General features: G+C 64.3%; 54 protein-coding genes and 1 pseudogene (2 of these 55 running past the window's edge). 18 read left to right on the top strand and 37 right to left on the bottom strand.

All coding sequences use genetic code 11. The annotated features are described in order from the left end of the window. The 5 genes from HU230_RS02000 to HU230_RS01980 all read right to left on the bottom strand — a co-directional run. A protein-coding gene (locus HU230_RS02000; protein WP_176533199.1) for an SMP-30/gluconolactonase/LRE family protein crosses the window boundary here: on the bottom strand, window positions 1-1009 show its 5' portion. 257 nt of this gene lie to the left of the window's left edge; only the first 1009 of its 1266 coding nucleotides appear in the window; its start codon is at window positions 1007-1009; its stop codon lies off the left edge, out of view. A 232-nt stretch (window positions 1010-1241) separates the two neighbouring features. Beyond that, entirely contained in the window at window positions 1242-1865 is a 624-nt protein-coding gene (locus HU230_RS01995) for a flavin reductase family protein (protein ID WP_176533200.1), read from the bottom strand. Window positions 1866-2027: 162 nt separating this feature from the next. After that, on the bottom strand, window positions 2028-2636 hold the full coding sequence (locus HU230_RS01990; protein WP_176533201.1) for a TetR/AcrR family transcriptional regulator: 609 nt from the start codon (window positions 2634-2636) through the stop codon (window positions 2028-2030). Between the two features lie 21 nt (window positions 2637-2657). After that, entirely contained in the window at window positions 2658-5795 is a 3138-nt protein-coding gene (locus HU230_RS01985; RefSeq protein ID WP_176533202.1) for an efflux RND transporter permease subunit, read from the bottom strand. A gap of 134 nt (window positions 5796-5929) precedes the next feature. Next, entirely contained in the window at window positions 5930-7036 is a 1107-nt protein-coding gene (locus HU230_RS01980; protein ID WP_176533203.1) for an efflux RND transporter periplasmic adaptor subunit, read from the bottom strand. Window positions 7037-7312: 276 nt separating this feature from the next. On the opposite strand from HU230_RS01980, the gene HU230_RS01975 reads away from it, so the two are divergent. After that, window positions 7313-7501 carry a hypothetical protein gene (locus HU230_RS01975; protein ID WP_176533204.1) on the top strand — a complete coding sequence of 63 codons (189 nt, stop codon included), beginning with the start codon at window positions 7313-7315 and terminating at the stop codon, window positions 7499-7501. A 136-nt stretch (window positions 7502-7637) separates the two neighbouring features. Here the strand turns inward: HU230_RS01975 and HU230_RS01970 are convergent, their stop codons facing one another. The 3 genes from HU230_RS01970 to HU230_RS01960 all read right to left on the bottom strand — a co-directional run bounded on the left by HU230_RS01970 (window position 7638) and on the right by HU230_RS01960 (window position 10984). Further along, entirely contained in the window at window positions 7638-8963 is a 1326-nt protein-coding gene (locus HU230_RS01970) for an MFS transporter (protein WP_176533205.1), read from the bottom strand. A gap of 304 nt (window positions 8964-9267) precedes the next feature. Beyond that, complete coding sequence (locus HU230_RS01965; protein ID WP_176533206.1) at window positions 9268-10431, bottom strand: winged helix-turn-helix domain-containing protein; 1164 nt, start codon at window positions 10429-10431, stop codon at window positions 9268-9270. 310 nt (window positions 10432-10741) lie between these two features. After that, complete coding sequence (locus tag HU230_RS01960; protein WP_176533207.1) at window positions 10742-10984, bottom strand: hypothetical protein; 243 nt, start codon at window positions 10982-10984, stop codon at window positions 10742-10744. Between the two features lie 162 nt (window positions 10985-11146). On the opposite strand from HU230_RS01960, the gene HU230_RS01955 reads away from it, so the two are divergent. After that, a complete protein-coding gene (locus tag HU230_RS01955; protein WP_176533208.1) occupies window positions 11147-11779 on the top strand; it encodes an OmpA family protein in 633 nt (210 codons plus the stop codon). 153 nt (window positions 11780-11932) lie between these two features. Here the strand turns inward: HU230_RS01955 and HU230_RS01950 are convergent, their stop codons facing one another. Next, entirely contained in the window at window positions 11933-13237 is a 1305-nt protein-coding gene (locus tag HU230_RS01950) for a phospholipid carrier-dependent glycosyltransferase (protein ID WP_176533209.1), read from the bottom strand. Between the two features lie 237 nt (window positions 13238-13474). On the opposite strand from HU230_RS01950, the gene HU230_RS01945 reads away from it, so the two are divergent. Both HU230_RS01945 and HU230_RS01940 read left to right on the top strand, forming a co-directional pair. After that, a complete protein-coding gene (locus tag HU230_RS01945; RefSeq protein WP_176533210.1) occupies window positions 13475-14185 on the top strand; it encodes a FecR family protein in 711 nt (236 codons plus the stop codon). A gap of 2 nt (window positions 14186-14187) precedes the next feature. Continuing rightward, window positions 14188-15342 (top strand): hypothetical protein, encoded by a 1155-nt coding sequence (locus HU230_RS01940; protein ID WP_210284290.1) that lies wholly within the window; start codon window positions 14188-14190, stop codon window positions 15340-15342. Window positions 15343-15409: 67 nt separating this feature from the next. Here HU230_RS01940 and HU230_RS01935 read toward each other — a convergent pair whose 3' ends face one another. The 3 genes from HU230_RS01935 to HU230_RS01925 all read right to left on the bottom strand — a co-directional run bounded on the left by HU230_RS01935 (window position 15410) and on the right by HU230_RS01925 (window position 18012). Next, on the bottom strand, window positions 15410-15739 hold the full coding sequence (locus tag HU230_RS01935; protein WP_176533212.1) for a hypothetical protein: 330 nt from the start codon (window positions 15737-15739) through the stop codon (window positions 15410-15412). 64 nt (window positions 15740-15803) lie between these two features. After that, window positions 15804-16046, bottom strand: a complete 243-nt coding sequence (locus tag HU230_RS01930; RefSeq protein ID WP_176533213.1) for a ComEA family DNA-binding protein — start codon at window positions 16044-16046, stop codon at window positions 15804-15806. A gap of 196 nt (window positions 16047-16242) precedes the next feature. Further along, a complete protein-coding gene (locus HU230_RS01925; protein ID WP_176533214.1) occupies window positions 16243-18012 on the bottom strand; it encodes a glycosyltransferase family 39 protein in 1770 nt (589 codons plus the stop codon). 469 nt (window positions 18013-18481) lie between these two features. Here HU230_RS01925 and HU230_RS01920 point away from each other — a divergent pair. Continuing rightward, window positions 18482-19176 (top strand): annotated as a pseudogene (locus tag HU230_RS01920) (response regulator). Further along, the gene (locus HU230_RS01915; protein WP_176535183.1) at window positions 19176-20621 is read left to right on the top strand and encodes a sensor histidine kinase; all 1446 of its coding nucleotides are present in this window, start codon (window positions 19176-19178) and stop codon (window positions 20619-20621) included. Before HU230_RS01920 ends, HU230_RS01915 begins: the two are co-directional and overlap by 1 nt. Window positions 20622-20698: 77 nt before the next feature. On the opposite strand, the gene HU230_RS01910 is transcribed toward HU230_RS01915, so the two are convergent. Together HU230_RS01910 and HU230_RS01905 are read right to left on the bottom strand one after the other, a co-directional pair. Further along, window positions 20699-21184 carry a VOC family protein gene (locus HU230_RS01910; RefSeq protein WP_176533215.1) on the bottom strand — a complete coding sequence of 162 codons (486 nt, stop codon included), beginning with the start codon at window positions 21182-21184 and terminating at the stop codon, window positions 20699-20701. A gap of 58 nt (window positions 21185-21242) precedes the next feature. Continuing rightward, window positions 21243-22259: an alpha/beta hydrolase gene (locus HU230_RS01905; RefSeq protein ID WP_176533216.1), complete on the bottom strand. Its 1017-nt coding sequence runs from the start codon at window positions 22257-22259 to the stop codon at window positions 21243-21245. A gap of 216 nt (window positions 22260-22475) precedes the next feature. Between HU230_RS01905 and HU230_RS01900 the strand changes: the two genes are divergently transcribed. Next, the gene (locus tag HU230_RS01900; RefSeq protein ID WP_176533217.1) at window positions 22476-24002 is read left to right on the top strand and encodes an amidohydrolase family protein; all 1527 of its coding nucleotides are present in this window, start codon (window positions 22476-22478) and stop codon (window positions 24000-24002) included. Between the two features lie 95 nt (window positions 24003-24097). Here HU230_RS01900 and HU230_RS01895 read toward each other — a convergent pair whose 3' ends face one another. Both HU230_RS01895 and HU230_RS01890 read right to left on the bottom strand, forming a co-directional pair. Further along, complete coding sequence (locus tag HU230_RS01895) at window positions 24098-24835, bottom strand: enoyl-CoA hydratase/isomerase family protein (protein ID WP_176533218.1); 738 nt, start codon at window positions 24833-24835, stop codon at window positions 24098-24100. A 54-nt stretch (window positions 24836-24889) separates the two neighbouring features. Then, window positions 24890-25414 (bottom strand): cupin domain-containing protein, encoded by a 525-nt coding sequence (locus HU230_RS01890; protein WP_176533219.1) that lies wholly within the window; start codon window positions 25412-25414, stop codon window positions 24890-24892. A gap of 141 nt (window positions 25415-25555) precedes the next feature. Here HU230_RS01890 and HU230_RS01885 point away from each other — a divergent pair, with 141 nt between their 5' ends. After that, window positions 25556-25771 (top strand): CsbD family protein, encoded by a 216-nt coding sequence (locus HU230_RS01885; RefSeq protein ID WP_176533220.1) that lies wholly within the window; start codon window positions 25556-25558, stop codon window positions 25769-25771. A 66-nt stretch (window positions 25772-25837) separates the two neighbouring features. On the opposite strand, the gene HU230_RS01880 is transcribed toward HU230_RS01885, so the two are convergent. The 5 genes from HU230_RS01880 to ggt all read right to left on the bottom strand — a co-directional run bounded on the left by HU230_RS01880 (window position 25838) and on the right by ggt (window position 30243). Further along, window positions 25838-26845, bottom strand: a complete 1008-nt coding sequence (locus HU230_RS01880; protein WP_176533221.1) for a D-2-hydroxyacid dehydrogenase family protein — start codon at window positions 26843-26845, stop codon at window positions 25838-25840. Between the two features lie 45 nt (window positions 26846-26890). After that, entirely contained in the window at window positions 26891-27349 is a 459-nt protein-coding gene (locus tag HU230_RS01875) for an FKBP-type peptidyl-prolyl cis-trans isomerase (protein WP_173641166.1), read from the bottom strand. Window positions 27350-27413: 64 nt separating this feature from the next. Beyond that, on the bottom strand, window positions 27414-27863 hold the full coding sequence (locus HU230_RS43805; RefSeq protein ID WP_338077483.1) for an NAD(P)/FAD-dependent oxidoreductase: 450 nt from the start codon (window positions 27861-27863) through the stop codon (window positions 27414-27416). Further along, window positions 27745-28527 carry an NAD(P)/FAD-dependent oxidoreductase gene (locus HU230_RS43800; protein WP_338077341.1) on the bottom strand — a complete coding sequence of 261 codons (783 nt, stop codon included), beginning with the start codon at window positions 28525-28527 and terminating at the stop codon, window positions 27745-27747. Before HU230_RS43800 ends, HU230_RS43805 begins: the two co-directional genes overlap by 119 nt. Before the next feature lie 129 nt (window positions 28528-28656). Continuing rightward, window positions 28657-30243: a gamma-glutamyltransferase gene (ggt, locus tag HU230_RS01865; RefSeq protein WP_176533222.1), complete on the bottom strand. Its 1587-nt coding sequence runs from the start codon at window positions 30241-30243 to the stop codon at window positions 28657-28659. Window positions 30244-30426: 183 nt separating this feature from the next. Here ggt and trhO point away from each other — a divergent pair, with 183 nt between their 5' ends. Together trhO and HU230_RS01855 are read left to right on the top strand one after the other, a co-directional pair. Then, complete coding sequence (gene trhO / locus HU230_RS01860; RefSeq protein WP_176533223.1) at window positions 30427-31179, top strand: oxygen-dependent tRNA uridine(34) hydroxylase TrhO; 753 nt, start codon at window positions 30427-30429, stop codon at window positions 31177-31179. Continuing rightward, entirely contained in the window at window positions 31172-31387 is a 216-nt protein-coding gene (locus HU230_RS01855) for a SlyX family protein (protein ID WP_176533224.1), read from the top strand. Before trhO ends, HU230_RS01855 begins: the two co-directional genes overlap by 8 nt. Before the next feature lie 28 nt (window positions 31388-31415). Here HU230_RS01855 and HU230_RS01850 read toward each other — a convergent pair whose 3' ends face one another. Beyond that, a complete protein-coding gene (locus HU230_RS01850) occupies window positions 31416-32303 on the bottom strand; it encodes a LysR family transcriptional regulator (RefSeq protein ID WP_224924282.1) in 888 nt (295 codons plus the stop codon). Between the two features lie 398 nt (window positions 32304-32701). Here HU230_RS01850 and HU230_RS01845 point away from each other — a divergent pair, with 398 nt between their 5' ends. Genes HU230_RS01845 through HU230_RS01835 form a run of 3 tightly spaced genes read left to right on the top strand, consistent with a single transcriptional unit; the run spans window position 32702 to window position 35135 of the window. After that, entirely contained in the window at window positions 32702-33115 is a 414-nt protein-coding gene (locus HU230_RS01845) for a TadE/TadG family type IV pilus assembly protein (protein WP_097672972.1), read from the top strand. Window position 33116: 1 nt separating this feature from the next. Continuing rightward, window positions 33117-34787, top strand: a complete 1671-nt coding sequence (locus tag HU230_RS01840; protein WP_176533225.1) for a pilus assembly protein TadG-related protein — start codon at window positions 33117-33119, stop codon at window positions 34785-34787. A 57-nt stretch (window positions 34788-34844) separates the two neighbouring features. Beyond that, window positions 34845-35135: a hypothetical protein gene (locus HU230_RS01835; RefSeq protein WP_224942877.1), complete on the top strand. Its 291-nt coding sequence runs from the start codon at window positions 34845-34847 to the stop codon at window positions 35133-35135. Between the two features lie 224 nt (window positions 35136-35359). Here HU230_RS01835 and HU230_RS01830 read toward each other — a convergent pair whose 3' ends face one another. Beyond that, a complete protein-coding gene (locus HU230_RS01830) occupies window positions 35360-35545 on the bottom strand; it encodes a hypothetical protein (protein WP_092124477.1) in 186 nt (61 codons plus the stop codon). Window positions 35546-35666: 121 nt separating this feature from the next. On the opposite strand from HU230_RS01830, the gene hemE reads away from it, so the two are divergent. Then, the gene (gene hemE, locus HU230_RS01825; protein ID WP_176533226.1) at window positions 35667-36713 is read left to right on the top strand and encodes a uroporphyrinogen decarboxylase; all 1047 of its coding nucleotides are present in this window, start codon (window positions 35667-35669) and stop codon (window positions 36711-36713) included. Window positions 36714-36892: 179 nt separating this feature from the next. Here hemE and HU230_RS01820 read toward each other — a convergent pair whose 3' ends face one another. From HU230_RS01820 to HU230_RS01810, 3 genes are read right to left on the bottom strand one after another with little or no spacing between them, the layout of a single operon-like run. Beyond that, window positions 36893-38506 (bottom strand): GMC family oxidoreductase, encoded by a 1614-nt coding sequence (locus tag HU230_RS01820; protein WP_176533227.1) that lies wholly within the window; start codon window positions 38504-38506, stop codon window positions 36893-36895. Window positions 38507-38565: 59 nt separating this feature from the next. After that, window positions 38566-40167, bottom strand: coding sequence for a bifunctional 3-(3-hydroxy-phenyl)propionate/3-hydroxycinnamic acid hydroxylase MhpA (mhpA, locus tag HU230_RS01815; protein WP_176533228.1), 1602 nt, complete (start codon window positions 40165-40167; stop codon window positions 38566-38568). A 1-nt stretch (window position 40168) separates the two neighbouring features. Continuing rightward, window positions 40169-41164, bottom strand: coding sequence for a VOC family protein (locus HU230_RS01810; protein WP_176533229.1), 996 nt, complete (start codon window positions 41162-41164; stop codon window positions 40169-40171). A gap of 267 nt (window positions 41165-41431) precedes the next feature. Here HU230_RS01810 and HU230_RS01805 point away from each other — a divergent pair, with 267 nt between their 5' ends. Then, entirely contained in the window at window positions 41432-43393 is a 1962-nt protein-coding gene (locus HU230_RS01805; RefSeq protein WP_176533230.1) for a putative bifunctional diguanylate cyclase/phosphodiesterase, read from the top strand. Window positions 43394-43427: 34 nt separating this feature from the next. Here the strand turns inward: HU230_RS01805 and HU230_RS01800 are convergent, their stop codons facing one another. The 7 genes from HU230_RS01800 to HU230_RS01770 form a co-directional block, all read right to left on the bottom strand. Beyond that, window positions 43428-44408 carry a PDR/VanB family oxidoreductase gene (locus tag HU230_RS01800; protein WP_176533231.1) on the bottom strand — a complete coding sequence of 327 codons (981 nt, stop codon included), beginning with the start codon at window positions 44406-44408 and terminating at the stop codon, window positions 43428-43430. Window positions 44409-44420: 12 nt separating this feature from the next. Continuing rightward, a complete protein-coding gene (locus HU230_RS01795; protein ID WP_173641149.1) occupies window positions 44421-45167 on the bottom strand; it encodes a GntR family transcriptional regulator in 747 nt (248 codons plus the stop codon). Between the two features lie 8 nt (window positions 45168-45175). Next, complete coding sequence (locus HU230_RS01790; RefSeq protein WP_176533232.1) at window positions 45176-46225, bottom strand: aromatic ring-hydroxylating dioxygenase subunit alpha; 1050 nt, start codon at window positions 46223-46225, stop codon at window positions 45176-45178. 246 nt (window positions 46226-46471) lie between these two features. Then, the gene (locus HU230_RS01785; RefSeq protein ID WP_224942874.1) at window positions 46472-47512 is read right to left on the bottom strand and encodes a DUF2778 domain-containing protein; all 1041 of its coding nucleotides are present in this window, start codon (window positions 47510-47512) and stop codon (window positions 46472-46474) included. A gap of 208 nt (window positions 47513-47720) precedes the next feature. After that, window positions 47721-50102, bottom strand: coding sequence for a putative bifunctional diguanylate cyclase/phosphodiesterase (locus tag HU230_RS01780; RefSeq protein ID WP_176533233.1), 2382 nt, complete (start codon window positions 50100-50102; stop codon window positions 47721-47723). A 144-nt stretch (window positions 50103-50246) separates the two neighbouring features. Next, window positions 50247-50657 carry a DOPA 4,5-dioxygenase family protein gene (locus HU230_RS01775; protein ID WP_176533234.1) on the bottom strand — a complete coding sequence of 137 codons (411 nt, stop codon included), beginning with the start codon at window positions 50655-50657 and terminating at the stop codon, window positions 50247-50249. A gap of 23 nt (window positions 50658-50680) precedes the next feature. Continuing rightward, window positions 50681-51301, bottom strand: coding sequence for a class I SAM-dependent methyltransferase (locus HU230_RS01770; RefSeq protein WP_176533235.1), 621 nt, complete (start codon window positions 51299-51301; stop codon window positions 50681-50683). 185 nt (window positions 51302-51486) lie between these two features. On the opposite strand from HU230_RS01770, the gene HU230_RS01765 reads away from it, so the two are divergent. The 3 genes from HU230_RS01765 (at window position 51487) to HU230_RS01755 (ending at window position 53512) form a co-directional block, all read left to right on the top strand. Beyond that, entirely contained in the window at window positions 51487-51996 is a 510-nt protein-coding gene (locus tag HU230_RS01765) for a hypothetical protein (RefSeq protein ID WP_224942872.1), read from the top strand. A 33-nt stretch (window positions 51997-52029) separates the two neighbouring features. Then, window positions 52030-52191: a hypothetical protein gene (locus HU230_RS01760; protein ID WP_224942869.1), complete on the top strand. Its 162-nt coding sequence runs from the start codon at window positions 52030-52032 to the stop codon at window positions 52189-52191. Window positions 52192-52699: 508 nt separating this feature from the next. Next, window positions 52700-53512 (top strand): enoyl-CoA hydratase, encoded by an 813-nt coding sequence (locus HU230_RS01755; protein WP_176533236.1) that lies wholly within the window; start codon window positions 52700-52702, stop codon window positions 53510-53512. A gap of 287 nt (window positions 53513-53799) precedes the next feature. Here HU230_RS01755 and HU230_RS01750 read toward each other — a convergent pair whose 3' ends face one another. The 4 genes from HU230_RS01750 to HU230_RS01735 form a co-directional block, all read right to left on the bottom strand. After that, window positions 53800-54582, bottom strand: coding sequence for an SDR family NAD(P)-dependent oxidoreductase (locus tag HU230_RS01750; protein ID WP_176533237.1), 783 nt, complete (start codon window positions 54580-54582; stop codon window positions 53800-53802). 86 nt (window positions 54583-54668) lie between these two features. After that, the gene (locus HU230_RS01745) at window positions 54669-55592 is read right to left on the bottom strand and encodes a DUF1932 domain-containing protein (RefSeq protein WP_176533238.1); all 924 of its coding nucleotides are present in this window, start codon (window positions 55590-55592) and stop codon (window positions 54669-54671) included. After that, a complete protein-coding gene (locus HU230_RS01740; RefSeq protein WP_176533239.1) occupies window positions 55592-56461 on the bottom strand; it encodes an ABC transporter substrate-binding protein in 870 nt (289 codons plus the stop codon). Before HU230_RS01740 ends, HU230_RS01745 begins: the two co-directional genes overlap by 1 nt. 19 nt (window positions 56462-56480) lie before the next feature. After that, a protein-coding gene (locus HU230_RS01735) for a TetR/AcrR family transcriptional regulator (RefSeq protein WP_176533240.1) crosses the window boundary here: on the bottom strand, window positions 56481-56547 show its 3' portion. Its footprint extends 656 nt past the window's final position; the window shows 67 of its 723 coding nt (coding positions 657-723); its start codon lies off the right edge, out of view; the stop codon is at window positions 56481-56483.

Raw genomic sequence — 56547 nt, 5'->3', positions numbered from 1 at the left:
CGTCGATCGTGAAGTCGCTGAACCGCTTGCCGTTGACGGGCTTGTTGTCGGCGCCGACGTCGAACACGAAGACGTCACCCTTGCCGCCAGGGCCGGTGTCGCCCGGTCCCTTGCCGGTCGAGACGACGTAGAGCTTCTTGTAATCCGGCGAGAAGCAGAGGCCGTTCGGATCCGGCACCTGGTCCTCGCTCACCACGAGATCGACGCGGCCCGAGGGATCGATGCGATAGCAATTGGTCGGCAGCTCGCGCTTGGCCGGCGCGAAGCCCGCGGGCTGCCCGATCCGCGGGTTGAGCTTGCCGGCCGCGTTGCTCGCGCCACCGGCCGCGTCAGGCTCGCCCTCGTAGAGCTGGCCGCCATAGGGCGGATCGGTGAACCAGTAGCTGCCGTCGGGATGCGCGACGATGTCGTTCGGCGAGTTCAGCCGCTTGCCCTGATAGTTATCGGCTAGCACCGTCGCAGTGCCGTCATTCTCGTAGCGCGTCACCCGGCGGGTGAGATGTTCGCAGGAGAGCTGGCGGCCCTGGAAGTCGAACGAATTGCCGTTCGAGTAGTTCGACGGCGTGCGAAACACGCTGACATGGCCGTCATCCTCCGACCAGCGCATCTGCCGGTTGTTCGGGATGTCGCTCCACAGGAGATAGCGGCCCTGCGAGCTCCAGGCCGGGCCCTCCGCCCACAGCACACCCGTAAAGAGGCGCTTGATCGAGGTGTTGGGCTGGGCAAGATCGTTGAAGGACGGATCGACCGCGATGATGTCGGGGTCCCAGAAATAGGTGGTCGGCGCACCACGCGGACTGAAGTCGCGCGGCGGGCTGGTGATGGTTGTCGGCGGTCCGACCGGCGCGGGCGCGTTCTGGGCCAGCGCGCTGCTGACGCCGGCTGCGGCAGCGGCCGCCCCCACCGCCAATCCCTGGACGAGTGTTCGACGTGAAACGTTCGGATCGCGTCGCTCTTCCTTCTGACCGTTCTGCGCGCCGTTTGGACCGCTCCGCTCCTGGCGTGTCATCGCATCCTCCCACTGTGCTGGCCGGCCGTTGATCCGGCCTGGCGCGCGGGAGGTTAGACTGCTCGCTCGGAGGTTGCGAGTGACGGTTTTTCATCACTGCACGCCGAAATTTCACATTGTCGTGGTTCCCGCATTGGTCATTGCGAGGAGCAAAGCGACGAAGCAATCCATCCATCCCAGTGGGGAGATGGATTGCTTCGCTTCGCTCGCAATGACGGCTAGACGGACGATATCAATCCGGCCGGATCATCTCGAACATGTTCTCCGGCTTGATCTCGAAATAGTCGCCGCGACGGCCGGCGCGGACGATCGGGTGCGCGAGACCGGTCTGATAGACGCCGTCCTTGATGAAGGCCTTGTCGATATGGACGGCGACCACCTCGCCGAGCGTCAGCCAGGCCTCGGCCTTCTTGCCGTCGGCGCCCTGGAGCTGGATGATCTGACTCACCTTGCATTCGAACGACACCGGGCTCTCGGCGACGCGCGGCACGTTGACGAGCTTGCCGCCAACCTGCGTCAGCCCTGCGAGCTTGAACTCGTCGACATCGCGCGCGACATGCGCCGCGGTCGCGTTCATGTGCTTGGCGAGATCCATCGTCGCCAGGTTCCAGACGAACTCGCCGGTGTCCTGGATATTGGCGACGCTGTCCTTCCAGTTGGTGGAGGAGAAGCCGATGATCGCCGGCACGTAGCAGAAGGCGTTGAAGAAGCTGTAGGGCGCGAGGTTGACGTTGCCGCCCTTGTCGCGCGAGGAGATCCAGCCGATCGGCCGCGGCGCCACGATGGCATTGAACGGGTCGTGCTTCAGGCCGTGGCCATTCTTCGGCTCGTAGAAATGCAGGTCTTTGGCGGTCACGCTGGGCCCCTCTCACGGTAGCCCGGATGGAGCGCAGCGCAATCCGGGACTCGTCTCACACGTGGAAGCATTCCCGGATTACGCTGCGCTCCATCCGGGCTACGATTTCGCTTCGCTTGCAATGCGGGAAGAGTCAACTGACGAAAACGTCAGTGCCGGCGCTCAATTGGCGCGGATGCGCGGCGACAGGCCGGCGATCACGAAATCGATCATCTGGTCGATGGTCGGGCCCGGCTTGGTGGCGCATTGAGCGATCATCTGCGGGTGGAAGAACCGCATCATCGCCGTGCCGGCGCACAGCGCGGCGACTTCGAGGTCGTCGACCTCGAACTCGCCCGTCGCCACGCCTAGCGCGATCACCTCGCCGATGGTGTGGCCGATCGTTTCCATATGGGTGACGCAGACCTGCCAATCCTCCTGCATCGCGATCTCGACCATCTCGTGCAACTTGGAATCGTCGACATAGCGCTCGGTATTCATGCGATTGATCGTCTTCATCATTTGGCGCATGCGCGCCGCTGCCGGCCCTTCCGATCGCGCGATGCGCTGGGCCTCAACCTCGACCCCGCCCATCAGGCCGCGCGCCACGCCTTCGTGGATCGCCTTCTTCGAATCGAAGAAGCGGTACACATTGGCCGGGCTCATCCGCAGCTCTTTGGCGATGTCGGCGACCGTGGTCTTCTGATAGCCGATCTGCCGGAACAAGCGCTCCGCCACCACGAGAATCCGCTCGCGGGTGTCGGTTTCGCTATGTTCCGAGATCAGTGTCATGTTGGCCTGCTCAATCTTCAATTATTCGGCCGCCTCAGCAAGTGGAAATGCGAGTTGTCCCTCACCGGCATGCTGCGGCGCAGTATTGACTTGCTCGGGGCCGCTTTCGTCCAAGGTCTTGCGGAACCAGAGGGCGTAAAGGCCCGGCAGATACAGCAAGGTCAGGAAAGTCGCAACAAACAAGCCGCCCATGATGGTGATCGCCATCGGGCCCCAGAACGCCGAGCGCGACAGCGGGATCATGGCAAGGATCGCCGCGAGCGCGGTCAGCACCACAGGCCGGGCGCGCCGGACGGTGGCCTCGACGATCGCCTCGCGCCGGGTCAGGCCGGAGGACACGTCGCTCTCGATCTGATCGACCAGGATGACCGCGTTGCGCATGATCATGCCGGCCAGCGCGATCAGGCCGAGCAGCGCCACGAAGCCGAACGGCTGGTTGGCGACGTTCAACCCGAGCGAGGCGCCGACGATGCCGAGCGGCGCGGTCAGGAACACCAGCGTCAGGCGCGAGAAGCTCTGCAGCTGGATCATCAAGAGCGTCAGCATCACCATCACCATCACGGGGAAGAGGATGAAGATCGACGCATTGCCCTTGGCGGATTCCTCGAACGCCCCGCCCGGCTCGATCCGGTAGGCCGGCTCGAGATGGGCCTGGATGTCCTTCAGCTTCGGCGAGATCTGGTTGGTGACGTCGGGCGCCTGCACGCCGTCGACGACGTCGGAGCGCACGGTGATCGCCATGTCGCGGTTGCGCCGCCACAGGATCGGCTCCTCATGCGCATATTCGATCTTGGCGATCTGCTGCAGCGGCACCGCGACGCCGTTCCGCGTGGTGATGGTGAGATCGCCGACGCGGCCGAGATCGAGTCGCTCGGACGGCACCGCGCGGGCGACCACGCCGACCTTCTCGATGCCGTCGCGGATGGTAGTGACCGGCGCGCCCGAGATCAGCATCGCCAGCGCCTGCGAGACATCCTGCGGGGTCAGGCCGAGCGCGCGCGCCCGATCCTGGTCGACGGCGAGCTTCAGGTAGGGCGACTGCTCGTTCCAGTCGAGCTGGACGTCCTTGACGTTCTTGTTCTGGCGCATCACTTCGCGCACCTGGTAGGCGATGTCGCGCACCTTGTTGGCGTCGGGCCCGATCACGCGGAACTGGACCGGGAAACCGACCGGCGGACCGAAGTTGAAGCGGTCGACCCGGACCCGCGCCTCGTTCAGCGCACCGTCGGCGGCGGCCTGCTCGATCTTCGCCTTGACGCGCTCGCGCGCCTCGACGTTCTTGGCGAGGATCACGATCTCGGCAAAGGCCTCGTTCGGCAGCTGCGGATTGAGGCCGAGCCAGAAACGCGGCGAGCCCTGGCCGACATAGGCAGTATAGGTCTGGATGTCCTGGTCGTCCTTCAAGAGCCCTTCGGCCTGCTTCACCGCCTTCTCGGTGACGTTGAAGGCAGTACCCTCGGGCAGACGGAGCTGCAGGAACAGCTCGGGCCGCTCCGACAGCGGAAAGAACTGCTGCTGGACGTGGCCAAAGCCCACGATCGAAAGCACAAAGACGCCGACGGTCGCCGCCACCACTTTTACGCGGTGATCGACGCACCACTGCACCACGCTGCGTAGGCCGCGATACATCCGCGTCTCGTAGATCGCGTGCGGATCGTGGTTCTGGTGCACCTTGATGTTGGGCAGCAGCTTGACGCCGATATAGGGCGTGAAGATCACCGCGACGAACCAGGATGCGACGAGCGCAATCGCCACGATCCAGAAGATGCCGCCGGCATATTCGCCGACCGCCGAATTGGCAAAGCCGATGGGGAGGAAGCCAGCGGCTGTGACCAGCGTTCCCGTGAGCATCGGAAACGCAGTGGATTCCCAGGCAAAGGACGCCGCCTTCATGCGGTCCCAGCCCTGTTCCATTTTCACCACCATCATCTCGACCGCGATGATGGCGTCGTCGACCAGGAGGCCGAGCGCAATGATCAGCGCGCCGAGCGTGATGCGGTGCAGATCGAGCGACATCGCGTTCATCACGATGAAGACGATGCCGAGCACCAGCGGCACCGAGAGTGCCACCACGATGCCGGTGCGCCAGCCGAGCGCGACAAAGGAGACGAACAGCACGATCGCGAGCGCCTCGACGAAGGAGTGCACGAACTCGCCGACGGCGTGCTCGACCACCTTGGGCTGGTCGGCGATCTGCTGAATGTCGACGCCCTGCGGCACCGCCTTCAGGAACTCGGCGGTCGCCTGCTGGACCTCCTTGCCGAGCTCGAGGATGTTGGCGCCCTTGGCGGTGACGACGCCGATGCCGAGCGCGGGCTTGCCTTCCTGACGCACCTTGAAGCTCGGCGGATCGACATAGCCGTGAGAGACGGTTGCGATATCGCCAAGCCGGAACACACGGCCGTTGCTCTCGACCGGCGTTTCGGCAACCGCCTTGACGCCGTCAAGCGCACCGGTGACGCGCAGCGGCACGCGCTGCGACGAGGTCTCGACCGTGCCGGCCGGCGTGACATTGTTCTGCTTGGCGAGCGAGTCGAACAGCGCCTGCGGCGTGATGCCGAGCGTCGCGAGCTTGGCATGCGAGAACTCGACGAAGATGCGCTCGTCCTGGGTGCCGTAAAGGTCGATCTTGGTAACGCCAGGCACCTTCAGCAGACGCTGGCGAAAACCCTCCGCGACCTTCTTGAGCTGCGCATAGTTGGCGCCGTCGCCGGTCATCATATAGAGGATCGAATCGACGTCGGAGAATTCGTCGTTGACCACGGGGCCGAGGATGCCGGAGGGCAGCTCGCCCTGCACGTCGACCAGCTTCTTGCGCAGGAGATAGAAGAGATAGGGCACGTCCTTCGGCGAGGTCGAATCCTTGAAGGAGACTTGCATCGCGGTGAAGCCTGGCTTGGAATAGGTCTGCACCTTGTCGAAGAACGGCAGCTCCTGCAGTTTCTTCTCGATCGGATCGGCGACCTGCATCTGCATTTCCTGCGAGGTCGCGCCCGGCCACATCACCGAGACGTTCACCACCTTGACGGTGAAGAACGGATCCTCGGCGCGGCCGAGCTTCTCATAGGAGAAGAAGCCGGCGGCGCCGAGGATGATCATCAGGAACAGCACCAGCGTCGGATGGCTGACCGCCCAGGCCGAAAGGTTGAAGCGCTTCATGTCAGTCTCCAAATCCCCAAACCGTTATCGCCACGGCCCTCATTGCGAGGAGCGTTAGCGACGAAGCAATCCACACTTGTCTTGCTGCGAGAGGGATTGCTTCGCTTCGCTCGCAATGACGGAACAACGACCAATCAGAACGACAGCGACGAGACGACCCGGACCTTCTGGCTCGGATCGAGTTTCTGCACGCCGAGGGCGACCACCTTGGCGCCATCGTCGACGCCGCCGGAGATGACGACGTTGTTGCTCTCATAGGCCTTCACCTTGACCGGTTTCAGCGCGATGTCGCCCTTGTCATCGACGATGTAGAGCGAGGGATCGCCGCCCTGGCTGTACAGCGCCGACAGCGGCAGCTTGGCGACCCGTTCGGTCGCCTTGTCGGCCAGGGTCAGGGTTGCGGTCATGCCGAGCGAGACGGCCTCGTCGGCGTCGGGCAGCGAGAACTTCGCGAGATAGGTGCGGGTGGCGGGATCGGCCTGCGGCGCGACCTCGCGCAGCTTGGCGGCATAGGTCTTCTTGGCATCCGACCACAGCGTCACCGTGGCAACGCCCGACCTGGCACGAGCGAGAAGCGTCTCGGGGATCGCGACGACAGCTTCCTTCTCGCCAAGTCGGGCGACACGGATCGAAGCCTGGCCCGCGGCAACCACCTGGCCGGGCTCGATCATGGTCGCGGTGACGACACCCCTCGTGTCGGCCACCAGCGTTGCATAAGAGAGCGAATTCTTGGTCAGCTCGACCGAGCGCTCGGCGCGGTTCAGCCGCGCCCGCGCCTCGTCGCCGGCGGCCTTGGCGGAATCGAGCGCCGCATCGGTGGCCCAGCCCTTGGCCTTCAGGTCCTTGGCGCGCTGCTCGGCGGCCGCGGCCTGCGCCAGCACGCCGGTGGCGGCGCGGAATTCCGCCTCCGCCTGCTCGGCCTGCAGCTTCAAATCGACCTCATCGAGGGTGGCCAAGGGCTGGTCGACGTCGACTGTCTGTCCGACCTCGACCAGCCGCTTGGCCACCTTGCCGGCAACCCGAAAGCCCATATCGGCTTCGATACGGGGCTTAATGGTGCCGACAAAGCTGCGCTCAGGCGTTTCGGCCTCGTAATGGACGGTCGCCACCAGAACGGGGCGTCCCGGGTCAGCCGTTTCGGCTGCCTTTTCATTGCAGCCGGTCAGCGCGAACACCGCGAAGGCCAGCGTTGCTCCGGTCAAGAGCCTGTAATAGCTCGACAAAACGGAACGAGCGAACATCTGAAATCTCCATCGGGCTGACGACTGATGAAGAGTATCGATTTATCACTGATAAATGTCAATATTCGTCAGTGATAACCAATTCGTGAGGACGGGCCGGAATCGGCCTGTTTCGCCCGGATACCTCGACTTTAGCTTCGGTCTTTTACGGTCACGGAAGCAGCGGCATGCGAGGTTGCGGCCACGTCATGGATTTTGGCCCTGGGCTTCACCGGTTTCTGGATTTGGTTTGCCGGCAGAGCGCACGAACGGGCGGCTGAGCGTGCCGCGACCGGGATGCTGCGTTCGCCGCTCTATTGGGCGGGCGCAGCCCTGGTCGGCCTTCTGGTGGCGCTGACATGCTCCGAGCGCTACGCCCTGGCGCAAGGCGGCATCCTGATATGGACGTGGCTTGCAGCGCTCGGCGTCACGCTGGCTGCGATCTTCTTCGTGCGCCGCGCACTGAAGTGGCGATATCCGGTCTAAGCCGCCAAGTAATGTAGGATGGGTAGAGCGAAGCGAAACCCATCATCTCGCCGCGGACAATGTAGGCGGACAATGTAGGATGGGTTTCGCTTCGCTCTACCCATCCTACGCAACCGTCACGACGCTCGCATCATCGCTACTTCGCGCTCGCGAACTCGGTCTTGGTCTCGTGGCTGCCGAGGAAAACCAGGAGGCCGGCCGCGAGCGGCAACAGCGACAGCACCAAGAGGCCGGTCGACGTGCTGCCGGTCGTCTCCTTCACCCAGCCGATCAGATAGGGCCCGCCAAAACCGGCGAGGTTGCCGATCGAGTTGATCAGCGCGATCGCGCCGGCGGCGGCGGTGCCTGACAGCCAGGCGGTCGGCAGCGTCCAGAACACCGCGAAGGTGCAGAACACGCCGATCGCGGCGACCGTCAGCACGACCATGGTCATGGTCGGATCGGTGATGTAGCTGGAGACGGCGAGCGCCAGCGCCGTGAGCAAGAGCGGAGCGCCGACATGAAACACGCGCTCCCGCGCGGCGTCGGACCGGCGCGCCCACAGGATCATCGCGACGGTGCCGAACGCATAGGGGATCGCGGTGACGAATCCGGTCTGCGCGTTGGTGAGGCCGAACGCCTTGACGATCTGCGGCAGCCAGAACTGCATGCCGTAGAGCGAGGCGACGAAGCCGAAATAGATCGCGCTCAGCGCCAGTACTTTCGGCGAGGACAGCGCCTGGCCGAGCGTGAAGTGCTGCGCCGCCTGCTTGGCTGCGACCTCGGCATCGAGCTTCGCCTTCAGCCACGCCTTCTGCTCGGCCGAGAGCCAATCGGCCTTCTCCGGCCGATCGGTGAGATAGAACCAGGTGACGATGCCGAGCAACACCGAGGGAATGCCCTCGATCACGAACAGCCACTGCCAGCCCTTCAGCCCCATCACGCCGTCCAGCCCGAGCAACAGGCCGGAGATCGGGGCGCCGATCACGGTCGAAATCGGCACCGCGAGCGCAAAGGCGGCGAGGAATCGCGCGCGATACTCGGCCGGATACCAGTAGGTGAGATAGAGGATGATGCCGGGGAAGAAGCCGGCCTCGGCGACGCCGAGGAAGAAGCGCAACGCATAGAAGCTGTGCTCGTCGTAGACCGCCGCCATCAGTGCCGAGAGGATGCCCCAGCTCACCATGATGCGGGCGATCCATTTGCTGGCACCGAATCTCTCCAGCGCCAGATTGCTCGGCACCTCGAAGATGAAATAGCCGATGAAGAAGATGCCGGCGCCGAACGAGAACACCACCGGCGAGAACTTCAGCTCGCTGTTCATGGTCAGCGCGGCGAAGCCGAGATTGACGCGGTCGAGATAGGAGAAGAAGTAGGCCAGGATCAGGAACGGGATCAGCCGCCAGGAGATCGCGCGGATCGTGGACGTCTCGATCTCGCTGCGGGCGCCGCGATCGGGCGCGACGGTTGCGGACTGGCTCATCTGCTTCCCCCAAAGCTATTGCTTGCCTTGAGGATTATTGGGTGGCCCCGCATTGAGCAATGGCAAAAACTCATAGCACACAGGCCAGACCGGAACCCGGACTACCTCCCCCAGGGGGCGGGATCGTTCGCATCGGCATGGTAGAACTGGGGCACGTCAATCCCGCCCCCGCGTCATTGCGAGCCAACGGGTCGCGCGAACGCGCGCCCGATGACAGGCTCCGCGAAGCAATCCATGGCGCCACAGATCGGGATGGATTGCTTCGTCGCTTCGCTCCTCGCAATGACGAATGAAAAAGCCAGCCCTACTCCGCGAGCTGGAAACGCTCGAAGCGGTCGAGCTCCTCCTCGATGCGGCGCTTCAGCTCCTTGCGACCCGCCTGCTTCTTGCCGTTGCCGACCCAGCTCCATTTCTGCATCAGGAGCTTCCGGTTCTGCCGGTCGGTCTTCAGGTCGAGGGCGGCAACGATATCGTCGCCGACCAGCACCGGCAGCGCGAAATAGCCGAACAGGCGCTTCTCCTTCGGCACATAGGCCTCGAAGCGGTGGCCATAACCGAAGAACAGCTCGGTGCGCTTGCGCTGGATGATCAGCGGATCGAACGGCGAGAGGATGTGAACCAGGGCAGGATCACCCTCGCCGGTCTCCTCCAGCACTTCGGGCCGCGCCCAATGCTCCTGCTTGCCGGCGCCGTCGAGCGCGATCCGCACGAGCTCCTTGCGGCGCACCCTCGCCTCGATCAGGCTGCGCACCGCCTTCTTGCTCGGCGCGTCCAGATGGCAGATCGAATCCAGGCTGACGATGCCTTGCGAGCGCAGCGCGCGGTCGAGCAGATAGGCGATCCGCGCCGATGCCGGTGCGGGCGTCGGCGGCTTGTCCCAGCCGAAATGCCTGCTCATCAGCTCGTAGGTCTTCAGCATGCCGGCGCGCTCGCTGATCGTGACCACGCCGCCATAGAAGGCGAGTTGCAGCGCACGCTTCGAGGGTTTGCGGCTCTGCCAGAGGTGCTCCTTCTCGGTCAGCACGTCGTCTTCGATGTCGCGGATGGTCAGCGGACCGGCCCGCAGCAGCCGCAGCACCTTGCGGGTATCCGACGGCGTCACCGACGCGAACCATTTATGGCCCTCGCGCTTGTGTGCCTTCATCGCCGGCAGGAAGATGTTGATGTCCTTGGACGGCACGTAGGACAGCGCGTGCGTCCAGTATTCGAACACACTCTTGTCCTGGCTCTGCGCCTGCTTGAGGTCGGCGCGGCGGTAGTCCGGAATCCGGGTGAACAGGATGTGGTGGTGGCAACGCTCGATCACGTTGATGGTGTCGATCTGCACATAGCCGAGATGATCGACGGCAGCGGCCACGGCTGATGCCCCGTCCCCGAACGGCGCCGTCGTATCGAGCCGTTGCGCGCGCAGCCAGATATGGCGGGCGGCGGCATTGTTCAGGGATAAGGGTTCGGCGACGCGGGGCATTGCCCAGGCAATGTAGTGAGATTCGCGCTGCTGTGGAGAGCCGCGTCAGGGAAATCAGCTCCGCCGATTGTGCACGCTTCGGCGCCCCGGGCTGCAGCTAAGCGGGATGAATTTGGTTGAATCGACCCGCCAAGGTTTCGGATCACCTCTCCCCGGCGGGGAGAGGTCGGATTGCAAAGCAATCCGGGTGACGGCTCTTGCCCTCTCGATAGACCGTAACCCCTCACCCGATTTGCTACGCAAATCGACCTCTCCCAAGGGAGAGGTGAACTTTTGACGCCGTTTCAGCTCAACCAAATCTCATCGCTCTTTAGTCCGATCCAATGGCCCGCCGCAACCAGGGAACGTCCGCCATCGCCGCCGCGAGCGCGGCGTTTTCCTCATGGAAAACCCGGGACGAATGACCGCCAACCGGAAACCAGCCGCGGCCATCCTCCACGTCCCGCCGATATTCCTCGAAACCGATGGTCCCTTCCGGGCGAACGAAGATATCGACGCAACGCGAAGCGCCTTCGTCATTGATCGAGCGGAGGACACGATTGACTTGGGCCAAGATGTTCTCCTCTCCGTCGCCGGCCCCTGCACGGCACGAGACAGGGGCCGGTCCATTCAACTGTGACATAGATCACATTCGCGGCTTTGAACCAGTCCTAGATTCGCAGCATCAAAACGACAACAGCCGGATTGGCTGGCCTGGCATTTAAGGATCAAAACCATGACCCGCTCCTTTTCCTTGGCTCTTTTGACGATCGGCGCTGCGCTATCGATGACGGCGGGCGTCGCACTGGCCGGCAGCGACACCGTTCCGGCCGCCCAGATCCTCAATGCGCTGAAGCCGAAGTCGGCCACCCGCGGCCTCTCCGCCGGCACGCAGGTCGACCCGGCCGCCTCGGCCAAGGAGGCGAGCTTCCTCAACACCGTTCGCAACCGGCAGACCCGATCGCTGTCATTGGGCGAACGCCAGGAGATCGCCGACATCGCCGCCAACAAGCCGAAGATCGATCTGGAGATTCACTTCGACTACAACTCGGCTGACATCGCCAAGGGCTCCGCCCAAGCGGTGCAGGAGCTCGGCAAGGCGCTGTCGGACGCCAGCATGAAGGGCTCGACCTTCGTCGTCGCCGGCCACACCGACGCGATCGGCAGCGAGGCCTATAATCAGGATCTCTCGGAGCGCCGCGCCGACACCATCAAGAACTATCTGGTCGAGCATTACGGCCTGAACGGCTCTGATCTCGTGACCGTCGGCTACGGCAAGACCCGGCCGAAGGATCCGAGCGCACCGATGGACCCGACCAACCGCCGCGTGCAGGTCGTCAACATGGATGCCAAGACGGCGTCGCAGTAATCTCCCGCAGCCTGGAGCTTCGGTTCAGATTGAACCGAAGCTCCGCCTTTCATCTGAACGCGTTTTCTTCACGCGAACCGGCGTCCACTTCGCTCGAAAACGCTCTGGATCCGCCCGTCACGCCCGGCAGGCGGATCGCTTGTTCCGAGAGATTCAAATCCAGCTCTGGAACAGCATCAGCCGATTGAAGGTCGCCATCGACGTCCCGATGGCGGCAATCGTGATCGGCAGCATCGCGATGAAGCCTGCGCATCCGACCGCCACGAAGGCCCACAACAGCCAGCGCGGCATCCCCTTGCGCGTCAAGGCGTAGACCAGCACGAAGCTCGCTGTGGTCGCGGCCGGCAGGTAATAATAGATGAAACCGAGCGTGCGCGGCAGCAGCGCCCAGGCGAGATACGGGCCGAGATAGAACGCAAGCACGAGAAACGCATCGCGGCTGCGGGTCGCGATCCAGTCGCGCAGCGCAACGATCAGCGCGATCAACGCCGGCCACAGCACCAGCGGATTGCCGAGAAACACGATCGCGGCGAACCTGTCATCGCCGACCTTCTCGAACAGGTACCAGACCGGGCGCACCAGGAACGGCCAGGACGGCCATGAGCTCATATAGGTGTGGCCCGCGATCGCAGTCGTGGTGTTGTCGGCAAAGATGCGGCGCTGTGCCTCGACGAGGTCGGTGAACGATAAGCCGTACAGCGGCACGAAGCTCGCGAGATAGACGGCCGCCGGGATCAGCACGAAACAGACGATGAAGTGGCGAAGACGGAAATCCGGCCACAGGTCCGGCCGGTACCAGTCCTCCGCATTGGCGTCGGCGAAGCGGGTGCGCCAGCCCTGCATCAGGCTGATCACCGCCACGATCGCGATGCAGGTCGCGAGCACGAACAGCCCGCTCCATTTGCAGGCACAGGCAAGCCCTGCGAAAACTCCCGTCAGCGCGAAGGTAGACTGCGGGCGCTTCTGCCTGAAGCCGTGGATGAAGGCTGCGATCGCGAACAGACAGAAGGCGAGCGCGAAAATATCCAGCATCGCGATCCGCGCCTGCACGAACAGCATCTGGTTGAAGAAGGCAAGCAGCACGGCTGCGATGGCGCGCTCCTGCGAGGCGAACAGTGCGAGGGCGCCGAGATAAACGGCGACCAGCGCAAGCGCGCCGAACAGCGCCGCGGGATAGCGCCATCCGAGCGGCACGTCGCCGAATGCCTTGATCGACAGCGCGATGATCTCCTTGGCGAGCGGCGGATGCATCGGGTTGAGGATCGGGCCCTCGATCACCGGCAACAGCATCTGGCGCGCCGCGGGCACGTAATGCACTTCATCGAAATAGAGCTTGTCCGGCGTGGTGATCCCGAGCAGCAACACGACATGGGCGACGATGAAGATGATCGTCGCGACGATCGCCGTGCGCGCGACGGGACGCCGCAGAACAGAAGGAGATTCGGATGCGATGATCAAAGGACGAGCACGCTGCGAGGGGAACCAGTGTGAGCGAAGTGTGAGCTACGACAGCCAGGAGTGTGATGTATGTGACGAGTGTGATCAAATCTCACGTTGATGTCCGCAGCGACGGAGCATTTTCGAATCCATCGACACGAACCATCCGGCGCAACTCAACACGGCTTGTGACAATTATACAATATCAGCTGCGTCCGCGATCCGGTACGATGAGAGGGTAGGTCGATCGGTATTGCAATGAATTCGCGCCACAGCTTTTTCTCTCTCCTTGCACTCGGTCTTGCGGTCGCACTGACGGCTCATCCCGTTCAGGCGCAGACGCGCGTCGGCGAAGCGGCCATGGTGAAGAACGAGGTTGTCCGCGTTGCGGCCGCGACCACACCGATCAATGTCGGCGACGCGCTGCTGCGCGACGAGACGGTGCGCACCGGCCTCGAGAGCGCCGCCCGGCTGGTGATGGCCGACAGCACCAACCTGTCGCTCGGACCGAATGCCTCGCTCAAGCTCGACCGCACCGTGTTCGACGACGAGCATCACTATCGCGATGTTGCAATCCGCCTGACCTCGGGAGCGTTCCGCTTCGTCACCGGCCACTCGAACAAGGCCGCCTACACGATCACGACGCCGCTTGCGACCATCGGCGTTCGCGGCACGGTGCTCGACATCCTGTCGCAGCGCGGCAAGACCACCGTCGTGTTGCAGGAAGGCGCATCGACGGTGTGTACGTCGAACCGGCAATGCATCGATCTGACTCAGCCCGGCGACACCGCGATCATCACCTCGAGCGGCGGCCGCACCACGATCCAGAAGACCAACAACCCGCCCTGGACCTTTGCCGCGACCTGCACCCAGGCCGCGGGCCTCTGCACCGTCACCCAGTTCGCGGACGCGTCGCCGGTGACGCCGCCGGTCGCGGACGACCCGACCGGCATGCTGTGCGGACGGTGAGCATGGTGCGGCATATCCATCACCTGGTCCTGTCGGCGGTCCTGACCATGGCGCTGTCGCTCACGATGCTGCAGGCAGGGGCTGCGCCGGCTCAGGCGCAGAGCCCGACGCCGAACTGTACGAATCCCGATACGCTGTCAGCGTCGTCAAACTGTACATCGACCCCAACGCCGACGCCGACACCTACTGCCACACCATCGCCAACGCCGACACCTACGCCCACGCCGACACCGACGCCCAGCCCGTCGCCAACACCGATCACCGGCGCACCGTCGAGCGGCAGTTCGATCAACAACCTCGCCGACCAGCGCTTCAACCAGATGATCACCAACCGCGTGCTCGGATCGGTGCTGCTCGGCGTCAACGAGCAGGTCAATTGCGACGACTGCATCAGTGCCTTCGGCTCCGCCGGCTCGTTCTCGGCCGGCATCCATGGCCGCAAGACCATTACGCCGAACCTGTCGCTGCTCGCCGGCATCGCCTACACCCAATATGGCGAGGGCGGCTACAACGTCACCAGCGCCCCGATCGGCGCCTTCGCCCTGCGCTACGACTTCGTCGACTGGGGCTCGTCGCGGCCGTTCTTCGATATCGGCACCATCCTCTCGCCGTCGGAGAAAGTGCGCTACACCCGCAGCTACGCGACCAACCTCGGCCCGGTGTCGGTCACCGGCCAGACCTCGAGCGAGAATTACGGCGTCTATGGGCGGGCGGGCTGGATCAACCGGCTGTCGGCGCGCGACGAGGTCGCGGCTTCGGTCGAGGTCTGGCAGCTCTGGCAGCGCGTCAAGGGCTATAGCGATCCTGCAATTGCCTTCAATCCGTTCGACGCGACCATCGCCGACGGCACCGATCGCACCAGCCTGGTCAAGATCGGCGGCCAGTGGACGCATCTGTTCGGATCGAACATCGAAACCAACATCAATGGCGGCTGGGTGCAATCCTTCGCCACCCATTCCGGCATCGTCGCCACCGTCACCGGCGATGGCACCATCGTGCCGACGATCGGCAACCAGGGCTGGTTCGAATATGGCGGCCGCGTCGGCTTCCGCATCACCAAGGGCTGGATCGCCGACCTCTTCCTCAACGGCACCGCCGGACCGCAGCCGGTCGGCAACACGCTTCACGGCGGCGTGGGGCTGCGGATCAATTATTAGGGCGGGGCCGCTCGTCCGGACCCGCGCCGTATCACAACGGTCAGCCGGCGACGACGCCGATCTGCGTTCAATCGTTGTCCCAATAGCCGTCCGAGTAACCTTCCCGGTACCCGGATCGATAGACGTAATCATATCCGCCCGGATATTCGTCGCCGTATTCGTACACGTGACGATGGTAGTGGACGACAGGGGCCGGCGAATAATAGTCCCTCTCGTAGACATAGGCCGGAGCCGCACCGGCAGCCATGGTGGAGCCCAACAGCGCGCCGACGGCCAGGCCGCCGACGATGCCAACAGCCACCGCATCGCCCGGCCGGCCACCTGCCGTGGCTTCTGTCGACGCAAGACATCCCACAGCGATCACCGCCACTGTGGCAAAAACAGCTACTCGCTTCATTGAAGCATATCCTTGTTCGCGTTCAACAACCGCGCCGCCTTTTTTAGCGATCGACAGAGCTTCTCTAGAACGTGACGAGCTCCTTGAGCTCGCTCCTGACGAATCGCGGCACAACCCGTCGGGCCACGAAATCATTCCAATCCTTGAACTTTGACTTTGCTCTCGCCTCCGTGATCGCAGTGACGCCGCGCACGCTGAGGTGCGGAAGCTTCACCAGCTCGCTGACAGGAGCGGTGTTGAGGTTGATCTTGTCGGCGCGCCCGATCGACGGTCGTGTTGCGGTTGCCGGGTGAGTTGAACCGGTCATTGATGGAGATGTCTGCGCGACCGCGGTGGCACCGATGACTCCGCAAACGCCGAGGCTGATGCAAACCAACCTGATAAGCATGGACCGCTATCCTTCGTGATACGACGCCCTTGACCCCGCCGCCGATAAAGCGGGAGCCGATTACCGCAAGATTACGGGTGCGATCATCACGGCGGCATTCCGGGAATAAGCCTGATCAAAGCAGCACGACGAAGAGCCTTGCTGCTCCATGATCCACCAGCATGTTCGCTCCTGGATCGGTCGTCTGCGGCGCATTTCCCGGCGGCTGATTCTCCGGCAGCGCGACATCCGGCTCGGCGCGGAGCGGCGGATCGGTTTGCGGAGAAACATGTCTTCCGCCCTGACCGGCATCGTTGACGAGGCTTGACGGTGCATCGTCCGGCTCACGAAGCGGCGCCACCAGGAATGCAACGAGGTTTCGCTTGATGCCTGGAATTCCGAACAGGCTCGATCGAACGGAAAACTCACGTTTGACATAGCTTCCGGCGTGAGCCGCCATTTGCCCGGTCCATTCAAGGCAATCGTGCTGGTCATCGAAACAGAGCGCTGCCCAGCCGCGCTCCGGTGTCACCTGGCGAGGCAGCGCCAATGAATATTGGTACGCGAAAGGATCGCCGTAATGCGGGTGATCGGAGCTGTAGAAGGCCACCGCAACCCCGAGGCTATCGTTGCCGCCGACGATCGACAAAGGCGTGCCCATCTGCTCATGCCACAGCCGGGTGAGCTTGTCTGCCGCCTGGTGATAGACGTTTCGCCCTTCCTCATAACCGTAGCTGTTGCGGTAGAGCGCATGGGCTGGGGCCGCCATCACGGCGGCGGCGATTGCAATTCCAGCAACCAGGAGCGCTGCATTGACCGTATAGAACCGCTCGATCGGATAACGCGTGCTGCACACGACCGGCACGGCGAGCAGGAACAATCCCTGAAGCGCCCATAGCGACGGCAAGTCGGTGCCGAGCAATAGGGACGTGATGAAAGGAAGAGCGATCGTGCCGATCGCGACGTGGCCGATGAGCTTCAGGTTGGGATCCGCCGCCGCGAGATCCCGCGGAAGGCGCTTGATCCGATACCCAGCGATCATCGCCCACGTCACGGCGGACACGCTCGTCGCCGCAGCAAGGCCCAACAGGAAATTGACGGCATCCCGCAGCGACGCAGGAAAACCGGCCCCCACATGTGTCGCGGCATAGTGGATGGGCTCCGCGCCTGTCGTGGCCAGCCAGTGCAGATGCGGAAATAGCGCAATCAGCCCGACAGCAGCGGATATCCAAGGCGAACTAGACGTGAAATAGGCTCGTCGCGAGGGATGGATGATTGCCGACAATGCGAAGCTGGCGATCAGAAAGGTGGAGTAATACTTGCCCAGCATTGCAAGCGACGCCGCGACACCCGCAGCGATCGCCCAGAACGGCGCCCTCGTTTCAAAGGCGCGCAGGAAGCAGTAGGTTGCAAGCGGCCAGACCGCGAGCAACACGGCGTTGGCGTTGAAGCGCTGCGCATGAAACTGGTATGCCGGGGTCAGCATCAGCAGGAGCAGCACGATCAGGCGCTTGTGCCCGGTCACGAACCTTCTTGCAATGAGATCGACGAACCACAACGCCAACGCCGCATTTGTCATCGCCATCAGCTGCAGCGACCAATCGGTGAGCGGAAAGACCGCGGTCCACGCACCCGTCGTCCACCCCATCAACGGCGGATGCTTGGGATAACCCCATGCGAAATGCCTGCCATACGTCCAGGTCTCCAGCACGTCCGGATGCAGGCCGGCGCCGTGATAGGCCACTGACAGATACACCGTCCAGATGCCGACGAAGCAGGCGAGCAGCAGCGGCACCGACCACCCTGCCTCGACTCCCTCCAGCCATCGATTGAACGGACGGCGCCATGACGCCGGGCTGCGATCTGACCGCTTGGCCATCGCTGAGAACGCAAAATCGACCGGCATATCGTTCGGAAGCCTGGGGATGGAGATCGGAAAGCGCGACGCGAGCCGCGTTGTCCGCCATGCTTTTCACAGCGACCATTACGATAGCCTGACGGGGGTCCGTTCACGCCTCTGTCAACGTAATCTTGCGCGCGCCGAGGCGCCGTCATTCGCCGGTCATGTTGATCGACGTCCCTGGCGGGGAAATCGCCGAGAGGGGATGCGCATGCGAAAGCTCGCTCGCTGTCATGACGCTGATCGGCCCTGGAGCGCTGATGTGTGCGGCGCCCCTGATTGAGTCTTTCGGATGAGCCCCCATCAGGTGTCGATCCGATCACCACGGCCATTCGCGAATGGCCGATCGACGCCCAGGAAAAGGCCAATCACATCCACGCATTCGTGTGGACACCGCAGTTTTCTTGCCGGCCGTAATCTTACTGTAATCCGTCCGTAATGGTAGAAGGCCGTGGCTTATGCTTGGGAGAATGCGGTGCGAGTTCTGGTCGTGGAGGATGACCCTCAGCTTGGGCCATGGCTGCGGGATACCTTGGCTACGGCCTTCGGCGCATCCGACATGGTCACGACGCTTGAGGAGGGTCGCGCCGCAGTCGCCGTGCGAAGCTTTGAACTCGTGGTGATCGACCGTGGACTGCCGGATGGCGACGGTCTGGCCTTGCTGCGCGACCTGAAGCAGCAGAAGCCCAGCCCCGCGACGATCGTGCTGACGGCACTTGATGACCCCCTTGATATTGCTCGTGCCCTCGACGGCGGGGCGGACGACTACGTGGCCAAGCCATTCGAGCCGATCGAGCTGATTGCGCGAGCCAAGGCGGTGCTGCGCCGTCTGTTTCTGGATCGAGGGGCGATCGTCGCATCGGCAATCTGAGCTACGACGTCCTCAATCGCGAGGTCTGCGTCGATCACGCGCCCATTGTTGTCCCGCGGCGTGAACTGGCGATTCTGGAAGCGATGGTCCGGCGCATTGGGCGCGTTGTCCTGCGCGAGACCCTTGAAGTTGCCGCTTACAGCTTTGACGACGAGATTCAATCAAACGCGATCGAGGCTCACGTTTCGCGGCTGCGCCGGCGCCTCCGCTCGCGGCTGCGCCGGCGCCTCCGCGCGGCCAATTGCAAGGTCGTCATCAAACCGGTCCGTGGCCTCGGATATCTGCTGAGTGGCGAATGATGATTTTGAAGTGGCAAAGGCTCAAGCGTGTCCATCGCTCGATCGCGGTGCTGTCCGCGACGCTGATCGGCGCCGTAACGACCATCATGCTGCTCTGCGCAGCAGCCTTGCTGATCCGATTTGGCGGCGACGATGACGGCACCTGGGCCGCCGCCGACGTCGCCGATGCATTGAAGGAAGCCGTCATCCGCAACGAGACCGGGCAACTGGCTCTCAAACGGACCTCGAGGCTGGACGAGATCACCCGCAATTTCCCGACATTCTGGTATGTCGTGTCCGACAAGAGTGGAGAGGTCAGCTACGGCCCGATCCCGAAGTGGCGTCCGCAAAAGACTCAGACATCGCGCGACGGGACGAGTTTCCTCGCCTACGCGTTCGACGGCGAAACCACGAATCTGAAGAAGATGTCGGCCGTCAGAAACACGCCCGTGGGTGAGGTGTGGATTGAAACCGGCGGCGTGGCCTATACGGCCGCGCAACTGACGACCGGAATGCTCACCGATGCGACGATTGTTGCGCTCCCGATCATCCTGGTCCTGGCGGCAACGGCGTTTACCGCGATGGTTTTCGTGCCGACGCTCATCGCGCGTCCCGTCCGGGCCGTCGCGGCGGCCGCCGAGATGATCGATGGGGTTTCGGATGGCCGCCGATTGCCGGAACAGGATGCGCCAGCCGAGCTCTTGCCTCTCGTCGCGGCTTTCAATCGCGCGCTATCGCGAATAGACGTCGCGTCGAAATCGCAACGAAATTTCCTGTCGAACGCGGCACACGAACTGCGTACGCCCTTGACCAATGCGCGCACCATCCTCGAGCAGGTCGAGGACGCTCCGTTGCGCGCCAGGCTGATAGCCGAGAACCAGAAGCTGTCGTCGATCGTCACCATGCTGCTCCAGCTCGCGCGCATCTCCGCGGAACCTGCCGAACTGATCGAGATGGATCTTGCGGCGCTCGCGCGCAGGGTTGCGGCCGAACACGTGCCGATGGCATTGAAGAACGGAAGCGATATCGAGTTTACCGAGCCTCGTCACCCGGTCTGGGTGCGTGGCTCGGAAACCGCGATCGCCGTCGCGCTCTCGAACCTGATCCGAAACGCCGTGACGCATGGCAGCGCCGGTGGCTCCGTCCTCATCGAGGTCGGAGCACCAGCGCGGTTGAGCGTGATTGACTACGGGCCGGGACTCCAACTCGGTCAGCCCGAACTGCTGCTGGAGCCCTTCAAGCGCGGCAACACCCGCACGGAAGGAACGGGGCTGGGGCTTTCGATCGTCTCCCAGGTGATGACCACCCACGGCGGCACCGTTTCCCTCTGCGAGACGCCTGGAGGCGGCACCACGGTCGAACTGAACTTTCCGGTCCCAGGCTGCCGGCAAGCCGACCTGCCTTCAGGCAGAAAAGCCGCCCAGGCCATGACCGAAGTCCGGCCGGACGGCGTCTCCGCAGACTGAGGTGCCGTCTCAATCCGTCAAGCGGATTGCCAACTGTCGCTTATTGTGGGCCTCGAACGCCTGCACGGCGCGGCGTCTCAGGCGGTGGCCGCCGCGGCCTGCGCCTTCATCGCGGCCTCGACATCCATCCACATCACTTCCCAGATGTGACCATCGGGATCCTCGAAGCTGCGGCCGTACATAAAGCCGAAATCCTGCTTCGGCGACGGATCGGCCGTACCGCCCGCGCCCTTCGCCTTGGTCACGTAGCCGTCGACTGCGTCGCGGTTGTCGGCGGAGAGACAAACCAGCACTTCGCTCGTGGTCTTGGCGTCGGCGATCTTCTTCGACGTGAACTGCCGGAACTTGTCGTGGGTCAGCAGCATGACGAAAATGGTGTCGGAGATCACCATGCAGGAGGCGGTCTCGTCGGAGAATTGCGGATTCTTGGTCGCGCCGATCGCCTCATAGAATGCGGTGGCATGGGCAAGGTTGCTGACCGGCAGGTTGACGAAGATCATTTTGGGATTGGCCACGCGAAGAACTCCTGTTTGGCGGGGTTGTGCCCCGAGGACGAACCGCATAGCCGGATCCCGACATCGCCGCGCAGATTTTTCCTGCGGCGTCCTGCCGCAGGCTGCCTCAGGTCACGATCGGCGTCGGCATGGTCAGAAATGCCCGTGTCACATACCAGAACAGCTCACGATTGATGGCCAGCGCCACCGAATGGGCGGTGCCGGGAAGGATGATGAATTGCCGGTCGCCATTCGGCAGCTTGTTGAAGAACTCCTCGAGATCGGGGACCGCCGCGATCCCGTCATATTCGCCGCGGACCAGCAGCACCGGCGCCAGCACCTTCTCCGGATGCACCACCGGCAGATTGGCGGTCATGTCGAGATAGGTGCCGGTCGGGATCTGGTCGCCGAACTGCATCTCGACATCGGCCAACACTTCCATCACCGCGGGGTCCGACGTGCCCGGCCTGTCGCGGGTCGCGATCGAGCGGATCATGTCGCGGTCGCGCGTGCGCATGTTGTGGCTGCGGTAGTAGGCAAGCTGCTCGGCGCGCTTTGCCAGTGTCGGCGAGCCCTCGCCCTTGTAGGTGAAGGCGGCGAACACCAGGCGATCGATGCGCTCGGGCGCGGCCATCGCGAAGGCACCCGCCCGCAGCGCGCCGGAGGATTCGCCGATGAAGTGATATCGCCGCTCGCCGGTCTCGCGCGCGATCACCTCGACCGCCGCTTTCAGATCCTCGACGCCGCTCGCGATATCCGCATTGCCCGAGGTGCGGCCCGACTTGCCGTAATTCTCGTGATCCATGGTCCAGCAGTCGAAGCCGTAGCGCGCAAAGACGTTGAGCAGCGAATACTCGCCCTTGCCGGGCACCGTGAGGTCGAACACTCTCGACGTCACCGACGAGCCGTGGACGAAGAACACCACGGGCCGCGCCGGCTCGCCCGGTTTCGGCGCGCCGATCCGCTTGCGGAACATCCACAGCGGGATGTCACCCTTCTTCGCCCAGTATTCGTTGCTCCATATTTCTCCTTCCGCAGGAACTGCGGTCGCGGCCTGCGCCGGCGCTGCGCCGAGCACACCGGCTGCCGTCGCAACGCCGATGCCCTTGATGATGGTGCGCCGCGAATGGTCTGCTGGCATCATGGTTCGCTCCCTTCCGGATTTCTTCGTCCGATCCGGTGCGATCGAGCATAGCAGCGCGCATGATCGGTTGCGCAACGGGCGCATCTCGCGGCCGCTGATCCGATGCACGATTTTGTGAACGCGGTTTCCGGCAATCGGCGCGGACGACAGACGGACTTGGTCCTAGTCTCCGCCGCGGTCCGACCGGAAAAATCCGGCGAGATGCGGGAGCGAAGAATGAGCAGCAATCTCACCGACGAAGAACTTGCCGCCTTGATGCCCTCCGAACTGTGCCAGTACCAGACGCCGATCCCGACCCAGATCGTCTCCAGCGACGAGTTCTATCCCGACCCGCAGAACGAACGGCAGCGCGAGGTCGAGGCACGTCTGCTGGCGATGGCCGACGATCTCGGCGGCAAGCAGGGCCTCGACCGCCGCCGGTTCTTCCAGACCGCGGCCGGCATGGCCGCTTCCTTTGTCGCGATGAACCAGGTCTATGGCCCGCTGTTCGACGTGACGCCGGCTGAGGCCGCAACGCCTTCGATGGCGCAAGAGCGCGCCAACGGATTGAAAGACCAGTTCATCATGGACATGCACACGCATTTCCTGCGCGACGACACCCGCATCATGGGCTTCGTGGAAATGCGCAAGGCGGTCGGCAAGGCCGGCTGGAACAAGGAACTCAACGATCACGAGCAGACCATCGAGGATCTGAAGTTCAACAACTACAAGAAGGAGATGTTTCTCGATTCCGACACCAAGATCGCGCTGATCTCCTCGGCGCCGTCGGATATCGAGCAGGACTGGTTCCTGACCAACGAGCAGATGGCCGATGCGCGCAAGAAGATGAACGACGAAGCCGGCTCGCGCCGCGTGTTCTGTCACGCGATCTTCACGCCCGGGCAGCCCGGCTGGCTCGACAAGCTCGATGCTGCGCTGGCCTTGAGGCCGGAATCCTGCAAGGGCTACACGATCGGCGACAACACCCACAAGGAGATCAGCCGCTATCCGTGGCGGCTGGACGACGAGAAGGTCGCCTACAAGGGCTATGAGAAGATGGTGAAGGCGGGCATCAAGAATGTCTGCGTCCACAAGGGACTGTTTCCACCCGGGATCGAGAAGCAGTATCCAAATTTGCGCGGCTTCGCCGACGTTGCCGATGTCGGCCAGGCGGCCAAGGACTGGCCGCAGCTCAACTTCGTGATCTATCACTCGGCCTATCGCCATGTCGGCGGCGATCCCAAGGTCGCGCTGGCCGAGTTCGAGCGCACCGGCCGGATCGCCTGGACCTCCGACCTCGCCGACATCCCGGCGCAATACGGCGTCAACAATGTCTATGGCGATGTCGGGCAATTGTTCGCGACCACGCTGGTCGCCGAGCCCAATGTCTGCGCTGCGCTGATGGGCACCCTGATCAAGGGCCTCGGCGTCGACCACGTCTGCTGGGGTACCGACGCGCTGTGGACCGGCGCGCCGCAATGGCAGATCGAGGGCCTGCGGCGGCTGGAAATCCCCGAAGTGATGCAGAAGAAGTTCGGCTACGCACCGCTTGGGCCCGCCGACGGACCGGTGAAGACGGCGATCTTCGGCGACAACAATGCCCGGCTCTACAACATCCAGCCGAAGCGCGCGATGCTCGACATCAAGGGCGACCGCTTCTCGATGATGAAGGCGCAGTATGAGAAGGCCGGCGCCGAGCCGTCGAATACGCGTTACGGCTATGTCGTGCCGAACGGGACGATCGATCACCGGGTGTTTGCGTAGTCTTCAGACGCCGTCATTGCGAGCGAAGCGAAGCAATCCATCGCGCCGCGCATCGGATGGATTGCTTCGTCGCTTCGCTCCTCGCAATGACGGGGCTACTTCCCCGTGAACTTCGGCTTGCGCTTCTCGGCGAAGGCCTTCACGCCTTCCTTGAGATCCTCGCTGTCCCTGACCTCATCGAGCAACCGCCGCGCGTCGGCGACTGTTTCAAGAGGTCCCTTCGGCATCGCCTCGCGGGCGAGCTTCTTCAGCGCGCGGACCACCAGCGGTGCATTGCAGGCGATCTTCGCAGCCATCTCCTGCGCCAGCGCGAGGTGCTGACCTTTCGGCGTGACCTTGTTGACGAAACCGATCTGGAAGGCGCGTTCCGCCGACATCTCGTCGCCAACCAGCAGAAACTCCATCGCGATCTTGTGCGGCATCCGCGCCATCACCGATGAGACGCCGCCCGCGGTGGTGCCGATCTTTCCCTCCGGGTAGATGAAGCGTGTCGTCTCCGACGCCACACACAGATCGGCCATCTGGACCAGCACGAAGGCGCCACCCACGACCCAGCCGGATGTCGCGGCAATCACCGGCTTGTCCAGCTCGACGCCGAGGCCGGGCACGGCGTGCCACATGTTGGCGGGGAGATCACCAACATCGGCGCCGACTGAGAAGTACTTTTCCTTCGCCGAAGCCAGCACCGCGACACGATCGTCGCTGTCCCGAAACCGCAGCCAGGCGTCACGCAGCTCGGTACACAACGCGTTGTTGAGCGCGTTGTGCTTCTCGCTGCGTGCCATCGTGATGGTCGCGACATGGTCGGCGCTCTCGTAACGAACGAGCGTCATGCTGGCCTCCCTGCTTTTGTTGTTATTGTCTTCCGTCGCGGCCGCGCCGCGACGTTATTTCTTCTCGTCGGGATGCCGGTGCACCGGATCGACCCAGAGCACATTCTCCGGCTTCTCGACCGGCTCGATGTCGAGATTGATCGCGACCGCCTCGCCGTCGGAACGCACCAGCACGCATTCCAGCACCTCGTCGGAACTGGCGTTGATCTCCTGGTGCGGCACATAGGGCGGCACGAAGATGAAATCGCCCGGACCGGCTTCGGCGGTGAACTGCAGCTTCTCGCCCCAGCGCATCCGCGCCTTGCCCTTCACGACATAGATGATGCTTTCGAGATGGCCGTGATGATGCGCACCGGTCTTGGCGTCCGGCTTGATGCTGACGGTACCTGCCCACAATTTCTGCGCGCCGACCCGGGCGAAATTGATCGCGGCCTTGCGATCCATGCCGGCGGTCGACGGCACATTCGGATCGAGCTGGTTACCCGGAATCACCCGGACGCCGTCGTGCTTCCAGCGCTCGTCGTCGTGATGGTGATGATCGTGGTCGTGGGAATGGGTGTGATCGTGGGAACCGCTCATCGTTCTTGCTTTCGTTGGTCAAGTTTTCGTGCGTGGAACGCTACCGAAAAGCTGACGCGCAGGCGAGCGGAAAATCGGAACGTTCAGGCGCTGCCGCACGTTGCCCTTGCGAAGTTTCAATGTATTTGGAGGAATAGGCCAATGGGTAGCACCACCGACAAGATCAAGGGTACCGCCAACGAGGCGATGGGCAAGGCCAAGCAGAAGATCGGCGAGGCCACCGGATCCGAGCAGATGCAGGGCGAAGGCGCGATCCAGGAAGCCAAGGGCAAGGGCCAGAAGGCGCTCGGCGACGCCAAGGAGGTCGCCAAGGACGCCGTGAACAGGGCCGCGGCCGCAGCGAACAAGAAGCTCTGATTTGCCGGTGATCAGCTTTTGAGAAGGACCGGTCCATTCGGCCGGTCCTTTTCATACCGCGATCAATCAGCCACGCGGGCGCGGACGTGCCAGCACATCCGGATGTGCCAGCACATCCGGATTGACCACATTCGTCGGCGTACCGGCTGCGTAGGCCAGTATCTGATCGAAAATGTCGGTGAACTGAATCTCGTATTCGTCGCGCGAGACGTAGCCGAGATGCGGCGTGCAGACCACATTGTCCATGTTGAGCAGCGGGTCGGCGGTGTCGCGCAGCGGCTCCTTCTCGTAGACATCGACCGCGGCCATGCCGGGCCGGCCGGCGCGCAGCGCGTTGACCAGCGCGCCGGGCTCGATCAGCGGCGCGCGGCTGGTGTTGACGATCAGCGCGGTGTCTTTCATTCGCGCGAGGTCTTCCGCCTTGACGATGCCGCGCGTTGCGTCGACCAGCCGCATATGGAGCGACAGCACGTCGCAGCGGGCAAAGAAATCGGCCTTGCTGGCGGCGGTCTCATAGCCGTCGGCGCGCGCCTTCGCCAGCGCCGCCTCGCGCGCCCAGACCAGCACGTTCATACCGAACGCCCTGCCATAGCCCGCGACCACCGCGCCGATGCGCCCATAGCCGTAGATGCCGAGCGTCTTGCCGCGCAACGTATGGCCGACGCCGATCTGCCATTTGCCAGCCTTCAGCGCCGCCATCTGTTGCGGGATCGCGCGCATCGCGGCGAGGATCAAGCCCCAGGTGAACTCGGCAGTGGCATAGGACGGCGTATCGGCATGCTGGCCCGACGACACGATGATGCCGAGCCGCGTGCAGGTGTCGATGTCGATATGCGGATAGACGCTGCGCTGGCTGATCAGCTTCAACTTCGGCAGCCGTTCGAGCAGCGGGGTGCGGATCTGGGTGCGTTCGCGGATCAGCACCAGCGCGTCGGTGTCGCGCAGCCGTTCGGCGAGCGCATCGACGTCCTGGACATGATCGTTCCAGATCGTGACGTCGTAGCCGTCGAGCTTGTGGAAGCAATCGAGGGTCCGCAGCGTGTCGAAATAATCATCGAGGATCGAAATCTTCATCGCTGCGCCCTCTTGTTACGGGCCGGTTACTTGACGGCCATCCGGTTATTTTACGCCAAGCAGTTCGACGTCGAACATCAGCGTGGCATTCGGCGGGATCACCCCACCGGCGCCGCGCGCGCCATAGCCGAGGTTCGGCGGGATGATCAGCGTGCGCTTGCCGCCGACCTTCATGGTGGCGACACCCTCGTCCCAGCCCTTGATCACGTGGCCCTGGCCGATCGGAAACTCAAACGGCTCGTTGCGGTCGACCGAGGAGTCGAACTTCTTGCCCTTCTGGCCGTTTTCGTAGAGCCAGCCGGTATAGTGCATGACGCAGGTCTGGCCGGTCTTCGGCGAGGCGCCGGTGCCGACCTTGCTGTCGATGATCTGAAGGCCTGAAGCTGTGGTCATGGGCTTTCCTGCGGTTTGGGCCATTGCCGTCCTGCCGGCAACGGACGTGGAGACTGCCGCCGCAAGTCCGGCGAACGCAGTCGTGATGATCGTGCGTCGGGAAGATCGCATCTTGCACCTCTCGTGAAGGACGGCCGTCTCTAGCCCAGCGCGGGCGAAATCCCTAGCCGCTTTTTCAGTGACCGGCCATGCCGTCATCGCGGTCCAGCGCAAAATCGTCGAGCAACGGCGAGCTGCCGCCTGCGATGAGATCGCCGATCAGTTGCGCCGCCAGATAGGAAAAGGTGATGCCGTTGCCGCCATAGCCATACGCCGCATAGACGCGCTTCGCGCCGGGCACCGGACCGATCAGCGGCAGACCGTCGCTGGTGGTGTCGAACGTCCCGGCCCAGCGATATTCGATCTCCGTTGCGGCGAACGGCCAGAGCGCGGCGAGACGTTGCACGAGCCGGCTCGCCTTCTCCGGGATCAGGCGGTCGCGGGCATCGGGCGCGATGATCTCATCACTATCCTCGCCACCGATGATGATACGGCCCGCCGGCGTCGTCCGGGCGTAAAGATAATCCTTGGCGTTCTCCCAGATCAGCGCGCCATCCTTCCAGACGTTCTGCGGCCTTCGCGGCAATTTCACGACCATTATCGAATCCCACGGTCACCGCTTCGCCCGCCGGATCGAACGCTATGGCCTCCGCATCGAACTGCCGCGCACCGCGCGCGAGTGCGAGGTGGAGCAGCCCGCGGGCAAGTTGGAGCGGATCCGCATCCGCCGCGCCGGGCGAGACGATCGCGCCTGCGCGCGCTATCCGGTAGCTCTCGAGCAATTGTCCATGATCGAGGAAGTCGCCGGACAGGCCGGCGCGGCGGCGGAGCCGATGCTCATCGAGTAACCCGGTTACGGAGCTGCCGGCCGCCAGATAGAGCGAGCGCTTCTTTCTGATCTCTCCGGGCAGCTTGTGCTCACGAACCAGCGAGATCAGACCGGTCACGGCATCGAGGCTAGCCTGATAGGCACGCGCAGCCCGATCGAAACCATACATCGCGGTCAGTTCGACAAGCGGACGGTCGATCTCCCACAACAACATCGCGGTGCTGGCTGCCGTGCTGCCCCGGCCGGGGCGCTCTCGATCAACAATGACGACGTCCAGCCCCTGACGGGTCAGGCGCTCGGCGACCAGCGAGCCGGTGATGCCGGCGCCAACGATAAGCGCATCGCAGCCGAGATTTTCCGACAGTGTAGGATACGGTGGTGGCGTTGCGGCGGCAAACCACGGCGAGACGCCGCCGCGCAAATCGGCCTGGTCAGTATCATCTGAATCGAGGGAGCTGATGGCGGGCCTCGCGGGAAAGGGCTTCCAGCACCAATCCCTGCGAGAACAGCTTGTTCCTCAACGCAAATCCGGCCCTGCTGCCTGCGACATTCAGTAGCCGAGCGCGCAGCCGTCCTTGCGCGGATCGGAGCCGCCGGTCAGCGTGCCCTTCTCCCAATCGATCCAGATGCCCTGGCCGCCGCCGAGCGGCGCGACCACGCTGGTGGTCTTGTGGCCGATCTTCTTCAGGCCTTCGACGATCTGCGCCGGCACGCTGTCCTCGACCTGGTAGACGCCCTCGTAATGCAGGCCGCGCGGCATGTCGATCGCCTCCTGAATGTCGCAGCCATAGTCGAGCATGTTGGTCAGCACGCGGGTCTGGCCGACCGGCTGATACTGCCCGCCCATGACGCCATACGGCATCACCGCGCGGCCGTTCCTGGTGGCCAGCGCCGGGATGATAGTGTGCAGTGGACGCTTGCCCGGCGCGATGCAGTTCGGATGGCCGGGCTGGATGCGGAAGCCGCCGGCGCGGTTCTGCAACAGGACGCCGGTCTTGTTGGAGACGATCGCCGAGCCGAACGAATGCGCGATCGAGTTGATGAAGGAGCAGACGTTGCGGTCCTTGTCGACCACCGTGATGTAGACGGTCGAGGGATTCATCGGCGGCGACACGTTCGGCAGTTCGAGCAGCCGGTCCATCCGGATGTTCTTGACGTGCTCGTCGGCAAACTCCCTCGAGAGAATGCCGGCGACATCGACATGGGCGTGCTGGGGATCGCCGATGTACTGCTCGCGCATCATGTAGGCGATGCGCGCCGCCTCGGCCTCGAGGTGGAAACGCTCGATGCTGAGCGGCTTGAACTTGGTCAGGTCGAAGCGCGACAGGATGTTGAGCATGACCAACATGGTGATGCCGGGGCCGTTCGGCGGGCACTGCCAGACGTCATAGCCCTTGTACATCGTGCCGATCGGCGAGGTCGTCTCGGTCGAATGCGCCGCAAAGTCCTCCAGCGTATGCAGTCCGCCGATACCGCGCAGCGTGTCAACCATGTCGGCGGCGATCTCGCCGCTATAGAAGGCGTCGCGACCCTTTTGCGCGATGGCGCGCAACGTCTTGCCGAGCTCGGGCTGCCGGATCACGTCGCCGGCGACCGCTGGCTTGCCATGCGGCAGCAGGTAGCGCTCGGTGTTGGTGCCGTTCTTCAGCTTCTCGAAGCCGTTCTTCCAGTCGAAGGCGATGCGCGGAGCGACGACATAGCCCTCCTCGGCGGCCCTGATCGCGGGCTGCAGCAGCCGGTCGAAGCCGAACTTGCCGTGATCCCTGAGGATCACGTCCCAGGCGTCGATCGCGCCGGGAATGCTGACGGCATGCGCCGAGGTCAGCGGCACCGAATGGATCTTGCGTTCGAGATACCACTCGGCGGTGGCGGCCATCGGCGCCCGGCCGCTGCCGTTATAGGCCGTGATCTTGCCCTCGCCCTTCGGCTGGATCAGCGCAAAGCAGTCGCCGCCGATGCCGGTCGATTGCGGCTCGATGACGCCGAGCAGCGCACAGGCCGCAACCGCAGCGTCGGCGGCGGTGCCGCCCGCGCGCATCACGTCGATGGCCACCAGCGCCGCTTCCGGATGCGACGTTGCAACCATCGCGTTCTGGGCGTGGACCGTGGAACGGCCGGCGAAGTGGAAATTCCTCATAACGGAGAGCTCGCTTGATCGTGATGGTCTGATGCTGCTGCGGCGGGTGGATGCCAAGGGGATACGAAGTACATGGCACATTCGTCCCCGGCAGGGCAATGCATGGTATGCCAGAGGAATTATCCCGATAATGCATGGCTTTGCGGGGTTTCGCAGCTCTGGCTGGCCTGATAAACCCCGGCCATGCCCCTCAAGGTCGCCGCCTTCTACCAGTTCGCCGCGCTGCCCGACTTCCGCGCATTGCGCGAGCCGCTGCGCGCGCTCTGCACCGGGCTTGATCTCAAGGGCAGCGTACTGCTCGCACATGAGGGCATTAACGGCACCATCGCCGGCAGCGACGAAGCCATCGATGGTTTCGTCGCTGAGCTCAGGCACGGGCCGCTGTTCGGCGGCCGCCTCGACAATCTCGAGCTGAAATTCTCCGAAGCCGCGCAGGTGCCGTTCCAGCGACTCAAGGTGCGGCTGAAGAAGGAGATCGTGACGCTCGGCGACACCACGGTCGACCCGACGCGGCAGGTCGGCACCTATGTCGACGCCGGCGACTGGAACGAACTCATCGCCTCGCCCGACATCATGGTGCTCGACACCCGCAACGCGTTCGAGGTCGCGATGGGCAGTTTCGAAGGCGCGGTCGATCCCAGGATCGCGAGCTTCGGACAATTCAAGGAATTTGCCGCGCGGCACCTCGATCCCGCGAAGCACCGCAGGATTGCAATGTTCTGCACCGGCGGCATCCGCTGCGAGAAGGCGAGCGCCTATCTGCTCGCGCAAGGCTTCAGCGAGGTCTATCACCTCAAGGGCGGCATCCTGAAATATCTCGAGGAAACGCCGCCGCAGGACAGCCGCTGGCGCGGCGACTGCTTTGTGTTCGACGAACGGGTCGCGCTCGGCCACGGCCTGCGTGAACGTGGGCACGAGGACGCCGTGCATGAATGACGCGGCCAAGCTGAGCGAACGGATCGATGCGCTGGAGGTCCGCCTGACCTACCAGGACGAAGCCATCGAGACGCTGAACCAGACCATCACGGCACAATGGAAGCAGATCGACGCGCTGACGCACCAGCTCGCCGAGCTGCGCGACCGGCTTCGGGAGGCCGAACGCCAAGCGCCGGGCCCCGCCAACGAGCGCCCACCGCACTACTGATCGGCGCCGCCGGAGCCCGGCGATCGGATTACATGTTGCTCACCTGACGCATCGGCTTCGCGCCGCTGAAGAACAGGCTGGACAACCGCTGCACCATTGCCGTCGCGCGGCTCCCCTCGAGGCCAGGGCGAACACACAGCAGGCGCTTCTGCAACGGAAGCTCCGGCAGATAATAGTCCTTCGCCGAGATCAGCGAGGACGGCATCATCCGCTCGGGGCACGCCGTCAGGCCGTATCCGGCCCGTGCGGCTTCGAGCCGCAGCTGATGGTTCGGGCTCCTGAACACGATCTTGTACGAGATGTTGTGCTTGGTGAGCGTCCGGATCATCCAGTCGTCACCCGGCCACGCCAGGATCGGGATCGGGGCGCCCGGCCGCAGAACAAAATCGCGTGATCGTACCCAAACCGAACGCTCTTCGGCCTCGGCGGCGATCGTCACCTCGTGTTCGTTCTCCAGCGAAGGGTTGCTGTAGACGAAGGCGATGTCGATGTAGCCGTCGATCAATCCTCTGATGACGATCGGCGACATGTCGGCGTGAACCAGCACGTCGGCGAGTGCGTCGGCCGGATGCAGCTTGAGGAATTCCTCGGCGAGCATCGTGCTCATTCCGAGCCGCAACGGCTGCGGTCCTTCGTGATTGCCGCCGAGCCGAAGCAGTTGGTCGTTTGCTTCGAGGATTCGCCTTGCCTGCTGCACGGCGACCTTGCCGAGCTCCGTCGTCGTGGTGCCGTTCGCCGTTCTGACGAAGAGCGCGCCGCCAACCAGGCTCTGCAGTCGCTTGACCTGCGAACTGATCGCCGGCTGACTGAGGCCGAGACGCTCCCCGGCCTTCGATAGACTTCCGGTCTCTGCAATCGCAACGACGGTGCGAACAATCTCTGTCGGAATATTCAAATGCTGACGTGGTCTGTGCATCGCGAGCCCTCCAATCTCAGCGCGGGACGCAATTACGATCTCCATAGTATGTGATTCAGCTATACTAACATTTGGTTGCACTTTCGTTTAGTTCCAATTTGCCGCGATGCTATTGTAATTGCAGGCCTTATGTATTGTTACGTGCATTGCCCCGTAGTGCTACGGTGTCGGACGACTACATCTGCACGCGCACACAGCACCTCGACACCATCGGACCTCGGATTTCTGCGGACACGGCATCAAAGATTCTGATCGCCCCATAAAGTGCCGTCCACCCAATAAATTTGAACGCTGCCATTCATCCGAATTGACGTCACTGATTCGCGGAAGCGTTTTCATAGTTTTCCTTAATCAAAGCCTCGCAACGTGGCGCCCTGGATTGCGTTTCGAGGTGTGCCATGACCAGGTTCTTTCGTTGTCGAAGCGGCGCTTCTGCTGTCGAATTTGCGCTGATGCTGCCGCTGTTTCTTGCCTTCATTTTCGGCATCATTGTATTCGGTTCGTATCTCGCGATGGTGCATGGCGTCCAGCAACTCGCCGCCGAAGCGGCGCGCTCGTCGATCGCCGGAATGACCGACACCGAACGCAACAGCCTCGCAACGAGCTACGTCACCGCCAACGCATCGACCTATCCGCTGCTCGTAGCCAGCAATCTCACCGTCAATGCCGCACCGTCCCCATTGAACGCCAACGTCTACGTCGTGACGGTCAACTACAACGCGGCCGGCAACTTCATCTACAAGCTGCCTTTCGTTCCCGCTCCGGCGAGCACCATCGTCCGCTCCGCGGCGATCCAGTACGGAGGATTCTAGCATGAGCGACATCCTCATGCTGATGCGGCATTTCGGCGCCGACGAACGAGGAAACTTCGCGATGATCTCGGCCGGCCTGATGACGCTCCTGATCGGGTGCGCCGGGCTTGCCATCGATCTCGGCACGATCTTCGCCGACCGGCGCAAGACCCAGAGCACCGCCGACCTCGCCGCAATCGTCGCTGCCGCCAATTTGAGCAATCCGGTCAACGCCGCCTCCGCGACGGTGACGCAGAACAACTATCCGGCCAGCGCGCTGGTCAAGGTCGAGACGGGGACCTACACCGCAAACAGCGCCGTCGCGCCGCAGGCCCGCTTCGTGACCCCGGCGGTCGGCATTCCGAACGCCGCGCGCGTCACGTTGACGACCAAGACCCCGCTCTACTTCGCGCGCTATCTGACCGGCGCGAGCAGCTTCAACATCACGACGACCGCCACCGCGACGTCGACCGAAATGGCCTCGTTCGAGATTGGCTCGCGGCTGCTTTCGGTCAATGGCGGCGTGCTCAACGCGCTGCTCGGCTCCATGCTCGGCACGACGCTGTCGCTCTCGGTGATGGACTACAATTCGCTGATCAGCGCCAAGATCGACGCCCTGGACTTCCTGTCGGCGCTGGCAACCCGGGTCAACCTGACCGGCGTCACCTATAGCGACCTCCTGAGCAGCAATTTCAAGGTCGGCGATATCATGGCGGCCGCGCTGACCACACAGCAGATCACCAACGGCGCGGGCGCGGCGACGACCGCACTGTCGACGATCTCCCAGGCTGTCACCGGCTCCTCGACCAAGATTTCGCCGGGCACCCTGATCGATCTCGGTCCCTTCGCCAACCTGACGGTGGGCCAGAAACCGAAGGTCGGCGCCAGCGTCTCGGTCTTCGACCTCATCAACACGGTGGCGCAGATCGCCAACGGCAGCCATCAGATCGCAACCTCGGTCAATCTCGGGCTGCCCGGTATCGCCAACGTGTCCGTGATCGCGACGGTCGGCGAGCGCCCGGTCGGCTCGAGTTGGATCGCGATGGGCACCCAGGGCGTGAGCGTCCACACTGCGCAGACCAGGATCCTGGCGACCATCAATGTGCTCGGCTCCGGCAGCGTTTCCGCGATCAACCTCCCGGTCTATGTCGAGGTCGCCTCGGGCACCGCGACGCTCAACGCGGTGTCCTGCGGCCATCCGAACATCAACACCTCGCAGGTCACGATCGGCGTGACGCCGGGGATCGTCGACGCCTGGATCGGCAACGTCACGGTTGCCGACATGACCAACTTCACGACCAAGCCCAATCCGCCGCCGGCGCTGCTGGTCAATCTTGGCCTCATCACCGTCACCGGCCTCGCCCATGTCGGCATGGGCAATACCACGCCGACCAACGTCAATTTCAGCTACAGCGACGTCCAGTCGGGGACGAAGAAGACCGTGACGACCACCAACTTCCTCACCTCGCTCACATCAAGTCTGCTGGGCGACCTCTCGCTCACCATCAATGTCGGCCCGCTTGGGCTTCCGATCCCGGGCTTGGGCGCGCTGGTCATGAGCATCCTCAACGCCGTGACGAGTTCGATCGATCAGGTGCTGGCATCCCTGCTCTCGACGCTCGGCATCGGGCTCGGCCAGGTCGACGTCTGGGTACTCGGCATCCGCTGCGACGGCGCGGTGCTGGTGAACTAGGGCGTTCTCCGGGGAAACGATCGCGCGACGGGCATCACATCGGGGTAGGAGACTGGCGTGAGTACAACAATAAAAAGATACAAGATCGACAGCCAGCGAACCGTCCTGATGAAGCGCGGAACGATCTTCTACCGCAACACCGGCATCGGATGTCTTGTGCTCAACATCTCGACCGGCGGTGCGGGGCTGGCCGTGGAAAGCGATGTCGCAATTCCGTTCGCGTTCGATCTCGAGATCGAGAGCGAACCGATCCGGCGGCACTGCGTTCTGGCCTGGCGCCTGGAGCGCCGGCTCGGCGTGACCTTCGAATTTGGCCGGGTGCAGCGCCCCGAAGGCGGTCCGGTCTAGCCGGTCCAGACCATCACGATATGCGGGCGGCTTCGCGCATCGAGGCCGCCGGCGAACGTGTCACGCATCCAGCGTCAGCCACGGTATCGCGGCGATTCCTGCCGCGACGATTGCGCTCCACGCCAAGCGCGCGGTGCCCTTCGAACCACCGCTGCGCGGTGAGCCGTTCGTCGCACGGCTGAACTCACTTCGCATCGTGGTTAGCGATCGCCGGGATAGTCCAGCTAATTGTCCCGATTGCCGTCGTGCTTCGACGGCGCGGGCTGCGTGGCACTGACCGGATCGGAGGCCGGGAAGGTATCCTCCAGCCCCTCCTTCAACCGGGAGCGCGCCTTGCGGTCGGCAGCCCGTGCCTCGTGCGGCTTCTCGGCGTGCTTGTCATGCGCGGCAGGATCGAATTTCTCGGCCATGTCGTCCCTCCATTCCGGGGGACAACGCCCCTGCACAAACCAGGGTTCCAGAACCACCTTGGCCCATTGCGCCGCAGCGTGTATCAGGGGCCAAATTTGGACCTTGATCAGGAACTTTCGCGTGCCCCAGGATCCCACCACAAAACCGCTCATCGACCTCCTGTCGGGCCACCGGCAAGCCGTGCCGCCGCTCTGGATGATGCGGCAGGCCGGCCGCTATCTGCCGGAATATCGCGAGCTGCGCGCCAGGGCCGGTGGCTTCCTCGATCTCTGCTTCACGCCCGAATTCGCCACCGAGATCACGCTACAGCCGATCCGCAGGTTCAACTTCGACGCCGCGATCATCTTCTCCGACATCCTGGTGATCCCCTACGCGCTCGGCCGTTCGGTGCGTTTCGAGGCCGGCGAAGGGCCGCGGCTCGATCCGCTGGCAACGCCCGGCGAGATCGCGACGCTGGCCACTGAGGCCAATTTCGACAAGCTCGAACCGGTGTTTGAGGCGCTGCGCCGCGTCCGGCGCGAGCTTGCGCCAAACATTACGCTAATCGGCTTCTGCGGCGCGCCATGGACGGTTGCGACCTACATGGTGGCCGGACAGGGCACGCCGGACCAGGCGCCCGCACGGATGCTCGCCTACCGCCATCCGGACGCCTTCGCCAAGATCATCGACGTCCTGGTCGAGAACTCGATCCACTACCTCGTCGGCCAGCTCAAGGCCGGCGCCGACTGCCTGCAGATCTTCGACACCTGGGCCGGCGTGCTGCCGCCACGCGAATTCGCCCGCTGGTCGATCGAGCCGACCCAGCGCATCGTTGCCGGGGTGCGCAAGCAGGTCCCCGGTGCCCGGATCATCGGCTTTCCGCGCGGCGCGGCGGGCATGCTGCCGGCCTATGTCGAGCAAACCGGCGTCGATGCCGTCTCGATCGATTGGGCGGCCGAGCCGTCGATGATCCGCGAGCGCGTGCAGAGCCGCGTCGCCGTGCAAGGCAATCTCGATCCGCTGGCCCTGATTGCCGGCGGCGCCGCGCTCGACCGCGCGGTGGACGATGTGCTGGAGAACTTCGGCAGCGGCCGGCTGATCTTCAATCTCGGCCACGGCATCCTGCAGGAGACACCGATCGCCCATGTCGAGCAGATGGTCGCACGGGTCCGCGCGTACAAGGGGTGAAATCCAGTAGCCCACTCTATCGCCGTCACCCTGAGGAGACCGCGCAGCGGTCGTCTCGAAGGGTCGACGGCCCGGCTCTGGCCACGAGTGAAAAAGGCCGCGCGCCGACACATCGGGGCCGTCGACCCTTCGAGACGCGCTACGCGCTCCTCAGGGTGACGGATTGAACATGGGCGGACCTACCTTGCATCCTCCAAAATCATGTCTGACGCCTTCTCCGCGATCATGATCGTCGGCGCGTTGGTATTGCCCGACATCAGATCCGGCATCACGGACGCATCGACCACGCGCAGACCCTCGACACCGCGCACCTTGAGCCGCTGGTCGACGACCGCGAGCGCATCGTTGCCCATCCGGCAGGTCGAGGTTGGATGATAGACGGTGCTGCCGGTGCGGCGGCAGAAATCGAGCAAATCGTCGTCGCTCACCACCTTGGCGCCGGGATCGACCTCCCCGACCGAGTATGATTTCAGCGCCGGCGCGGCCAGGATCTTGCGCAGGATGCGGATGCCGTCGATGAAGGCGCGGCGATCGGTCTCGGTCGCCAGATAGTTGATGCGGATTTCCGGTGGCACGCTCGGGTCCGCGCTCCTGATCTTCAGCGAGCCGCGGCTCTCCGGGCGCAGCTGGCAGACCGAAGCCGTGAAGCCCGAGAACGGATGCAGCTTCTCGCCCATCTTGTCGGTCGAGAACGGCAGGAAGTGGATCTGGATGTCGGGCGACGCCAGCCGCGGACTGGTCTTGAAGAACGCCCCCGACGTGCCGGCGGCAATCGTCAGTGGCCCCTTGCGCAACGCCGCGTAGCGCAGGCCGGCCATGACGCGGCGCACCGGATTGTTGATGACGTCGTTGAGCGTGACAGTCTGGGCGCAGCGCGTGACGATGCGCACCTGCATGTGATCCTGCAGGTCGTTGCCCACGCCGGGCGCATCGAGCAGAACCTCGATGCCGTGCTGCTTCAACAGATCGGCAGGGCCGACGCCGGAGAGCTGCAGCAATTGCGGCGAATTGTACGCGCCGCTCGACACCAGAACTTCCTTGCGCGCCTTGGCCGTGCGCAACTGTCCATTCTGCCTGTACGCGACGCCGCTCGCGCGCTTGCCGTCGAACAGGACGCGCTGCGCCAGCGCCGACGTCTCGACATGCAGATTGCCACGCGTCAGCGCCGGCCGCAGATAGGACCGCGCCGTGCTGGCGCGCCGGCCGCGCCGCGTCGTGGTCTGGAAGAAGCCCGCGCCCTCCTGGGTCGCGCCGTTGAAATCCGGATTGGTCGGGATGCCGACCTCGGCCGCGGCATGCACGAAAGCTTCCGACAGCGGATCGTGGTGCCGCCAGTCCGACACCGGCAGCGGACCGCCCGCGCCGTGATATTTGTCGCCGCCGCGCTGCTGATCCTCCGCCTTCCTGAAATAGGGCAAGACGTCGTCATAGCCCCAGCCGGCATTGCCGCGCTGCCGCCAGCGGTCATAGTCCTCGTGCTGGCCGCGCACATAGAGCAGCCCGTTGATCGAGCTGGAGCCGCCGAGTACCTTGCCGCGCGGCTGGAACACCTGCCGCCCGTTCAGGCCGGGCTCAGGCTCGGTCTGGTACATCCAGTTGACGGATTTTTCCTTGAACAGCTTGCCGTAGCCGAGCGGGACATGGATCCAGATGTTGGTGTCCTTCGGCCCGGCCTCGAGCAGCAGCACCGAATGCTTGCCGTCGGCGCTCAGGCGGTTGGCGAGCACGCAGCCGGCCGAGCCCGCGCCGACGATGACGTAATCGAATTCGGCCGCATCATTATTCCTGTTCACTGGTTTCCCCCGGAATTTCTTTCTTCCGGTGGTACAGACAAAGCGGCGGCTTGAAAAGACTAGCGCGCTGCGCTGAGGTTCTGGAGCAGTTGCCCGACGAGCATATTGAGCTCGTCGGCGCTGCCGGCGGCACCGAAGACGTAGCGGTCGGGCCGCACGATGACCGCGGCGGCGCCATGTTGCCGCATCCAGTCGGCGAACAGCCCGTCGCGCTCGACCACGCTCAGAATACCATTGGCATCGGCGCTTTCACCCGATGTGCTAACGACGACGCGCTCGCCGCCAAGATGCTGCCAGGCGGCGCGGGACGCGTCCGACAGCCACGCCATCGGCTCTGCCGCCGACGTCACGATCGCAAATTCCGGCCTCAGCAGATCGTCGAGCCGGCACGTCCACCCATCCGGCGCGCGCACATGCGGCTGCACGAACAGCCGCCCGGCCAGAACAGCATCGCGCGCGATCAGACCGGAGACGAGATCGGGGATGAATTTCTGCCTGATGGTTTCGGCCTTGCCGGCCTTCAGGTCGGCGCGCAGCCGGACGTCGCGTTCGGCGGCAGCCTCCGGATCGAGTTCGCCGATGATCTTGCCGAACTCCTTGGCGCTGGCGACGACGGCGCGGACATGCGGCTTGCGCTCGATCTCGTAAGCGTCGAGCAGCGTCTCGCCGGCATCGCCACGGAGAACCAGCCTCAGCTTCCAGGCCAGGTTCACGGCATCGCGGATGCCGGCGCACAGCCCCTGGCCGAGGAACGGCGGCGTCTGGTGCACGGCATCGCCCATCAGGAGCACACGGCCGTCGCGCCAGCGCTGGCCGAGCAAGGCGTGGAAGCGATAGACCGCCGAGCGCCAGATCGTGAGGTCGGAAATGTCGGTGAAGCCCTTCAGCAGCTTCACAACGTTGTCGGGTGCGCCGGCCGCCTCGGGATCCTCGCCGGGCAACAGCTTGATCTCCCAGCGCCGCAGATTGCGCGGCCCCGGCACGAAGGTGCCGGGACGCGACGGCCAGCAATATTGAAAACTCCTGGCCGGCCGCTTGGCGGGGTCGCTGGTCAGCGTGTCCACCACCATCCACCATTCATCGAAGGCAAGGTCGTCCAGGCCAATGCCGAGCTGCTTGCGCACGAAGCTGTTGGCGCCGTCGCAGCCGACCAGATAGCGCGCGCGGATCAGGAACTCCTCACCTTGCTCGCGCCGCGCCGTCAACGTCACCGCGCGCTCGTCCTGCTCGAGCGTCACGGCGGCCGTTGCGAGGAAAACGTCGGCCTGCGGATATTCGGCAAGCTTGTCGCGCAGCGCCTGCTCGACATCCGGCTGCACGAAAGTCACATTCGGAATCCAGCCGAGCGGATACGGCGGCGGCATCGGGTCGAAGATCTTGATGATCTCGCCGTCGACGCCGAGATAATGCGAGCCGTTATGCGGGGCGATCGCCTGCTCCATGAAATCGGCGAGCCCTATCGCCTGCAGCACGCGCAGCGCCTCGTGATCGAGCGTGATCGCGCGCGGCTTGTCGTAGATGTCGGCAGTGCGCTCGACGACGGCGACGCTCAAGCCGGCTTTCGCGAGCAGATTGGCGAAGATGGCACCAACCGGCCCGAGGCCGACGATTGCCACGTCATACATCGGACCATGCCCGGGGTTCGCGAGGGACATCGACATGCTACTTCGCGAGGTAACTCTCGAGCGTCAATGGCTTCGGCTTCACCTGCGGCTCGCTGATCGCGACACCTTCGAACGGCGTTGCCTCCTCGAACCAGGCCCGCCGCGCCGGCAGTCCCCATGGAAACGAGATCTTGTGGTCGGACGGATCCCAGCCGATCGGCTCGTTCTCGATGTCCATGATCTGGTAGTGCGTATTGAACAGTTCGACGCGGTGCCCGTCGGGATCGCGCATATAGACATACATCGCATGGCCCGGCCCGTGCCGCCCGGGTCCGCGTTCAACCGCCGCGCCATAGCCCAGCTCGCCGGCGAGATCGCATGCGTTCAGCAGATGATGGACCTCGGGCGCGAGGAACGCGAAATGATGCAGCCGCGGTCCCGCGCCGTTGAAGAACACGATGTCGTGCGGGTTGCCCTTGCGCTGCAGGAACACGCCGCGCAGATCGAACGTGCCGGCGGGCGCGATATACTCGCTCAGCCGGAAGCCGGCCGCGGTGAAGAACTCGCACGCCTTACGCACGTCGGGCGTCAGCACCTGATAATGATCGAGCCGCAGCGCCGAGCCGCCGGCATGGCGGGTGAACCGGGTGATCATGCGCGGCTCGACCGGCATGGTCGCGCAGAACTCCAGCGGCGTGCCGGCCGGATCGGTCGCCTGCAGCGTGCGGCCCTGGTGCGGCACCTCGGCCCAGGCAGTCCGGCATCCATGCGCTTCGAAGAAGCCCTTGAGCCGGTCAAGGTCAGCGTCCTGGAACACCCGCAAGCCGAGCCGCGCGCAGACGGCGCTCTCGCTCTTGCGCAACACAAGGCTGTGATGACAGGCCTCCTCGACGCCGCGGAAATAAAGCGCATCGCCCTCCTCCGCAGTCAGGATCAGCCCGATCACGTTTTCGTAGAACTGCCGGGTTGCCGCGAGGTCGCGGACGGTCAGGACCACGTGGCTGGCCCGCGTGATCCGAAACCCGGGATCGTGGTTCGTGATCGGCAAGCTCATGCGCACCTTCCGGTTTTGCCGGTCGCGGGAACCCAACTCATTGCGAAAAACCGGCGGGCGATCAAGCAGCGTGGCGCTGGGCAATCTCTGCCGGTCCGTGACGACACATCACGCATTTGTATCGATTTGTTAGCAATGCCTCCCGATGAAACCGAAGCGGGCGCCCGCCGTGGCACGGTCCGTTCCAATAGTTCATAGTTTGTCAAAGGTTTGCAGAGAATTCTTCGGCACCGCGCGATGGCCAGACCATGCAGGCAACGTAGTGAGATGCGTATCGATCTCAGATCAAATTTCGCGGCCCTGTTCGCGGGTGACCTCGCGGCCTTCGGCGCACCACCGACGGACGAAGCGCTTGCCGGCCACATCCGCGCCGAGCAGGTTTCGCTCGTGCTCGGCTATTCCTTCGGCATCATGCTGGCCAACGCCTGCAACGCGCTGGTGCTCGCGGTTGCGCTGTGGCAATCGCCGGATTGGGCCTTCGCGCTGGTGTGGGCCGCTGCCGTGAGCAGCGCGGCGCTGTTCTTCGGCATGCAGGTGCGCGCATCGCGCCGCATCGCCAAGCCGCAATTCGTGTCGCGCCGAACCATGTACCGGCTGGTGCGCAATGCGCTGGCGCTCGGCGCCGCCTGGGGCGTCGTCCCGGTCGCATTCTTCGCGAACGCATCGAGCGGCGCGCAATTGGTGATCACCTGTCTTTGCGCCGGCATGCTGGCTGGCGGCGCCTTCGCATTCTCCACCATCCCGATCGCCGCCATTGCGTTCACCGGGCCGATCTTCGTCGGCACCGCGATCTGCCTCGGCAGGGACGGCGACTTCGTCTATCTGCTGATGGTCGTGCTCGTCCTGGTCTACGGCTCCGTGCTGCTGCGCGGCGTGTTCGTCAATGCATTCGAGTTCAGGCGCCGCATCATCGCCCAGCACGAGGCCGAACGAACGGTGCGGCAGGATCCGTTGACGCATCTGCCGAACCGCGTCGCCTTCAACGAGGCGCTCAATGGTGCGCTGAGCCGGCTGGAGCGCTCGGGCGAGGAATTCGCCGTGCTGCTGCTCGATCTCGATCGCTTCAAGGAGATCAACGACAGGTTCGGCCATCCGGCAGGCGACGAGCTCCTGGTGCAGCTTGCGGCCCGGTTGCAGCGCTGCACGCGCGCGGCCGAGCATGTCGCGCGGATCGGCGGCGACGAGTTCGCGCTGATCATGTCCAATTTGACGCGGCCCGACGACGCGCTCGCAATCGCCGAACGGTTCGTCGCGGCCTTTGCCGATCCATTCCCGATCGACGGGTTCGAGATCACCAGCGCGATCAGCATCGGCATCGTGCTCGCGCCGCGGGACGGCAACACCTCCCACGATCTGCTCAAGCATGTCGACATCGCGCTCTACCGGGCGAAGAAATCCGGTCCCGGCACGATCCGCTTCTTCGAAGCCAGCGACGACCAGTCGGCGCGCGACCGCCGCGCCCTGCAGCGCGACCTGGAGCAGGCCATCGAGGCGGACCAGCTGTTTCTCGTCTACCAGCCGTTCCTCGACATCCGCAAAGGCCGCGTCACCGGCTTCGAGGCGCTGCTACGCTGGCAGCATCCGACACGTGGCCTGATCCCGCCAAGCGTCTTCATTCCGATCGCCGAGGAGAGCGGACTGATCCACCAGCTCGGCGAGTGGGTAATCCGCCGCGCCTGCGCGATGCTGTCGCGCTGGCCGGACGACATCAGGATCGCGGTGAATTTCTCCGCGGTCCAGTTCCAGAACGTCGGCATTCTGCAGACGATCGTCGAGGCGCTTGCCGAGGCGAATGTCGCGCCGAACCGGCTGGAGATCGAAATCACCGAATCAATGCTGATCTCGAAATACGGCTCGGCGCCGGCGATCCTGAACGGGCTGCTCGAGCTCGGCCTGACGGTCGCGCTCGACGATTTCGGCACCGGCTTCTCGTCGCTGACCTATCTGCGCAAGTTGCCGTTCAGCCGCATCAAGATCGATCAATCCTTCATCCGGGACATGCTGACCCAGCCGGATTGCGCCGCGATCGTCAAATCGGTGATCGGCCTCGCGCAGGACCTGCAGATCGGCGTCGTGGCCGAAGGCGTCGAGACCGCGGATCAGCTCGAATATCTGCGCCAGACCAGTTGCGACGAGGTGCAGGGCTATTTGATCGGCCGGCCGATGTCGGGCAGCGAGATCTCCGCGCTGCTCGATCACGATCCGCAGCGTTCGGTGCACGCGGCGTAGCGCTGATCGAACGCCCGCGCACCAGTCGGGCACATCACGGCGCGTCGGCGCGATGCAAGGTGTCGACCGTGATGGTGCCGCGGGCCCGCGAGACGCACGCGCAGATCTTGCGGCTCTCCTGCTTCTGGTGATCGCTGAAGAAGACGTCGCGATGGTCGATTTCGCCATCGACATCGACCACGTCAAGCGCGCAGACACCGCATTCGCCGCGCCGGCAGTCGCTCATCACCTCATGGCCGGCTTCGTTGAGCACGTCCAGCATCGAGCGGTCGCGCGGGATCACGAACTCGGTCCCCTCACCCCTGAGCCGCACGCGGAACGCCTCGGTCGGCAGCAATCCGCTCGATCCAAAGGTCTCGTAGCGCAGATCGGTGATCGGGCGGCCTGACGCTTCCCAGGCGCGCCGCGCGGCGTCCAGCATCCGCATCGGGCCGCAGAACAACGTCATCGTATCCTGCGGCAGCCTTGCGAAGACGCCGTCGAGGTCGAGCCGTCTGCCCTCGTCGGCGGCATGGACGGTGATGCGGTCGCCGAGCAGGCGCTCGAGCGTGTCGAGATACGCCGCATCGCCGCGCGTGCGCACGGCATAGTCCAAGGTGACGCCGGCATCGCGGCGGACCAGCGCCTGCGCCGCACCGACGATCGGCGTGATGCCGACGCCACCCGCGATCAGGCAGAAATGCCGCCGCGTCCAGTCGAGCTGCACCAGCGAGGTCGGCAGCGTGACGGTGAGCCGCGCCCCCGGCACAAGCGACCACATATAGCGCGAGCCGCCGCGGGAATCCGCTGCGTGCCGCACCGCGATCCGATAACCTTGCGGATCGACTTCGCCGACCAGCGAATACGACCGGGTCTGCGGCTGGCCTTCGATGGTGACGCCGACATCGATGTGGCTGCCGACGGGATAGGGCGCGCCGGTGAAATTGTCCGGCCGCAGCAGGAATTCGCGGATGCCGGGCGTGAGGTCGCGCGTTGCCAGCAGCGTGGCCGACGTCCAGGTTTCAATGAATCGCATCGCGCGCTCCGTTCAGCCGGCCGTGACCAGCGCCAGCGCCGGCAGCAGATCAAGGTGGGTGCGGTTGCGCAGCGCCAGCCGCAGATTGCGTGCCGCAAGCCGGGCATGCTCGCGCATGATCGCTTCGGCGCGCGCGCCCTCCCGGTTCTCGATGGCGTCGACCACGACGCGATGATGGTCCTGCGCGATCAGCAGGATCTGGCGCGCCTCGGGCAAGGCCGATTGCGCCATCACGAAGCCGCTCGGCGAGGCGAACGGCAGCGCCGAGGCGCGGTCGATCTGCCGGATCAGCGGCGGACTGCGCGACAGCTCGGTGAGCTGTGCGTGGAAGCGTGCGTTGAGCGCGACATAGGACGAAAACGCTTCGACGGAGATCGGATCCTGCCGCACCAGGCCGTCAATCTCGCTGAGGCACTCCTTCAGCGGCTCGAGATCGCGCGACGAGACGCCGCGCTCGGCGGCAAAGCGCGCGGCAAGGCCCTCCAGCGTGCCGCGCAGCTCGATCGAATCGAGGATGTCGCGCTCGGAAAATGCCTTGACCATGAAGCCGCCGGACGGGATCGCCTCCAGCAGGCCCTCCTCCTCCAGCCGGACCAGCGCCATCCGCACCGGCGTGCGCGACACCCCGGTGATCTCGACCGCCTGCAGCTCCGAGATGCGCTCGCCGGGCCGCAGCCGGCCGGAGAGAACCAGGTCGCGCAGCGCGAGCTGCGCCCGCACGGTGTGCGATACTGAGCGATCGGCTTCGCGTTCCGCCATGGCTCGGCCTACTCCGCCGCTTGCAACTGCTGTGACGGATTTTCCTTCGCCACCATGCGGTCGATGACGCGCCGCGCCCACATCGCGCCGGCGTCGATGTTGAGATTGTAGAACACGCGGTCCGGATTCTCGTCCATCGCGCGCTGTTGCGCTTCCAGGATGACCTCGTCCTCGTGGAAGATGCCGGCGACGCCGTCGCGGATTTCGCTCGTCAGGCGCTGCTCGGTGATGCGGTGATTGCGGACGAAGGCCCAGAAATAATGGCAGGTCTTCTCGGTCTCCGGCGTGATGGTGTTGAGCACATAGCCGTTGACGCCCTGCGAGCGATCGCCCTCCGGCGCGCCCGACCCGGCCGGCGCGACGCCGACGTCGATATTGACGGTGCACGGCGCCTCGAAGCGGATGATCTGCCAGCGATCGACCGGGCCCGGCTTCTGCAGCTGCTTGGCCCAGAACGGCGGCGCCTCGATGCCCCTCATCCAGCGCGTGACGGTCACGGTCTTCTCGCCATGGGTGACGTCGAACGGCGCTTCGGCGACCGCATCATTGCCGATGCTCGAGCCGTGCACGAAGGTCTCGTGGGTCAGGTCCATCAGATTGTCGACCACGAGGCGATACTCGCATTTGACGTGAATGGTCTTGCCGTCGCCGGCCCATGCCGGATCGTGATTCCAGTGCATGTCGGGCACCAGCGCGGGATCGGCCAGCGCGGGATCGCCCATCCAGAGCCAGATGAAGCGATGGCGCTCGACGACCGGATAGGCGCGCACGCAGGCCGACGGATTGATCGTCTCCTGCGAGGGCATGAAGGTGCAGCGGCCCTGCGCATTGTATTTCAGGCCGTGATAGCCGCAGACCACGGTATCGCCGTCGAGCCTGCCCTTGGACAGCGGCACGAGGCGATGCCAGCAGGCATCCTCGAGCGCCACGGCCTCGCCGTCGCCCTTCCGGTACATCACGACATGCCTGCCGCAGATCGTTCGCGGCAACAGCGCGTGCTTGATCTCGGCGTCCCAGCCGGCCGCGTACCACGCGTTCATCGGAAAAGGTCTTGGCATCGGTCGCCCTCTCAGGTTCGGCTCGGATACCGAATGTATACATAAGTTTTTCAACTCAGGCAATAACAGTATTTTAATACCTTTATCTGATAGAGGTGTATACCGATATCCGATATCGGAAGCTAAGGAGCTCCGCCGGCGCATTCCACCGCGCCAACGGCGCATCGCCCGGCGCTTTCGCGCCGGAGGCGAGGAGACCACTGAGGATTTGACGGATTCGCTGAACCGGCCGCGCCGGTGTGCGGCTTACGAGTTCGACGCCGCGCGGGTCGAGGCCGACTTGACGTCCTTGATGCTGACCACGACGGCGATGCGCTTGATCGTGCCGCTGCGATAGGCCTGCAGGAATTTGTCGTAGTGCTTGACCGAGATGCAGCCGTTGGAGTCGCCATTCGGCCCGAGCATGTAGCTGTGCACGAGCAGGCCGACACGCCCGAACGTGTCGCTGCCATCGACCGGGGTCATGCGCAGCGCAGGCACGCCGTGGAACAGCTTCTCGCGGGGCTTCATCTCGTAGACGCCGGGCGGCGTCGCACCGGCGTTGCGGGCGTTCACATGCGACGGATCATCGAGCAGATTGCCGAGCCCCGAATGCGCTTCGAACTTCGTGCCGTCGGGCATGTACACGATGCGGCCGCTGATGTCGTAGACCGCCGTGGTGCTGTCATAACCGAGCGCACCGAGATTGGGGCTCGGGCCGGACAACAAGCCATCATTCGGATCGATCGAGGCAAGCTGCAGCTTGCCCGGCATCATGTCGGCGATCTTCTGCAGGAACGTCCGGTTGTCGCCCTGCTGGACCGGCGCCTGCGGCGGCAGCGGCTGATCGTTGCGCGCAAGCAGATTGGCTTCGGCCGGTCGCGATCGCGGCATCGGCACGGCGGATGCTGCGGTCGTGGTCGTGGCCGCGACGGATGCCGACGCCGGCTGGCTGGCCGGCAGTTCGGTCTGGGTGTCACGCAACTGGTCGGCCAGCGCGTCCTCGATCTGACCGAACTCGGAATTGAAATCGCCGCGGCTCGAACGGAACCCGCGGCGCAGAGGATAATAGAGCGAAGCCGTGTTGATCGTGGAGCGAGAGCCGAAGCGATCGTCGAAATTCAGCGAGGCGGTGGTGTTGGCGAGTGCCGGTCCATGCAGCCATGCGGTAGGGTCGATGCCGACCATCCAGGCGGCAAGGCCAGACGACAGGACGAGCGCGCTCACGGCGAACGCCGTGCTGCCCACCAGAGACACGCCGCGGTTCGACTTGCGCGCGGCTGCTTTCGTCGTACGTTGACCCATCATCCCCAAGTCGGTGCTCTGGGGCCTGTTACCCGGCCCACGTGAATTCACCGTTCGCTCATTATATCAGGGAATTAGAGTAAGGCATAATCGAGACGGAGCGGGCAACGACAGGATTTTTAAACGTTTTTCGGATGGAAAGTGCCAGAGAATCAGCCTTGGACGAACTGAAATGGCCGAAAAAGTCCCGATTCGGGACAATTTCGGCGACTCAGGCGATCTTTTCTTCCCGGAGGGTGAGCACCGGGACCGGCTTCCCGATGGCGTAACCTTGCGCGTAGTCGACCCCGATCTGGCGCAGCTCGTCCAGGATCGCGAGGCTCTCGACGAATTCGGCGACCACCTGCTTCTGCATGATCTTCGCGGTCTTGGTGATCATCTCGACCATCGCGCGGTCGACCTTGCTGTTCAGGATCTCCTTCACGAACGAGCCGTCGATCTTGATGGTGTCGACCGGCAGGTGCTTCAGATACGCGATCGAGGACATGCCGGTGCCGAAATCGTCGAGCGAGAAACTGCAGCCGATCTTGCGCAGCCGCGCGATGAATGTCTGCGCCTCGTCGAGATTCGAGATTGCACTGGTCTCGGTGATCTCGAAACACACCAATGCCGGCGAAAAATCATGCTGCGCGAACAGCTCGGCGACGAAGTCGACGAAATCGCTGTCGCCAATCGTGGCGCCGGAGAGATTGATGGCGTAGCTCGCAATCCTGCGCGAATGATGCTTGCGCTCGGCGATGATCTCGAAGGCGCGGCGAACCACCCAGCGGTCGATCAGCGGCATCAACCCATATCGTTCGGCCGCAGGCAGGAAGCTGCCGGGCGGCACCAGCGCGCCGCTCTCGTCGCGCAGCCGCAGCAGCAGTTCGCGCCGCTCATTGCCCTTCAGCGCACCGTTGATCGGACGGATCTCCTGCTCGTAGAGGCAGAAGCGCCCCTCGTCCAATCCCTTGCGGATGCGATTGACCCAGCTCATCTCGGCGACACGCACCGCCATGCCGGTATCGGACGGACGGTGCTCCTGGACGCGGTTGCGTCCCTTGTCCTTGGCGAGGAAGCAGGCGACATCGGCGAGGCGCAACGCGTCCTGCACGCCGGCGCTGTCGGCCAACGCGACCAGACCGATGCTCGCGCTGATCCGGAAGCTCGAGCCCTCATGGACGAAGTTCGACTGCTCGATCACCGCCCTGATCCGCTCCGCGACATCGGCGGCGACGTCATGCGTGGCGGAGCCGTCATCCTGGAGCAGAATGCCGAACTCGTCGCCGCCGAGACGCGCGACCAGCCCGCTGCCGCCGACTTCAGCCGCCAATAGCCTCGCTACCTGTTTCAGCAGCCGGTCGCCCGCCATGTGGCCGCAGGTGTCGTTGACGATCTTGAACTGATCAAGGTCGATCAGCATCAGATCGGCGCCTGTGGCCGGCGAGCCCGACATCGCTCTGTGCAGTTCGAACTCGAACTGCCGGCGGTTCGCAAGGCCGGTGAGTGCGTCATGAGAGGCGGCCCACGCCAGTTCCTCGACCAGCCGCCGCTCGGCCGTCATGTCGTGAATGATCATGACGCGGCCGGCCGGTTCGCCGGCATGCACGATCGGAGTCTCGACCACCGAGACCGGCACGCTAGAATGGTCCGGCCGCACCAGGAGCCGCTGCTGCGGCCGGCTCTCGTCGTCGGAATCGGCGCTCTGGAACGATCCCCGCACCGGCTGCTCGGCAATGTTGAATAGTGACGAGAGCTGCCATCCGGTTACGTCCTGCCCCGATGCGATCAGCCGCTGCGCGGCGCCGTTCATGTAGCCGACGCGATCGTCCTGCGTGGTCACGATGACCGCGTCGCCGATCGAGGCCAGCGTGAGCTGAGCGCGCTCCTTCTCGACGGCGAGCGCGGTCTCGGCGAGCCAGCGCCGCCACAGCATCCGTCGCGTATGGAACAGGACGATGCCGGCAAGGCAGGCCGCGATCACGAGATTGACCAGCAGCAGCAGCGCGGAGACCTGACGCGACGCCTTCCCCAAATGGTCGGAGAAATCGACGGCGAGCGTGCTCAGTGCGGCGTCGACCGCACCGATCCGCTCCGCCCAGTGTTTGATGGTCGCAGCCGAGGGATCATGCAGCGCGACGTCGTTGGCGGCCTCGTTCCTGATTTCGATCAGCTGATCGAGCAGGGCATCCGAATTCCGCCAGGCCGTCACCGCGCCGGCCACGTGATGCATCGTGCGGAAATATTTGAACAGCCAGATCAGGCCGCCGATGTCGTCGTCATGATTGCCCGCTTTGGCGAAGCCGGCTCGGGCCACGGCGTCGTTGTTGCCTGGCGCTTCCAGCGCGAGCCGCGCCGTGCGATCGGCCAGCGGCACCGCGATCGCGGCATCGAACTTCTGCAGATAGAGCGGCGCGCCGGTGCTGACATAGATCTGGAGGTCGTGAATTGCGTCCTTCTGCCCCTTCGACCACAGGCTCTCGCCCGCCACATAGGCCCGCACCGCGGACATCACCTGCAGGCTGCCGGCCGACAGACCGCCCAGCAGCAACACGATCGCGAGCAGAGGGCCAACCACCCGCCACAGTGACCAGCTTCGAAACGAAAAGAACATGCCCAATGCGCCCGACCCTGAAATGTCGGGTAAGCCTAGGAATGCCGGCTTAACCTCACGTTGCAAAACGCGACGAGTTTGAAACGACTTGGCTGTAACGCAATTGCGTCAAACTTTACCCATCGCGTCGACCGGAGCTCGCGCTCAGGGTCGCAATGTCGGCGACGTGTTCGGGGCCGGCGCCTGCTCCATTTCGGCCTCCTCGGGCAGCTTGTCGGCATGGACGGCAAGCGGCGCGCCGATCCAGAGCGGATCGTCGCGATGATCGCGGCGCGGATTGGTCGTGTTGGGATGGACCAGGATGCTCAGGCTGCCATGGTTCAGCATCAGCCACGGCACCAGGGTCGGAAACAGCTCGGCCGCAAACGCCACCTGATACATCGCCTGGTCGTGCGGGCCGACCTTGACGTCGTGCCAACGCCCGAGCGTGACCAGGAAACGCTCGCCCATCCAGTTGCGCAGGCGTTCGGCCTCGCCGCGGCCGGAGGTGGGGTCGTAATAGACATGGGCGTGATAGCTCGCGATCTCGCCGATCGTCCGTGGCCCGTCCGTCATCTCGCCTCTCCTTCCACGGCCGGTCACTTCCGCCGCAGTACACTGAACTGGAACGACTGCGTCGCGCCCCAGGGCGTGACGTGCCGGTGCGCCTCATGCGCGATCAGCTCGAATGCCGGACCGATGGTCCGGCTGAGCGTTGCCGGATCATAGCGCTGCACCGGCAGGCCGCTGCATTTTTCCGGACCGTCGAGCGCGAAGGTGCCGATCACGGCGTGGCCGCCTGCCTTGACGCCGCGATGCAGTCTCTCGAGATAGGCCGCGCGGTCGCTCTCCGCGACGAGAAAATGAAACGCCGCACGATCGTGCCAGATGTCGAAAGCCTGCTGCGGCTGCCAGACCGTCACATCGTCGGTCACCCAGCGCACCGCCGCGCCGCGCGCGCCGACCCGTTCCCGCGCGCTCGCCAGCGCCGCTTCGGAGAGATCGAGCACGGTCAGATCATGAAAACCCCTCGCCAGCAGCGCATCGACGAGGCGCGAGGCCCCGCCGCCGATGTCGATGATCGACGCATCGCGGCCGGGCGCGACGGATTCGATCAAGCCCAGCGATGGCTGCGGATCGGCCTGCGACCAGCTCACCTGCTGCTCGCCCTTGGTCAAATAGACGGTCTGCCAATGCGACTGGCGATCAGAAGCGGTCACGGCGATAGGTCCCGAAAGCGGCAGCAACCCGCGTTGCGCACCATTAACCATGAGCTAGGCGCGGCGGTCTCCCGCGTCAACCGGCAGCAGCCGACACACACGGCCGCGCAGCAGCAAATGCCACATTTGCATCGCCACATTTTCCATTTAACCTGATGGCGAGGTTGAGATCGGGGCGTCCGGGGATGGCCAATTTCGGCTGGACACGCGGCAACAAGCCTGCACAGACGGACGACGCCGCCAGCGACTTGCGCGGCCTCACCGATCCCTGCGCGTTTCTCGCCGCACTCGACAAGGTGGTGCCGCGCTATCTCGATCTCGCCGACAACGGCGTGCTGGTCTATCCGGCTTGCAAGCGCAAGCCCGGCGACCTGCTCGGCGATAGCAGGGCGATCTGGGAGCACACGCGGCTTGAGGCGATGCGCTATGTCCCGATGGTGCCGCGGAAAGACACCTCGCTGCTGGTCGATCCGGCGCGCCAGACCGAGATGATCGACGCTTTCCTGCGCCAGCGCGCACACGACAACACCGTCATCGATTTCACGGGAACGGCGATCGAGGACTACGGCATCGCGATCTATGCGGCGCTGAACTGGCTGAACCATTGCGGCGCCACCGTGGGTGCCGATCCGCAGAAATTCTCCGGCACACTGCGCAGCTTCCGCAAGGTCATGGTCGTCGCCCGGCAGTGGTAGGCGCTCGACGGCGCCGCGGAGCGCTGCCGGCAGATGCTTGAGGCGCGCGAGCGGCCGCCGCTGGTGTTCTTCCTGCTGTGGGCCGAGTGCACCAATTTGGCGCGCGAGATCGCGATCGCGGCGGCCGGCGCGGCGGCGACAGAAGACAGTATCGCGCGGATGCGCGCGGCCGAAGATCCGGAACAGCTGACGTAAAGCGGGATGAGGTTTGGTTGAATCGGCTTGGCGCGGTTTCGGTTCACCTCTCCCCGTCGGGGAGAGGTCGGATTGCTCTCGGCGATGCGAAGCATCGTCCGGTGCAATCCGGGTGAGGCTCTTGCTCTCTCGATAAACCGTAACCCCTCACCCGATTTGCTGCGCAAATCGACGCAGGCCAGCTTGTCGGCGACCTTCTCGCGCATTGCAGGCGTTATCCTTAGCTCGAGCAGGGAGCTGCCGCTCATCGTGTCGAGATGCAGCCTTCGAGCTTGCCGAAACTCCTCGAAATACGGCGGTCGCCGACCTTGCCGACGACAGGCACGTCGCGTCGGTTTATTTTGCGAGCCGCACAACCACCGGGAGAGTTGCCGCACGCCGTTGCAATCGCGCAGTGCCCTAAACCGCCTGCCGCGGCCCGCAATCCGGTGCTAGCCTTAGTGCCAGCCTCAACCTTGATGCCAGCCTTTTGATGCCAGCCTTGGCCGAAATCAGACCGGATCCTCATATGCCAAACCTTTCAGACAAGTCGCTTGCCGACGGCAAGATCCTGCAAGGCGTGATCGACGGCGTCGGCGTCATCACCTTCAACAATCCCGACAAGCGCAATGCGATGTCGCTGGAGATGTGGGAGGGGCTCGGCGAGGCGCTGACCGCCTTGTGCGACGATCCGGCTGTCCGTGTCGTGATCCTGGTCGGCGCCGGCGACAAGGCCTTCGTGTCCGGCGCCGATATCAGCCAGTTCGAGAAGACCCGCCACAACGCGGAAGCCTCCGAGGAATATTCACGGCGCAGCGCCGCCCAGCGCGCCTTGCTCGCCGACTACCCGAAGCCGACCATCGCCTGCATCCGCGGCTTCTGCCTCGGCGGCGGCATGCAGGTCGCGATGCTGACCGATATCCGCATCTCCGGCTCCAGCGGGCAGTTCGGCATTCCTGCCGCCAAGCTCGGCATCGCCTACGGCTATGACGGGCTGCGCCACCTGGTGTCGCTGGTCGGCCCGTCCTGGGCGCGGCTGATCATGTACACGGGCATGCGGATCGACTCCGCGGAAGCGCTGCGGATCGGCCTCGTCGATCGCGTGCTGCCGGATGCCGAGTTGTGGGATGCGACCTTGGAGATCGCGCGCACCATTTCGGGCAACGCGCCGCTGGCGATCAAGGCCGCCAAGATCACCATCGCGCAGGTGCTGAAGGATCCCGCCGATCGCGACATGGCCGCGATCAAGCAGATCGGCATCGACTGCATGGACAGCGCGGATTTCCGCGAAGGCCGCAACGCCTTCATGGAAAAGCGCAAGCCGCAGTTCAAGGGCCGGTAGCCATCCGGTGTTATCACCCGCGCACGCCCTCGCGGGTAGTGGCAGCTGAGAGTGCGGTAACAGCGGTGGTCCAATCCGCGGTCGTCGTTGCCACGCAATACACTGTTATCGCCCGGTTAAACCGGGCGATGACAGATGATGACGTCGAGCGATTTCTGAATATTAGAAGAATATCCCTGATTTGCCCGACGCGTCAAGTAGCCTGGTCGAACGCCGGCAGCCGCCGGCTACTTTGCATGGGGTTGTTTTCGATATTTTGGCAGTGTGCTCGCGATTGAACCTGCGCCCTACTTCCTCTCGTTGACCGGCACCGTGTAGTTGAGGATCAACCGCCCGCCGTCGGGATAGATGGTCTGGCCGGTGATGTAGGAGGCATCGTCGCTGGCGAGGAACGCCACGACGGAGGCAACCTCGCTCGGCTCGCCGCAACGGCCGGCCGGGGTGCGCGACAGCACGCTGCGCCGCGCGTCTTCCGACGAGAAGATCGCCGTCGCCACCATCTCGGTCAGGATGGTGCCGGGGCCGACCGCCACGACGCGAATGCCGTGCGGCGCGAGCGCCACCGCGGCCACCGAGGTGAGCTGCTTCATCGCGCCCTTGGACATCGCATAGGTCGCAAGCGAAGGGATCGCCAGCAGCGCGTTGACCGAGGACATGTTGACGACGACGCCGCCACCGCCCTGCGCGATCATCTGGCGCGCCGCGGCCTGAACACCGAAGAACGCGCCCTTGAGATTGATCCCCATCACGTCGTCGAATTCGGCCTCGCTGATATCGAGGAAGTCGCGGTTGCGCGCGACGCCGGCATTGTTGACCATGACGTCGAGCCGGCCGAACTCCTTCACTGCGTGAGCTACGATGCGATCGACATCGGCGCGCTTGCTGACGTCGGCCTCGACGGCCCGCAACCGATCCTCATGTCCGAGTTCTTGGGCGGCGTGGACGAGCCCCGCAGCGTCGACATCCGAGATCACAACCCTGGCGCCATCGGACAGGAACCGCGCGGCGCAGGCTTTGCCGATGCCGCGCGCCGCTCCGGTGATGGCGACGACCTTGCCGGAATTCTTCATGGGAGTGCCTCCAGAACAAAACTGTTCGCAGAGCAATAGCGCATTGCGCGTCGGCAGGGAACGCGGCGGATTCTCCGCGCGAGAGGTCAGGACCTGATGCGCGCGAGAATCCGGTCGGCCTCGGTGCGCCAATCGGCGCTGCGGGCGAATTCCGGCGTTCCCTTGGGCCCGAACACGCCGTCATCGGCAAGATCGGCGATCCAGCCCTGCCGCTCGGCGGTGCCGGACGCGGACCATGGCGTTAGCCCGGCCTCGCGCACGGTCTCCGCCACCTCGCGCACCTCCTCGGCACGCCGCCGGCCATGCTCGATCACCCGCTGGAAGAAATAGGCGCCCTGCTTCTCCCAATCGATGCCCGGAAAGGTCTCCTTGAGCGAGGCGAGCACCGCATCCTCGACGCCGTAGGCGCGTGCGGTGGTAAAGCTCTCGATCACCATGGCTTCCAGGCCCTTGATCATGATGCTGCGGCACATCTTGACCGCGGAGGACACGCCAAGCTCGTCGCTTGCGACCTTCGCAGCGAAGCCAAGCGCGACCAAGAGCGGCGCCAGTTCCCGCGCGCCTTCGCCGCCGAGCAGCAGCGGCACCTTGATCCGGTAGGGCGGCAGCGAGGTCATCACCGCGCCCTCGACATAACGGCCGCCGGCGCCATCGATGTGGGCCGCCGCGCGCTGCTTGGCGCCGGGCGAGGCCGAATTGAAATCGAGAAACCAGGCGCCGTTCCGGAGCGCGGGCGCGCAGGCCTCGGCCACCGGCACCGCCTGGCTCGCCGTCACCGCCGAGATGATGAAATCGGCCCGCGCTGCGAGATCGGCGTGGGACTGCGCGAGCGCGACACCGATCGCTGCCGCGTGCGCACGCAGCGGCGCGCCCTCCGCGCGGTCGAGCTTGATGTCGTAGGCAGCGACCCTGACACCCTGCTTGCGCAGATCTTCGGCGAGGATGCGTCCGACCTCGCCATAGCCGAGCATGCCGATCTGCCACTGCCGCGGATCGCTGGAGATCGTCATCAGTTCAGGTCCCGTGTTGTGTCGTCGAACAGCTCGTCGACCGTGACGCGCCGGGGGATCAACGCCTGCTGGACGCAATAGTCGATCATCAATTCGAGCGGCTTGCGGTTGGCCTCGACGCCGAACGGCAGCAGGTCCGGCACATCAGGCGGACCGGCGTTCGCCTTGGCGCGCTTGAGGAGTTCGTATAGGCCCCGCACCACGTCCGGGCGCGATGTCGCAAGCTGCTGCGTCACCACCACCAGATGATTGACCGGCACGACGCCATGCCGCGCGTACCACCGCGCCGCCTCTGCGGCCGGATCGGCGAAGAGCGGCTTGAGCGCCGGATCGCTCGAGGTCTCACCCAGCACCGCATCGAGTTCGCCGTCCTTCAGCATCTGGAGGATGGCCCTGCCCTTCGGGGCACGTTCGGTGCTGTCGATATATTCGGCGACATGCGGGTCCTCGAACGTGACCCAGTTGATGCGGTCGAGGTTCACGCCATGATCGTTGGCAAGGATGCCGCGCATCCATGCGCCGGTCGTGGTGGTGAACGAGCGGATGCCGACCCGCTTGCCTTCGAGATCGGCGGGCATCAGCGTGCCGCGGTCGGCGCGATAAAGCGCATGGCCATGCTGGAAGCGGCCGACCATCGCAGCCGGCAATAGCACCAGCGGCTTGCCATGCGCCCTCGCCATCAGATAGGTCACGATCGCCATCTCGCAAACATCGAACGCCCGCTCGCGCACCATCGGCTTGAACGCGGCGTTGGTCGGCGTGAACGCGGTGAAGTCGAGATCGAACAGCTCCGAGCGCAGCTCGCCGCTCTTCACCGCCTGGACATGCGGCTGATTGCCAAGCACCGTACGCAGCCGAAGTTTCTCCATGGCGACGAACTCCGCGGGGTCAGGTCAGAGCCTTGCGCGGCACGAGCGTCGGTTGATCGAGCGGCGCGGCCTGCATCGCGGCAACG

It is taken from the genome of Bradyrhizobium quebecense, assembly GCF_013373795.3.
In the GTDB taxonomy this organism is placed as follows: domain Bacteria; phylum Pseudomonadota; class Alphaproteobacteria; order Rhizobiales; family Xanthobacteraceae; genus Bradyrhizobium; species Bradyrhizobium quebecense.
Note: the sequence above shows the minus strand (reverse complement) of the source record. Positions and strands in the feature narration are given on the sequence as shown.

What these genes read in the sequence shown, in the direction of transcription:
- HU230_RS01845 (WP_097672972.1), top strand. Translation starts at nt 32,702, where the DNA reads ATGACCAGGTTCTTTCGTTGTCGAAGCGGCGCTTCTGCTGTCGAATTT.
- HU230_RS01895 (WP_176533218.1), bottom strand. Translation starts at nt 24,835, where the DNA reads ATGACGCTCGTTCGTTACGAGAGCGCCGACCATGTCGCGACCATCACG.
- HU230_RS01795 (WP_173641149.1), bottom strand. Translation starts at nt 45,167, where the DNA reads ATGGCGGAACGCGAAGCCGATCGCTCAGTATCGCACACCGTGCGGGCG.
- HU230_RS01830 (WP_092124477.1), bottom strand. Translation starts at nt 35,545, where the DNA reads ATGGCCGAGAAATTCGATCCTGCCGCGCATGACAAGCACGCCGAGAAG.
- HU230_RS01990 (WP_176533201.1), bottom strand. Translation starts at nt 2,636, where the DNA reads ATGACACTGATCTCGGAACATAGCGAAACCGACACCCGCGAGCGGATT.
- HU230_RS01930 (WP_176533213.1), bottom strand. Translation starts at nt 16,046, where the DNA reads ATGACCGGTTCAACTCACCCGGCAACCGCAACACGACCGTCGATCGGG.
- HU230_RS01765 (WP_224942872.1), top strand. Translation starts at nt 51,487, where the DNA reads ATGGCCAATTTCGGCTGGACACGCGGCAACAAGCCTGCACAGACGGAC.
- HU230_RS01900 (WP_176533217.1), top strand. Translation starts at nt 22,476, where the DNA reads ATGAGCAGCAATCTCACCGACGAAGAACTTGCCGCCTTGATGCCCTCC.
- HU230_RS01910 (WP_176533215.1), bottom strand. Translation starts at nt 21,184, where the DNA reads ATGCGGTTCGTCCTCGGGGCACAACCCCGCCAAACAGGAGTTCTTCGC.
- HU230_RS01945 (WP_176533210.1), top strand. Translation starts at nt 13,475, where the DNA reads ATGAATTCGCGCCACAGCTTTTTCTCTCTCCTTGCACTCGGTCTTGCG.
- HU230_RS01810 (WP_176533229.1), bottom strand. Translation starts at nt 41,164, where the DNA reads ATGAGCTTGCCGATCACGAACCACGATCCCGGGTTTCGGATCACGCGG.
- ggt (WP_176533222.1), bottom strand. Translation starts at nt 30,243, where the DNA reads ATGAGGAATTTCCACTTCGCCGGCCGTTCCACGGTCCACGCCCAGAAC.
- HU230_RS01890 (WP_176533219.1), bottom strand. Translation starts at nt 25,414, where the DNA reads ATGAGCGGTTCCCACGATCACACCCATTCCCACGACCACGATCATCAC.
- HU230_RS01965 (WP_176533206.1), bottom strand. Translation starts at nt 10,431, where the DNA reads ATGCCCCGCGTCGCCGAACCCTTATCCCTGAACAATGCCGCCGCCCGC.
- HU230_RS01790 (WP_176533232.1), bottom strand. Translation starts at nt 46,225, where the DNA reads ATGCCAAGACCTTTTCCGATGAACGCGTGGTACGCGGCCGGCTGGGAC.
- HU230_RS01975 (WP_176533204.1), top strand. Translation starts at nt 7,313, where the DNA reads ATGCTGCGTTCGCCGCTCTATTGGGCGGGCGCAGCCCTGGTCGGCCTT.
- HU230_RS01905 (WP_176533216.1), bottom strand. Translation starts at nt 22,259, where the DNA reads ATGATGCCAGCAGACCATTCGCGGCGCACCATCATCAAGGGCATCGGC.
- HU230_RS01940 (WP_210284290.1), top strand. Translation starts at nt 14,188, where the DNA reads ATGGTGCGGCATATCCATCACCTGGTCCTGTCGGCGGTCCTGACCATG.
- HU230_RS01785 (WP_224942874.1), bottom strand. Translation starts at nt 47,512, where the DNA reads ATGATGGGTCAACGTACGACGAAAGCAGCCGCGCGCAAGTCGAACCGC.
- HU230_RS01750 (WP_176533237.1), bottom strand. Translation starts at nt 54,582, where the DNA reads ATGAAGAATTCCGGCAAGGTCGTCGCCATCACCGGAGCGGCGCGCGGC.
- HU230_RS01760 (WP_224942869.1), top strand. Translation starts at nt 52,030, where the DNA reads ATGCTTGAGGCGCGCGAGCGGCCGCCGCTGGTGTTCTTCCTGCTGTGG.
- HU230_RS01740 (WP_176533239.1), bottom strand. Translation starts at nt 56,461, where the DNA reads ATGGAGAAACTTCGGCTGCGTACGGTGCTTGGCAATCAGCCGCATGTC.
- HU230_RS01935 (WP_176533212.1), bottom strand. Translation starts at nt 15,739, where the DNA reads ATGAAGCGAGTAGCTGTTTTTGCCACAGTGGCGGTGATCGCTGTGGGA.
- mhpA (WP_176533228.1), bottom strand. Translation starts at nt 40,167, where the DNA reads ATGTCGATGTCCCTCGCGAACCCCGGGCATGGTCCGATGTATGACGTG.
- HU230_RS01800 (WP_176533231.1), bottom strand. Translation starts at nt 44,408, where the DNA reads ATGCGATTCATTGAAACCTGGACGTCGGCCACGCTGCTGGCAACGCGC.
- HU230_RS01840 (WP_176533225.1), top strand. Translation starts at nt 33,117, where the DNA reads ATGAGCGACATCCTCATGCTGATGCGGCATTTCGGCGCCGACGAACGA.
- HU230_RS01955 (WP_176533208.1), top strand. Translation starts at nt 11,147, where the DNA reads ATGACCCGCTCCTTTTCCTTGGCTCTTTTGACGATCGGCGCTGCGCTA.
- HU230_RS01850 (WP_224924282.1), bottom strand. Translation starts at nt 32,303, where the DNA reads ATGCACAGACCACGTCAGCATTTGAATATTCCGACAGAGATTGTTCGC.
- HU230_RS01970 (WP_176533205.1), bottom strand. Translation starts at nt 8,963, where the DNA reads ATGAGCCAGTCCGCAACCGTCGCGCCCGATCGCGGCGCCCGCAGCGAG.
- HU230_RS01780 (WP_176533233.1), bottom strand. Translation starts at nt 50,102, where the DNA reads ATGTTCTTTTCGTTTCGAAGCTGGTCACTGTGGCGGGTGGTTGGCCCT.
- HU230_RS01805 (WP_176533230.1), top strand. Translation starts at nt 41,432, where the DNA reads ATGCGTATCGATCTCAGATCAAATTTCGCGGCCCTGTTCGCGGGTGAC.
- HU230_RS01745 (WP_176533238.1), bottom strand. Translation starts at nt 55,592, where the DNA reads ATGACGATCTCCAGCGATCCGCGGCAGTGGCAGATCGGCATGCTCGGC.
- HU230_RS01980 (WP_176533203.1), bottom strand. Translation starts at nt 7,036, where the DNA reads ATGTTCGCTCGTTCCGTTTTGTCGAGCTATTACAGGCTCTTGACCGGA.
- HU230_RS01925 (WP_176533214.1), bottom strand. Translation starts at nt 18,012, where the DNA reads ATGCCGGTCGATTTTGCGTTCTCAGCGATGGCCAAGCGGTCAGATCGC.
- HU230_RS01855 (WP_176533224.1), top strand. Translation starts at nt 31,172, where the DNA reads ATGAATGACGCGGCCAAGCTGAGCGAACGGATCGATGCGCTGGAGGTC.
- HU230_RS01875 (WP_173641166.1), bottom strand. Translation starts at nt 27,349, where the DNA reads ATGCGATCTTCCCGACGCACGATCATCACGACTGCGTTCGCCGGACTT.
- HU230_RS01775 (WP_176533234.1), bottom strand. Translation starts at nt 50,657, where the DNA reads ATGACGGACGGGCCACGGACGATCGGCGAGATCGCGAGCTATCACGCC.
- HU230_RS01880 (WP_176533221.1), bottom strand. Translation starts at nt 26,845, where the DNA reads ATGAAGATTTCGATCCTCGATGATTATTTCGACACGCTGCGGACCCTC.
- HU230_RS01985 (WP_176533202.1), bottom strand. Translation starts at nt 5,795, where the DNA reads ATGAAGCGCTTCAACCTTTCGGCCTGGGCGGTCAGCCATCCGACGCTG.
- HU230_RS01885 (WP_176533220.1), top strand. Translation starts at nt 25,556, where the DNA reads ATGGGTAGCACCACCGACAAGATCAAGGGTACCGCCAACGAGGCGATG.
- HU230_RS01915 (WP_176535183.1), top strand. Translation starts at nt 19,176, where the DNA reads ATGATTTTGAAGTGGCAAAGGCTCAAGCGTGTCCATCGCTCGATCGCG.
- trhO (WP_176533223.1), top strand. Translation starts at nt 30,427, where the DNA reads ATGCCCCTCAAGGTCGCCGCCTTCTACCAGTTCGCCGCGCTGCCCGAC.
- HU230_RS01755 (WP_176533236.1), top strand. Translation starts at nt 52,700, where the DNA reads ATGCCAAACCTTTCAGACAAGTCGCTTGCCGACGGCAAGATCCTGCAA.